This window comes from Pseudomonas sp. TR47, from assembly GCF_044143025.1.
Classification (GTDB): Bacteria; Pseudomonadota; Gammaproteobacteria; order Pseudomonadales; family Pseudomonadaceae; genus Aquipseudomonas; species Aquipseudomonas putida_E.
Window position 1 is genome coordinate 113,364 of sequence record NZ_JBHFCS010000010.1, and the last position, 56,391, is coordinate 169,754.

A 56,391-nucleotide genomic window follows, 5' to 3' on the forward strand; every position below is an offset into this window, starting at 1 on the left:
TGGTGACCGAGGCCACGGGGTGCTGCGGCATGTCCGGTACCTACGGGCATGAGGCGCGTAACCAGGAGACGTCGCGGACCATCTTCGAACAGTCCTGGGCGACCAAGCTGGACAAGGAGGGCGAGGCCCTGGCAACCGGTTATTCGTGCCGTAGCCAGGTCAAGCGCATGACCGAGCGGCAGATGCGTCATCCGCTGGAAGTGGTGTTGCAGTACGCCCGCTGAAACAAGACCGCTCCTGCAGAGGTACGCGGTTACCCGTAGGAGCGGCCTCGTGTCGCGAAAGGGGTGCGTAGCGCCCCCCCATGCGCTCAAATATGCCTGAAACGCCGCGCCTGACGGTACAGGTACAGGCTCAACACCAGCCCGCAGCACGCCGCCGCTGCCGCAAACAGAAACATCGAAGCAAACCCGAACCCCGACGCCACCGCGCCCACCAGTGGCCCGGTAATGCCCAGTGACAGGTCGATGAACAGCGAGTATGCCCCCACCGCCGCCCCGCGGTTGGCTGCCGAAACCTGATTCACCGCTTCCACGCCCAGCGCCGGGAACACCAGTGAGAAGCCGAAGCCACTGAGCGCCGCTCCGGCCAAGGCGAGTTCTGCGCTGGGTGCCAGCCACAGCATCAGCAGGCCCAGTGTCTCGACCGACAAGCACACGATCGCCACCCTGAACCCGCCAATCCTGTTGATGAGATTGCCGAACAGCAGCCGCGCACAGATGAAGCTGGCACCGAACAGGCTCAGGGTCAGTGCTGCATTCGCCCAGCCACGGCTGGCGTAGTATAGGGTAATGAAGGTGGCGATGGTGCCAAAGCCGATCGAGCCCAAAGCCAGCCCCGAACCATGCGGGAACACTTTGCCCAGCACCCGCAGAAACGGCATACGCACGCCGCTGACAATCGGCGCAGCGCGTTTTGGCCATGCCAGCAGCAGGCCTATCGCGCATAGCAGGATGATGCTCACCCCCATGCTCCACAGCCCCAGGTGCTTTACCATCAGCACGCCCAGTGGGGCACCGATGGCCAGCGCACCATAGCTGGCGATCCCGTTCCAGGAGATGACTTTAGCGGTGTTTTCAGCGCCGACCCGGCCAATCCCCCAGCCTATCGAACCCGAGCCCACCAGGCTTTCTGCACTGCCCAGTACCAGGCGGCCGACCAACAGGCAGGCCAGGCTCAGCCAAGGCAGGTGGGTGAGGAAGGCGCAGGCGAGCATGAAAACACCACTCAGGCCGCAACCGGCGAGGCCATACATGACGGCTTTCTTGCTGCCCAGGTTGTCGATGATGCGGCTGGCTGTGGGGCGGCTGAGCAGGGTGGCGAGGTATTGCACACTGATCACCAAGCCGGCGACGACGGTGCTGAAGCCCAGGTCGTTGTGCACGTAGCCAGGCAGCACGGCGAGGGGGATGCCGATGTTCAGGTAGCCGATGAAGGTGAACAGGACGATGGAGACGACTTGCAGGGTGACCGCAAGGGGGCGCGGTGAGTCGGGCATGGGGGCCTACGTGGCAGAAGTTCTGGACGGTGTGAAAACGTGATGACAGCGGTAGTCCGAAAGTCAGCCGTTTTCACACAGTCGGGGATGCGCGGTTATTCCTGGTCAGCGCTGGATTGATCGTCGCCATCCTCGACGGCAGGCGCCGGTTCGGAGTGAGCGGCAACGGTTTGCTCTTCGGGGTTCAGGCTTGGGAAGGGAAGATTCGGGATTTCGTGCATCTCGTCGTTCCTCGCAAGTGTGAGTCAAAAGGCTGCGCCAGGCGCGTTTGGAGCTTCGCAAAGCTGAGGCAGGATACACAAGTCTGGATGACAGTTTGTAATTTTTCCCGGTCGCTTGTCGGTTTTGCGGGCGGATACCGGACATTTTCCTGACACAACAAGGCCGCTGCGCGCCCCGCGAACAGGGCGCGCAGCGGCCTTTTGCAACGTGTTACTTGCGCCCTTCAGCGGTATCGGCAACCTTGTCGGTCCGCGCGCACATGATGAAGTCGTTGCGGTGCAGGCCCTTGATGGAGTGGCTCCACCAAGTCACGGTGACCTTGCCCCATTCGGTCAGCAGGCCTGGGTGATGGCCTTCGGCTTCAGCGATTTCGCCAACTGCGTTGGTGAATGCCAGGGCATGCTTGAAGTTCTTGAACAGGAACACGCGCTCCAGCTCCATATGACCGTCACGTACTTCGATGTTCCAGTCCGGTATCTCGCGGATGAGTTCGGCCAGTTCCTCGTCGGTGACTTTCGGCGCATCGGCGCGGCAGGCTTCGCAGTGGGCTTGGTTCAAGGCATTCATGAGGTGTTTTCCGATTCGAGTTGTTGTCGGCAAGGTCGCTCAGGCGGCGACCTTGGGTGGAAACTTCGGCGCATGCAGCCCCAGCTGCATGGCTTGCTGGACCATGCCCATGATGTCTTCGTGGGCCAGGTCGAACAGGCGCTTGAGGTTCGGTAGCACGAAATACAGGGGCTGCAGGATGTCGATACGGTAGGGGGTGCGCATGGCCTCGATCGGGTCGAAGGCCTGGTGCTCCGGCTCACCGGACAGACTGTAGACGGTTTCTTTTGGCGAAGAGAGGATGCCGCCGCCATAGATCTTGCAGCCTTGTGCGGTCTCCATCAGGCCGAACTCAATGGTCATCCAGTACAGGCGCGCCAGGTACACGCGCTGTTCCTTGGTCGCGGCCAGGCCCAGCTTGCCATAGGTGTGGGTGAACTCGGCGAACCAGGGGTTGGTCAGCAGCGGGCAGTGGCCGAAGATCTCGTGGAAGATGTCCGGTTCCTGCAGGTAATCCAGCTCTTGTGGGGTGCGGATGAACGTGGCGACCGGGAAGCGTTTGCTGGCCAGCAGCTCGAAGAAGGTCTGGAAGGGGATCAGTGCCGGCACACGGGCAACCTGCCAACCGGTGGTGGTGCCCAGCACTTTGTTGATCTCGCCCAGTTGCGGAATGCGGTCATGGGGCAGCTTGAGCTGATCGATGCCATCCAGGTACTCCTGGCATGCCCGGCCTTCGATGACTTTCAGCTGGCGGGTGATCAGCGTGTTCCATACCGCATGCTCTTGCTGCGGGTAGTCGATGAAGCCTTGCGCATCGGGCTCGCGCGCCACGTATTGCGTCTGTTTCATGTGGCTCTCCTGGTGAGGGCTTTTATTGTTATGTCCACGACATACCTAAGAAATATCCCTTCATCTGCCCGATTGCACGCGGTGTCAGAACGCCTGAACTGCAGTTTCAAGGCGTTTTTCGTAACGATAATTTTACAAACATGGCAGCATCGCGGAAAATTCGGTGTGTCGAGCTGGCCCTTGCTGTGTTTTTGTCAGCTTTTCTTTACGAATATTATGCGGTCGGTTTAAAAACTTCGCCGCTTCGAGAGCTTTCATGCGAATCAAAGTGCATTGCCAGAACCGCATCGGCATCCTTCGCGACATCCTCAACCTGTTGGTGGAGTACGGTATCAACGTGCTCCGTGGTGAGGTCGGTGGCGACCACGGCAATGCTATCTACTTGCATTGCCCGAACCTGATAAACCTGCAGTTCCAGGCTCTACGCCCGAAATTCGAGTCCATCGCCGGGGTCTTCGGGGTCAAGCGCGTCGGCCTGATGCCCAGTGAGCGACGGCACATGGAGCTCAACGCGCTGCTGGGGGCGCTGGATTTCCCGGTGCTGTCGGTCGACATGGGCGGCAGTATCGTCGCCGCCAACCGCACCGCCGCGCAGTTGCTGGGCGTGAGGGTCGACGAGGTGCCGGGCATCCCATTGGCGCGCTATGTCGAGGACTTCGACCTGCCGGAACTGGTGCGGGCCAACAAATCACGAATCAATGGCCTGCGGGTCAAGGTCAAAGGTGACATTTTTCTGGCCGACATCGCACCTTTGCAGTCCGAGCATGACGACAGCGAGGCATTGGCTGGCGCGGTGTTGACCCTGCACCGTGCCGACCGCATCGGCGAGCGCATCTATAACGTGCGCAAGCAGGAGTTGCGCGGTTTCGACAGCATCTTCCAAAGCTCGCGTGTGATGGCGGCGGTGGTGCGTGAGGCGCGGCGCATGGCGCCGCTGGATGCGCCGTTGCTGATCGAAGGCGAGACAGGTACCGGCAAGGAGCTGCTGGCGCGTGCCTGCCACCTGGCCAGCCCGCGGGGGCAGGCGCCTTTGATGGCCCTCAATTGTGCCGGCCTGCCAGAGTCCATGGCGGAAACTGAGCTGTTCGGTTATGGCCCCGGTGCGTTCGAGGGCGCGCGCGCCGAAGGCAAACTGGGCCTGCTGGAGTTGACCGCTGGTGGGACACTGTTCCTCGATGGGGTGGGGGAGATGAGCCCTCGCCTGCAGGTGAAGCTGCTGCGCTTTCTGCAGGACGGCTGCTTCCGTCGTGTAGGCAGTGATGAGGAGGTGTACCTGGATGTACGGGTGATCTGCGCAACCCAGGTGGACCTTTCCGAATTGTGCGCTCGGGGCGAATTCCGCCAGGACCTGTACCATCGCCTCAATGTGTTGTCGTTGCACATACCGCCGTTGCGCGAGTGCATGGACGGCCTGGAGGGGTTGGTGCAGCACTTTCTCGATCAGGCCAGCCGGCAGATTGGTTGTGCCCTGCCGCGCCTGGCGCCTGCGGCGATGGACAAACTGGCGCACTACCATTGGCCGGGCAATGTCCGGCAACTGGAAAACGTATTGTTCCAGGCGGTATCGCTGTGCGAAGGCGGAATAGTGAAAGGCGAGCATATCCGCCTGCCGGATTACGGCGTGCGGCAACCCTTGGGTGAATTTACCCTTGAAGGTGATCTTTCGCAGATTGTCGGGCGCTTTGAAAAGGCTGTACTGGAAAGTCTGATCGGGGAATATCCAAGTAGCCGGGCGCTGGGCAAGCGACTGGGTGTTTCACATACAACCATTGCCAACAAGTTGCGGGATTATTCGTTGGGCAAGTCGAATGAGTGACGGAGTGGCGGGTGGATTAAACTCAACACTGTTCATCGTGGGGTTGTTGACGAATGGGCCCCGCAGGGCCCAAATCATTCATCAGCCGTTGGAGCAGCCGTTACCCATGACGCGGTATTCGAGAATGTGCTTCTGACCCTTGGAATCCTCGTAGGTCATGCGGGCCGGCACGACTTCGCACACGTTTGGCACTTCGCTCATGGAGATGACGCGGGCGATATCCAGGTGCTGCGAATAACTGTACTGTTCAACCGGAATCTGCTCGGCATCCTTTGCTTCATCGGCCATTGCCGCGCTGCAAAGACTACCAAGTACCAATACCAGTAACGCTTTCATTTTCTATTTACCTGTCTAAGGTCGTGAGGGGGCACGCGGCGCTTGTGGCACCGCGAATACAGCCAAGTTTTCAACTATCGGATTAGCGCGCGATTAACGAGTTGCCTTCGTGGGGGCTGTGACTGTTACCAGTTGTTAATCGCCTTTGCCGTTGCTGGCGTAGTGAATCTTATGCTTCGGTAATTAAGGGAAACAGTGGGCGTTTTGATAAAGTTTTTTCGCCTTTTGACAGAAACTGTAACAATCCCCCGGGAAAATCTTTTGCTTTCCCCTCTCGCCGGGTTGCCAGCTGCGGCCTAGAGCCTTTCCGGCCGTCCACAAGGTGCGCAACCTGTCGCGTTACTACCATCGTCGTATGGCTTTTGCCGCTCTGGTACAGTTACAAACGGTTCCATACAAAAACAACTATTACACCGAGGTAACACAGATGAGTGCGGCTCCACTGTATCCCGTTCGTCCCGAGGTTGCGGCCACTACCCTGACCGACGAGGCCACCTACAAGGCCATGTACCAGCAATCGGTGATCAACCCGGACGGCTTCTGGCGTGAGCAGGCCCAGCGCATTGACTGGATCAAGCCTTTCACCAAGGTCAAGCAGACTTCCTTCGACGATCACCATGTCGATATCAAGTGGTTTGCCGACGGCACTCTCAACGTCTCCTCCAACTGCCTGGACCGCCACCTCGAAGAGCGCGGCGACCAACTGGCAATCATCTGGGAAGGTGACGACCCTTCCGAACACCGCAACATTACCTATCGCGAACTGCACGAGCAGGTCTGCAAATTCGCCAACGCCCTGCGCGGGCAGGACGTGCACCGTGGGGATGTAGTGACCATCTACATGCCGATGATCCCTGAGGCCGTGGTTGCCATGCTGGCCTGTGCCCGCATCGGTGCGATTCACTCGGTGGTGTTTGGCGGCTTCTCGCCCGAAGCGCTGGCCGGGCGCATCATCGATTGCAAGTCCAAGGTGGTGATTACCGCCGACGAAGGTTTGCGCGGTGGCCGCCGTACTCCGCTCAAGGCCAACGTGGACCTGGCGCTGACCAACCCTGAAACCAGCAGCGTGCAAAAAATCATCGTGTGCAAGCGCACCGGTGGTGACATCGCCTGGCACCAGCACCGAGACATCTGGTACGAAGACCTGATGAAGGTGGCCTCCAGCCATTGCGCGCCAAAGGAAATGGGTGCCGAGGAGGCGCTGTTCATTCTTTATACCTCCGGCTCCACCGGCAAGCCCAAGGGCGTGCTGCACACCACCGGTGGTTACCTGGTGTACGCCGCGCTGACCCACGAACGCGTATTCGACTACCGCCCCGGCGAGGTCTACTGGTGCACCGCTGACGTCGGTTGGGTCACCGGCCACAGCTACATCGTCTACGGGCCGCTGGCCAACGGTGCGACCACGCTACTGTTCGAGGGCGTACCTAACTACCCGGACATTACCCGGGTGTCGAAGATCGTCGACAAGCACAAGGTCAACATCCTCTACACCGCACCTACAGCGATTCGCGCCATGATGGCCGAAGGGCAGGCGGCCGTTGAGGGTGCCGACGGCTCGAGCCTTCGCCTGCTGGGTTCGGTCGGTGAGCCGATCAACCCTGAGGCCTGGAACTGGTACTACAAGACCGTCGGCAAGGAGCGTTGCCCGATCGTCGACACTTGGTGGCAGACCGAGACCGGCGGCATCCTGATCAGCCCGCTGCCGGGCGCCACGGGCCTCAAGCCGGGTTCTGCGACCCGTCCGTTCTTTGGTGTGGTGCCGGCGCTGGTGGACAACCTGGGCAACCTGATCGATGGTGCCGCCGAGGGCAACCTGGTGATCCTCGATTCCTGGCCGGGCCAGTCCCGCTCGCTGTATGGCGATCATGACCGCTTCGTCGATACCTACTTCAAGACGTTCCGCGGCATGTACTTCACCGGTGACGGCGCGCGCCGTGACGAGGATGGCTACTACTGGATCACGGGCCGGGTGGATGACGTGCTCAACGTTTCCGGCCACCGTATGGGTACCGCAGAGATCGAAAGCGCCATGGTCGCCCATGCCAAAGTGGCCGAGGCTGCGGTGGTGGGGGTGCCGCACGATATCAAAGGGCAGGGCATCTATGTGTACGTGACCCTCAATGCCGGCGTGGAGCCCAGCGAGCAGCTACGCCTGGAGCTGAAGAACTGGGTGCGCAAGGAGATCGGCCCGATTGCCTCGCCAGATGTGATCCAGTGGGCGCCAGGGCTGCCGAAGACGCGCTCGGGCAAGATCATGCGACGTATCCTTCGCAAGATCGCCACGGCGGAATACGGCTCGCTAGGTGATATCTCCACCCTGGCCGACCCGGGCGTGGTGCAGCACTTGATTGATACCCACAAGGCAATGAACCTGGCGTCGGCCTGATGCAATGAGCGGGACTGCGGGGCAGTCCTGCTTCAAACGAAAACCCCGCACGGGCAACCGGCGGGGTTTTTGCTTTACTGTTACCCGACATTCATCGGTAACTCTTCTGTCACCGATTACGCACAGCTGCGGGGCGAGCGGGAACACTCATGACCCGTTTCGGTGCGTTCGCGGCGCCTTTTCTTGCAGTGCAGCACGCTACACTTGCCGTCGTACAAGGCTTTGCCAATAATAGGCCCAGTAATTGCTAGTTCTATAGGTTATTTTCCTTGCGCTCTTGCATATCTTGCAAAGGCTGTCAACCTCGCCCGCTGCCGTTTCAAGCGCTTCTGTAAGTAGTTGTCGCTTTGAAGAAATATCGACTACCGGGCTGTCGTTAAAATGCCACTCACTCGCTCGTGGTCTGCGACCTTGGTCGAACCCTGCGCGGCTCGCGTTGTACCCATTCGCATATCGGGCAGTTGTTACTCCTGCCTTGTAATGCCCCGTACCGATGGAGTTACCTGATGAAGAAGCTCGCACTGCTTGGCGCCCTGGCGCTTTCCGTGTTTTCCCTGGTGTCGCAGGCTGATGAAAAACCGTTGAAAATCGGTATCGAAGCGGCCTACCCACCCTTCGCCTTCAAGCAGCCCGACGGCAGCATCGCCGGTTTCGACTACGACATCGGCAACGCCCTGTGTGAAGAGATGAAAGCCAAGTGCACCTGGGTCGAGCAGGAGTTCGACGGCCTGATCCCGGCGCTGAAGGTGCGCAAGATCGACGCCATCCTGTCGTCCATGTCGATTACCGATGACCGCAAGAAATCGGTCGATTTCACCAAGCGCTACTACCTGACCCCAGCGCGCCTGGTGATGAAGGACGGCGCTACCGTCAGCGACAGCCTGGATGAACTCAAAGGCAAGAAGATCGGCGTGCAGCGCGGCTCGATCCACGACCGCTTCGCCAAGGAAGTGCTGGGCGCCAAAGGTGCCACCGTGGTTCCGTACGGCACCCAGAACGAAATCTACCTCGACGTGGCCGCTGGCCGCCTCGACGGCACCGTGGCTGATGCCACCCTGCTGGAAGACGGTTTCCTGAAAACCGACGCCGGCAAGGGCTTTGCCTTCGTTGGCCCTTCGTTCACCGACGCGAAATACTTCGGTGACGGCATCGGCATCGCCGTGCGCAAAGGTGACGATGCCAACCGCGAGCGTATCAACCAGGCCATCGACGCGATCCGTGCAAACGGCAAGTACAAGCAGATCCAGGACAAGTACTTCAACTTTGACATCTACGGTCCAGACTCGAAGTAAGACGTCGAGTTTCACCTGTGCAATGGTGCAAACAGCAGAGGCTCTGAGGTTTGCACCATTTTTCATTCTTTAGGTCGAGGACCTCATCATGTTGAAAGGCTACGGGGCAGTCATCCTCGACGGGGCGTGGCTGACGCTGCAGCTCGCCCTGTCGTCGATGGCCCTGGCCATTGTGCTCGGCCTGATTGGCGTGGCGCTGCGCTTGTCGCCGGTGCGCTGGCTGGCCTGGTTGGGCGATATGTATTCCACCGTGATCCGGGGTATTCCGGACCTGGTGCTGATCCTGCTGATCTTCTACGGCGGGCAGGACATCATCAACCGTTTGGGGCCGCTGGTGGGCTATGACGACTACATCGACCTGAACCCGCTGGTCGCAGGCATCGGTACCCTGGGCTTCATCTTTGGCGCCTACCTGTCAGAAACCTTCCGAGGTGCGTTCCTGGGTATTCCCAAGGGCCAAGCCGAAGCCGGCGCGGCCTATGGCATGAGCAACCGGCAGGTATTCTTCCGCATTCAGGTGCCGCAGATGATCCGCCTGGCGATCCCGGGCTTCACCAACAACTGGTTGGTACTGACCAAGGCGACGGCACTGATTTCGGTGGTCGGCCTGCAGGACATGATGTTCAAGGCCAAGCAGGCGGCAGACGCCACCCGCGAACCCTTCACCTTCTTCCTGGCGGTGGCGGCGTTGTACCTGGTGCTGACCAGTGTCTCGCTGCTGGCACTGAAGTATCTCGAGAAGCGCTACTCGGTGGGCGTCAAGGTGGCTGAGCTATGATTTTCGATTACAACGTCATCTGGGAGGCCATGCCGCTGTACCTCGGCGGCCTGCTGACCACCCTCAAGCTGCTGGCGATATCGCTGGTCTTCGGCCTGCTGGCGGCTGTACCGCTGGGCTTGATGCGGGTGTCCAAGCAGCCGGTGGTCAACCTCACGGCCTGGCTCTACACCTATGTGATCCGCGGCACGCCGATGCTGGTGCAGCTGTTCCTGATCTACTACGGCCTGGCTCAGTTCGAGGCGGTGCGCGAAAGTATCTTCTGGCCATTGCTATCGAGCGCCACGTTTTGTGCGTGCCTGGCATTTGCCGTCAACACCAGTGCCTACACCGCCGAAATCATCGCCGGCAGCCTCAAGGCTACCCCGCACGGCGAGATCGAGGCGGCCAAGGCCATGGGTATGTCCCGCATGAAGATGTACCGTCGCATCCTGCTGCCGTCGGCCCTGCGCCGGGCGTTGCCGCAGTACAGCAACGAAGTGATCATGATGCTGCAGACCACCAGCCTGGCGTCGATCGTGACCCTGATCGACATCACCGGTGCCGCACGTACGGTCAATGCCCAGTACTACCTGCCTTTCGAGGCCTACATCACGGCGGGCGTGTTCTATCTGTGCCTGACCTTCATCCTGGTGCGCCTGTTCAAGATGGCCGAACGCCGCTGGCTCGGCTACCTGGCGCCGCGCAAGCACTGAACGCTCTGTGAGAACCGACAGCATGTACAAACTAGAAGTCCAAGACCTGCACAAGCGCTACGGCAGCCATGAAGTGCTCAAGGGTGTGTCCCTGGCGGCCAAGGCAGGCGATGTGATCAGCATTATCGGCTCCAGCGGTTCGGGCAAGTCGACCTTCCTGCGCTGCATCAACCTGCTCGAGCAGCCGCACGCCGGCAAGATACTGCTCAACAACGAAGAGCTGAAGCTGGTCGCCGGCAAGGACGGCGCGCTCAAGGCTGCCGACCCGCGCCAGTTGCAGCGCATGCGCTCGCGGCTGTCGATGGTGTTCCAGCACTTCAACCTGTGGTCGCACATGACCGCGCTGGAAAACGTCATCGAGGCGCCGGTGCACGTGCTTGGCGTGAACAGGAAAGAAGCCCTGGAAAAAGCCGAGCACTACCTGGCCAAGGTGGGCGTTGCCCATCGCAAGGATGCTTTCCCGGGGCATATGTCCGGCGGTGAGCAGCAGCGTGTGGCGATTGCCCGAGCGTTGGCGATGGAGCCTGAAGTGATGCTGTTCGACGAGCCGACTTCGGCGCTCGACCCCGAACTGGTCGGCGATGTGCTAAAGGTCATGCAGGCCCTGGCCCAGGAAGGCCGGACCATGGTGGTGGTGACCCACGAGATGGGCTTTGCCCGCGAGGTGTCCAACCAGTTGGTGTTCCTGCACAAAGGCCTGGTCGAAGAGACCGGCTGCCCGCGCGAAGTGCTGGCTAACCCGCAATCGGAGCGGCTCAAGCAGTTTCTCTCTGGCAGCCTGAAGTAAAGGCTGCACCTTCGCACCAGAATAGGGCATGCTGCGCAGCAGTGCGCAGTCTGCCCTGGCGCCACAGACTCGAACGACTTCAGGTTTCGGACCTTACCCTATGACCACCCAGCGAATCGGTTTTCTCATCTGGCCAAGCACCAAGCCCTTGACGTTGGCGCTGGCGGAGGAAGTATTGCTGGTGGCCCAGCGGGTACATCCTGACGTGGTCTACGAGCTGGCCTTTCTGCAGGCCGAGCCTGCGCAGGAAGGTGCCTGGCGCCTGCCGGGCGAGCCCTGGAACGGGCGCCTGGAGGGTTGTCACAAACTGTTCCTGCTCGCTGACGAGTTGCCCCAGGCGCTGGGGCCGGCGCTGTCCTCGGCCCTCAAGCAATTGGCCCGTAGCGGCTGCATCATTGGCGGGCTGTCTGCGGGGGTGTATCCGTTGGCCATGCTCGGCCTGCTCGATGGTTACCGCGCAGCGGTGCATTGGCGCTGGCAAGACGACTTTGCCGAGCGCTTCCCCAAGGTCATCGCCACCAGCCATCTGTTCGATTGGGATCGTGATCGCCTGACCGCTTGCGGCGGTATGGCGGTGACCGACTTGCTGCTGGCATTGCTGGCGCGTGATCACGGGGCTGAGCTGGCTGGTGCGGTTTCCGAGGAGCTGGTGGTCGAGCGCATCCGTGAGGGTGGGGAGCGCCAGCGCATTCCGCTGCAGAACCGCCTCGGCTCCAGCCATCCGAAGCTGACCCAGGCGGTGCTGTTGATGGAAGCCAACATCGAAGAGCCGCTGACCACCGACGAAATCGCTCAGCATGTATGCGTATCGCGCAGGCAACTGGAGCGCATCTTCAAGCAGTACCTCAATCGGGTGCCCAGCCAGTATTACCTGGAGTTGCGGCTGAACAAGGCGCGGCAGATGCTGATGCAGACCAGCAAATCGATCATCCAGATCGGCCTTTCCTGTGGTTTCTCCTCCGGCCCGCATTTCTCCAGCGCCTACCGCAATTTCTTTGGCGCCACGCCGCGGGAAGACCGCAACCAGCGGCGTAACAGCAGCCCCTTCGAATTGAGTTCGGCGCCTGCCGAAAAGGGCTGAAAGCTTCCCTGCGCAATGCGCTTCCATCGCCGGCAGGCCGGCTCTCATACTGATCGGGTTGCCGCCGGTACAGCCGGCATGTCTTCTTATGTGAACACCCGTTCACCCAGTCCCGCTCTGCCGTTACACTGCGCGATTGCGACAGTGTTTGTCGCATTGCCGAAAGCCTGGGTAAAACTGGGTTTTGCGCTGTAACAAGTTGTCGCTTGGCCGCAAGGACAGGCGCAGATCAGTCCTTACAATCCCCCCATCGCTCGCCACTTCCAGGCCAGCGTTCCTCTTCAGGAGACTCAGATGTCCGTTGAGCAAGCCCCGGTGCAACGTGCCGATTTCGACCAGGTCATGGTCCCCAACTATTCTCCGGCGGCCTTCATTCCTGTGCGAGGCGAGGGTTCCCGCGTATGGGACCAGTCGGGTCGCGAGCTCATCGACTTTGCCGGTGGCATTGCGGTAAACGCCCTGGGCCACTGCCACCCGGCACTGGTCAAGGCCCTGACCGACCAGGCCAATACCCTCTGGCACGTTTCCAACGTCTTCACCAACGAACCGGCACTGCGCCTGGCACATAAACTGGTCGATGCCACCTTTGCCGACCGTGCTTTTTTCTGCAACTCCGGCGCTGAGTCCAACGAGGCCGCCTTCAAGCTGGCCCGTCGTGTGGCCCATGACCGCTTCGGTCCCGACAAGCACGAAATCATCTCCGCCGTGAACAGCTTCCACGGTCGCACCCTGTTCACCGTCAGTGTCGGCGGCCAGCCGAAGTACTCGGACGGTTTCGGCCCGAAGATCACCGGCATCAGCCATGTGCCCTACAACGACCTGGAAGCGCTGAAGGCACAGATTTCCGACAAGACCTGCGCCGTGGTGATCGAGCCGATCCAGGGCGAGAGCGGTGTGGTCCCGGCCGACAAGGCGTACCTGGAAGGCGCCCGCAAGCTGTGTGACGAACACAACGCCCTGCTGATCTTCGATGAAGTGCAGACCGGTGTGGGCCGTACCGGCTCGCTGTACGCCTATCAGCACTACGGCGTGACGCCGGACATCCTGACCAGCGCCAAGAGCCTGGGTGGTGGTTTCCCGATCGGCGCCATGCTCACCACCAGTGAGCTTGCCAAGCATCTGGCGGTCGGCACCCACGGCACTACCTATGGCGGTAACCCGTTGGGTTGTGCCGTTGCCTGCGCGGTGCTGGATGTGATCAACACCCCAGAAACCCTGGCCGGTATCAAAGCCAAGCACGAGCGCTTCAAGGTGCGTCTGGAGAAGATCGGCCAGCAGGCCGGCCTGTTCTCTCAGGTGCGTGGTGTCGGCCTGTTGATCGGCTGCGTGCTGACCGAAGCCTGGCAGGGCAAGGCCAAGGACATCCTCAATGCCGCCGAGAAGGAAGGCGTGATGGTACTGCAGGCCGGCCCGGACGTGGTGCGCTTCGCGCCGAGCCTGGTGATCGAAGATGCCGATATCGATGAAGGCCTGGACCGCTTCGAGCGGGCTGCGGCCAAACTGACCCAGGCCTGATTCGCCGGCGGTCCTTTCGCCGGCCCCGAGCGGGCCGGTGATAGCAGAATTCCAGTGCGGGCGCGTGCTTGCAGACTCAACACGCGCCCGCCGTTTTTCCGTGCCGCGAAAGCGGCCAGTTTTTCCAAAGGAGTGACACCATGCTGGTGATGCGCCCCGCGCAAATGGCTGATCTGAACGAAGTGCAGCGCATGGCTGCCGACAGCCCCGTTGGTGTCACTTCGCTGCCGGACGACGCTGCCCGTCTGGGCGACAAGATCGCCGCCTCGGAAACGTCGTTCGCTGCCGAAGTCAGTTTCAATGGCGAAGAAAGCTACTTCTTCGTGCTCGAGGACAGTGTCACCGGCAAGCTGGCCGGTTGCTCGGCAATCGTCGCCTCGGCGGGCTACTCCGAGCCGTTCTACAGCTTTCGCAACGAAACCTTCGTGCATGCCTCCCGCGAACTGAAGATCCACAACAAGATCCACGTCTTGTCGCTGTGCCATGACCTCACTGGCAACAGCCTGCTGACCAGCTTCTATGTCCTGCCTGAACTGGTGAACAGTGGCTGGGCCGAGCTGAATTCGCGTGGCCGCTTGCTGTTCATGGCCTCGCACCCGGAGCGCTTTGCCGACTCGGTGGTCACCGAAATCGTCGGTTACAGCGACGAGCAAGGCGAGTCGCCGTTCTGGGATGCCATCGGGCGCAACTTCTTCGACCTCAACTATGCCCACGCCGAGCGTCTGTGCGGCCTGAAAAGCCGTACCTTCCTCGCCGAACTGATGCCGCACTACCCGATCTATGTGCCCCTGCTGCCGGACGCTGCCCAGGAAGCCATGGGCCAGGTGCATCCGCGCGCGCAGATCACTTTCGACATCCTCATGCGTGAGGGCTTCGAGACCGAGCACTATATCGACATCTTCGATGGAGGCCCGACCTTGCATGCGCGTGCCTCGGGCATCCGCTCGATCGCCCAGAGCAGGGTGGTGCCGGTCAAGCTCGAGGAAGGGCCGGTCAAGGGCGGGCGCCCGTACCTGGTGTGCAACGGCCAACTGCAGGATTACCGCGCGGTGCTGGTCGAACTGGACTGGGTGCCGGGCAAGCCGGTCAGCCTCAGTGCAGAGGCTGCCGAGGCGCTGGGTGTGGGCGAGGGCGCCAGCGTGCGCCTGGTCGCGGTCTGAGGTCTGGGAACAGAGAGTTTTGCGGTAGCTACAGTTGCCGCACAAGGAGATAGCATGATCGTTCGTCCTGTACGCAGCAGCGATTTACCTGCGCTGATCGAATTGGCACGCAGCACCGGTACCACCGGGCTGACCACCTTGCCGGCCAACGAGGAGCGCCTCGGGCATCGTGTCGGCTGGGCCGAGAAGAGCTTCCGTGGTGAAGCCGAGCGCGGTGACACCGACTACCTGTTCGTGCTGGAGAACGACGAAGGCCTGGTGGTCGGCATCAGTGCCATCGCCGGGGCCGTCGGCCTGCGCGAGCCCTGGTACAACTACCGGGTGGGCCTGACCGTCAGCGCCTCGCAGGAGCTGAACATCTATCGCGAAATCCCCACCCTGTTCCTGGCCAACGACCTGACCGGCAACTCCGAACTGTGCTCGTTGTTCCTGCGTAGCGACCACCGCTCCGGGCTCAATGGCCGCTTGCTGTCGCGGGCGCGCATGCTGTTCATCGCCGAGTTCCCCGAGTTGTTCGGCAACAAGATCATCGCCGAAATGCGTGGCATGTCTGACGAGCAGGGCCGTTCGCCCTTCTGGGAGAGCCTTGGGCGGCACTTTTTCAAGATGGAGTTCAGCCAGGCCGACTACCTCACTGGTGTGGGCAACAAGTCGTTCATTGCCGAGCTGATGCCCAAGTTCCCGTTGTACACCTGCTTCCTGTCGGAGGCTGCGCGCAGCGTCATCGGCCGTGTGCACACCGACACCGAGCCTGCCCTGGCCATGCTCAAGCAGGAAGGCTTCAGCTACCAGGGGTATGTCGACATCTTCGACGCAGGCCCGGCCATCGAGTGCGAAACCTCGAAGATCCGTGCCGTACGCGAGAGCCAGACCCTGGTGCTGGCCGTCGGTACGCCTGGCGATGACGCAACCCCTTACATCATCCATAACCGCAAGCGCGATGACTGCCGTATCACTGCCGCGCCCGCACGTCTGGCTGCGGGCACCCTGGTGGTCGACCCGCAAACCGCCAAGCGCCTGCGCATGGGCGCTGGCGACAACGTTCGCGCCGTGCCGCTGTCGGCAAGCCGGGAGGCCCAGTAAATGACCACGCATTACATCGCCGGCAGCTGGCAGGCCGGCCAGGGTGAAGCCCTGCAGTCGCTCAACCCGGTCACGCAAGCCGTTGTCTGGCAAGGGCAGGGCGCCGATGCCGGCCAGGTCGACGCTGCCGTGCAGGCCGCGCGTCAGGCTTTTCCGGCCTGGGCGCAACTGAGCCTGGAGGCGCGCATCGACGTGCTGGAAAAGTTCGCCGAACAGCTCAAGCAGCATTCCGAGGCACTGGCCTACTGCATCGGCGAGGAAACCGGCAAGCCGCTGTGGGAGTCGGCTACCGAAGTCACCAGCATGGTCAACAAAGTCGCGATCTCGATACAGAGCTACCGCGAGCGCACGGGTGAGAAAAGCGGCCCGCTGGCCGATGCTACTGCCGTACTGCGGCACAAGCCCCACGGAGTGGTGGCGGTGTTCGGCCCCTACAATTTCCCCGGCCACTTGCCCAATGGCCACATTGTCCCGGCGCTGCTGGCCGGTAACTGTGTGGTGTTCAAGCCCAGCGAGCTGACCCCCAAGGTCGCCGAACTGACAGTCAATTGCTGGATCGCCGCGGGCCTGCCTGCCGGCGTGCTCAACCTGGTGCAGGGCGCACGTGAAACGGGCGTGGCGCTGGCTGCCAACCCGGGTATCGATGGCTTGTTCTTCACTGGCTCCAGCCGTACCGGCAACCTGCTTCACCAGCAGTTCGCCGGCCGTCCGGACAAGATCCTCGCCCTGGAAATGGGCGGCAACAACCCGTTGGTGGTGGATGAGGTCAAGGACCTCGACGCGGCGGTATACACGATCATCCAGTCGGCGTTCATCTCCGCAGGGCAGCGCTGCACCTGTGCTCGCCGCCTGCTGGTGCCGCAGGGCGCCTGGGGCGATGCGCTGGTCACGCGGTTGGTCGAGGTGTGCAAAGGCATCACGGTCGGCGCTTTTGATCAGCAGCCGGCACCCTTCATGGGTTCGGTGATTTCGCTGCAGGCTGCGCGGGCGCTGGTCGCGGCGCAGGCTGAGCTGCTCGCCAAGGGCGCTACCCAGTTGCTGGAGATGACCCAGCCCCAGGCCGATGCCGCACTGCTGACCCCGGGCATCATCGATGTCACCGCCGTGGCCGACCGGCCCGACGAAGAGTTTTTCGGCCCGCTGCTGCAGGTGATTCGTTACACCGACTTCGATGCCGCCATCGACGAGGCCAACAACACCCAGTACGGCCTGGCCGCCGGGCTGTTGTCAGACTCCCGTGCCCGCTACCAGTACTTCTGGCTGCGCAGCCGCGCCGGCATCGTCAACTGGAACAAGCAACTGACCGGTGCCGCCAGCAGCGCGCCGTTCGGGGGGGTAGGCGCCAGTGGCAACCATCGCGCCAGCGCCTATTACGCCGCCGATTACTGCGCTTACCCCGTGGCTTCGCTGGAGACTGCCAGCCTTGCCCTGCCGGCGACCCTGACGCCGGGCGTCACCCTATAACAACAGGTCACGGAGCCTAGCCGATGAAATCCTATGAAGTGAATTTTGATGGCCTGGTGGGGCCTACCCACAATTACGGCGGCCTGTCCTACGGTAACGTGGCCTCGCAGAGCAACAGCCAGCAGGCCTCGAACCCGCGTGAAGCGGCGCGCCAAGGCCTGGCAAAGATGAAAGCGCTGGCCGACATGGGCTTCAAGCAGGGTGTGCTGGCGCCGCAGGAGCGCCCCGACGTAGCGGCGTTACGCCGCCTGGGCTTCAGCGGCAGCGATGCCGAAGTCATCCAGCGCGCGGCCAAAGAGGCCATGCCGCTGCTGGTCGCCAGTTGTTCGGCATCGAGCATGTGGGTGGCCAACGCGGCCACCGTCAGCCCCAGCGCCGACACCGCGGATGGTCGCGTGCATTTCACCGCAGCCAACCTCAACTGCAAGTACCACCGCAGCATCGAGCATCCGACCACCAGCCGTGTGCTGGCCGCCATGTTCAGCAATGAGCAGCACTTTGCCCATCACCCGGCGCTGCCTGCCGTGGCGCAGTTCGGCGACGAGGGCGCGGCCAACCATACGCGCTTCTGCCGCAGCTACGGCGAGGCGGGCGTTGAGTTTTTCGTCTACGGTCGCAGCGCGTTCGACAGCCGCTATCCCGCGCCGCAGAAGTATCCGGCGCGCCAGACCCTGGAAGCTTCACAGGCCGTAGCACGGCTTCACGGTCTGAGCGAGGACGGTGTGGTCTACGCTCAACAGAATCCGTCAGTGATCGATCAGGGTGTATTCCACAACGATGTGATTTCGGTGGGCAATGGCGAGGTGCTGTTCTACCACGAAGATGCTTTCCTCGAGACTGACGCGGTGCTTGGCCAGCTGCAGGCTAAACTGGCCAGCAAGGGTGGCAACTTCCAGGCCATCCGTGTACCACGGGCAGCGGTGGCGGTAGAGGATGCGGTGCGTTCCTACCTGTTCAACAGCCAACTGCTCAGCCGCGACGACGGCTCGATGCTGCTGGTGGTGCCAGAGGAGTGCCGCAACAATGAGCGCGTCTGGGCCTACCTGCAGCAACTGACCAGCCAAGGTGGCGCGGTGAAGGAGGTCAAGGTGTTCGACCTCAAGCAAAGCATGCAGAACGGCGGCGGCCCGGCATGCCTGCGCTTGCGCGTGGCTTTGAAGGAATCGGAACTGGCGGCGGTCAATCCAGGCGTTATCATGACCGCCCCGCTGTACGACACACTGTTGCAGTGGGTCGACAAGCACTACCGCGACCGCCTGGGCGAAGCGGACCTTGCCGACCCGCAGTTGCTGGTCGAATGCCGTACGGCGCTGGATGAGTTGACCCAGATTCTGAAGTTGGGCTCGGTCTATCCGTTCCAACGCCAACCTTGAAGAGAGATTTTGTAATGACCGACGCCCTGCGCCTGATCCTTGAAGATGTAGACGGCACCCAGCTGGAAACCTCCTGCACCCGCTTTGCCGTTGTCTGGCAGGGCAAGGAAGTGTGGATTCAGCAAGACGGCCGTGGCCAATTGCTGATCGGTGTCGACGTCGATGAGAACGACACCGAGTACGCCAACCTGCTGCTGCGCCCGATGGCTACCAACCTGGTCAGCCTGCAGCTGGAGATGGAACCGGCAGAAGTCGGTGAAGACGATGACCACGTCCATGGCCCCGACTGCGGCCACGACCACTAAGGAAGCGCCTATGCTCGCCCTTGGCAAATTGCTTGAGCTGACCCTGACCGATCATGAGCCGGCCGAGAAGACCCAAGTCACACCCAAGGGCGTGCGTTTACGCTGGCTGGGGGAGGGCGCACTTGAGGTGCGTCCGCCCGAAGGCGACGATTGCGGGTTGGACCTGCTGCTGTCGGCCGGTATCCATGGCAATGAAACGGCGCCGATCGAATTGCTCGAACGGCTGCTGCATGGCGTGGCCAATGGCAAGATCAAGCCGCGTTCGCGTGTGATGTTCCTGTTCGGCAACCCTGCGGCCATCCGCAAGGGCGAGCGCTTCATCGAGCAGGACATCAACCGCCTGTTCAATGGTCGTCACGAGCTTTCCAGTGGTTTCGAGGCATTGCGTGCCGCGGAACTTGAGCAGTTCGCCCGGGTGTTCTTCAGCAAGCCGGAGCGTACCCGCCTGCATTACGACCTGCATACCGCCATTCGTGGCTCCAAGATCGAGCAGTTTGCCCTTTACCCCTACAAAGAGGGGCGCAAGCATTCCCGCCGCGAGCTGGCTCGCCTGGCTGCTGCCGGCATGGAGGCGGTGCTGCTGCAGAGCAAGTCATCGATCACCTTCAGTGCTTTCACCTATGAGCAGCTCGATGCAGAGGCGTTCACCCTGGAACTTGGCAAGGCACGGCCGTTCGGGCAGAACGAGCAGGTCAACCTCGACAAGCTGGAGGAGCGCCTGATCCAGATCATCGAAGGCAATGAGCCTGAGGCCGAAGATTCGCTCGATGGTCTTAAACTGTTCAGTGTGGCTCGCGAGATCATCAAGCACAGTGAGGGTTTCCGCCTGCACCTGCCGGTGGATATCGAGAACTTCTCCGAGCTGAGCAAAGGTTATCTGCTGGCCGAGGACCTGGCCGAAATGCGCTGGGTGGTGGAGGAGGAGGGGGCGCGGATCATCTTTCCCAATCCCAAGGTCAAGAACGGGCTGCGCGCCGGCATTCTCATCGTCCCGGACTCGGGGCAGCGCCTGGGCTGAGATTGCGCATTGCCTTGCAGGAGCGGCCTTTTGTCGCGCAAGGGCGCTTCTACAACGGCCAGTCGTCGCTGAATGCTGCCCATGAAAACCATTTAATTCACCGCCTGTTCCATTTTCCCTTCCCTTGAGCGGTAATTGGCTTGCCAGCGGCAAAAGCCTGCATTTAGCATCCGGTCATGTCATTTTCGTTTGCATGAGCCTTAAAAGCCGTCCAATCGACGCTTTGCATCGCATAAACACACTGCACCGAGATTGCAGGACCGATATAATGCGGCCCTTTGCCGTCGTTTCGTCGACGCGTTTGCCCACCAGGGCCGCCGTTTCCGTGGAAGAACCTATGAAAAGCGCAGAAATCCGTGAAGCCTTCCTTCGCTTCTTCGAAGAGCAGGGCCATACCCGAGTCGCCTCCAGTTCGCTGATCCCGAACAACGACCCGACCCTGCTGTTCACCAACGCAGGCATGAACCAGTTCAAGGACTGCTTCCTCGGTGCCGAGAAGCGCGCCTACACCCGTGCGGTCAGCAGCCAGAAGTGCGTGCGCGCCGGCGGCAAGCATAACGACCTGGAAAACGTCGGTTACACCGCGCGTCACCATACCTTCTTCGAGATGCTGGGCAACTTCAGCTTCGGCGACTATTTCAAGCGCGATGCGATCACGTTCGCCTGGACCTTCCTGACTTCCGACAAGTGGCTGAACCTGCCCAAGGAAAAGCTCTGGGTCACCGTCTACGCCAGCGACGACGAAGCCTACGACATCTGGACCAAGGAAGTCGGTGTGCCGGCCGAGCGCATGGTGCGTATCGGTGACAACAAAGGCGCCCCTTACGCCTCCGACAACTTCTGGACCATGGGCGATACCGGCCCGTGCGGGCCTTGCACCGAGATCTTCTACGACCACGGTGCCGATATCTGGGGCGGCCCACCCGGTTCCCCTGAAGAAGACGGCGACCGCTACATCGAGATCTGGAACAACGTCTTCATGCAGTTCAACCGCACTGCCGATGGCGTGCTGCACCCGCTGCCAGCGCCGTCGGTGGATACCGGCATGGGCCTGGAGCGCATCAGTGCGGTCATGCAGCACGTGCACTCGAACTACGAGATCGACCTGTTCCAGAACCTGCTGAGCGCTGCGGCCAAGGCCATCGGCTGCAGCAACAACGGTCAGGCTTCGCTGAAAGTCGTGGCAGACCACATCCGCTCTTGCGGCTTCCTGATCGCAGACGGCGTGCTGCCGTCCAACGAAGGCCGTGGCTACGTGCTGCGCCGCATCATTCGTCGTGCCTGCCGTCACGGTAACAAGCTGGGCGCCAAGGGCAGCTTCTTCTACCAGATCGTCGCCGCCCTGGCTGCCGAGATGGGCGAGGCGTTCCCGGAGCTCAAGAGCCAGCAAGCGCACATCGAGCGCGTGCTCAAGGCCGAAGAAGAACAGTTCGCCAAAACCCTCGAGCAGGGCCTGCGCATCCTCGAGCAGGACCTGGCCCAGCTCAAGGGCGACGTAGTGCCGGGTGACGTGGTGTTCAAGCTGTACGACACCTACGGCTTCCCGATGGACCTGACCGCCGACATCGCCCGAGAGCGCGAGCTGACCATCGATGAAGCGGGCTTCGAGCGTGAAATGGATGCCCAGCGTGAGCGCGCCCGTTCCGCCAGCGCCTTCGGCATGGATTACAACAGCCTGGTCAAGGTCGACACCGCTACCGATTTCGTCGGCTACAACGCCACCGAAGGTCAGGGCAAGGTCATTGCGCTGTACAAGGACGGCCAGTCGGTCGACCAGTTGGGCGAGGGCGAGCAGGGCGTCGTGGTGCTGGACCGCACCCCGTTCTATGCCGAGTCCGGTGGCCAGGTTGGTGACACCGGCTACCTGCAGTCGGGCGCCGTACGCTTTGACGTGCAAGACACCACCAAGACCGGCGGCGCTTTCCTGCACCATGGCGTGGTCGCCAGCGGCGCGCTGGTGATCGGTTCTCCGGTCCAAGCCAAGGTCGATGCCGAAGTGCAGCACGCCACCTCGCTGAACCACTCGGCCACTCACCTGCTGCACGAAGCGCTGCGTCAGGTGTTGGGCGAGCACGTGCAGCAGAAGGGCTCGCTGGTCGACAGCCAGCGTCTGCGTTTCGACTTCAGCCACTTCGAGGCGGTGACGCCTGCGCAGATCAAGGCTCTGGAAGACATCGTCAACCGTGAAGTGCGCAAGAACACCCCGGTGGAAACTGAAGTCACTGATATCGAAACCGCCAAGCGCAAAGGCGCGATGGCCCTGTTTGGCGAGAAATACGGCGATACCGTGCGCGTGCTGAGCATGGGTGGCGATTTCTCCGTCGAGCTGTGCGGCGGGATCCACGCCAAGCGCACCGGCGATATCAGCCTGTTCAAGATCATCAGCGAAGGTGGCGTGGCCTCTGGCGTGCGCCGTATCGAAGCGGTTACCGGCGCTGCCGCGCTGGCTTACCTGAACGCTGCCGAAGAGCAGGTCAAGGAAGCCGCGCAGTTGGTCAAGGGCAACCGTGACAACCTGATCGACAAGCTGTCGGCTGTGCTCGAGCGCAACCGTCAGCTGGAGAAGCAGCTCGAACAGCTGCAGGCCAAGGCCGCCAGCGCCGCAGGGGATGATCTCTCCAGTGCGGCTGTTGAGGTCAAGGGTGCCAAGGTCCTCGCCGCCCGCCTGGATGGGCAGGATGGCAAGGCCCTGCTGGCCCTGGTCGATCAGCTGAAGAACAAGCTCGGCCACGCAGTGATCCTGCTGGGCAGCGAGCATGAGGGCAAGGTCGTGCTGGTGGCCGGCGTGACCAAAGACCTCTCCAGCCAACTCAAGGCTGGTGACCTGATGAAACAAGCCGCTGCGGCAGTGGGTGGCAAGGGCGGTGGCCGTCCGGACATGGCTCAGGGCGGTGGCGTCGACGTCGCTGCGCTGGACCAGGCCCTGGCGCTGGCCGTGCCGTTCGCAGAGCAGGGACTTTGAGATGGAGGGGCCGGTGGTCTAGTCACCGGCCCCTCCATGTTGGATGGTTTTTTTGAGGCCCTGTATGGGCTGAGGCACCATTGAAATGGCGTTGATCGTACAGAAATTTGGCGGCACCTCTGTCGGTTCCATCGAGCGGATCGAGCAGGTTGCCGACAAGGTCAAGAAACACCGTGAAGCGGGCGACGACCTGGTTGTTGTGCTGTCGGCCATGAGTGGCGAAACCAATCGCCTGATCGACCTGGCCAAGCAGATCACCGATCAGCCGGTTCCGCGTGAGCTGGACGTGATCGTGTCCACCGGCGAGCAGGTCACCATTGCCCTGCTGGCCATGGCCTTGATCAAGCGTGGCGTGCCGGCGGTGTCCTACACCGGCAACCAGGTGCGCATCCTCACCGACAGCGCGCACAACAAAGCACGCATCCTGCAGATCGACGACCAGAAGATTCGCGCCGACCTCAAGGAAGGGCGCGTGGTGGTTGTAGCCGGTTTCCAGGGGGTCGACGAGCACGGCAGCATCACTACCCTGGGCCGCGGCGGCTCCGATACCACTGGCGTGGCCCTGGCGGCCGCGCTCAAGGCTGACGAGTGCCAGATCTACACCGACGTCGATGGCGTCTACACCACTGACCCGCGCGTCGTGCCGCAGGCGCGCCGCCTGGAGAAGATCACCTTCGAAGAGATGCTGGAAATGGCCAGCCTCGGGTCCAAGGTGCTGCAGATCCGCTCGGTGGAGTTCGCCGGCAAGTACAACGTTCCGCTGCGCGTGCTGCACAGCTTCAAGGAGGGTCCAGGTACCCTCATTACCATTGATGAAGAGGAATCCATGGAACAGCCGATCATTTCCGGTATCGCCTTCAACCGTGATGAAGCCAAGCTGACCATTCGCGGCGTGCCGGACACTCCGGGCGTCGCTTTCAAGATCCTCGGCCCGATCAGCGCCTCGAACATCGAAGTGGACATGATCGTGCAGAACGTCTCGCACGATAACACCACCGACTTCACCTTCACCGTGCACCGCAACGAGTACGAGAAGGCTCACAGCGTGCTGGAGAACACCGCACGTGAAATCGGTGCCCGCGAAGTGATCGGCGATACCAAGATCGCCAAGGTATCGATCGTCGGTGTTGGCATGCGCTCCCACGCAGGTGTTGCCAGCCGCATGTTCGAATCCCTGGCCAAGGAGAGCATCAACATCCAGATGATCTCCACGTCCGAGATCAAGGTGTCGGTAGTCATCGAAGAGAAGTACCTGGAGCTGGCCGTTCGCGCGCTGCATACCGCGTTCGAGCTTGACGCTCCGGCCCGACAGGGCGAGTAAGGCGTTGCCTTGAGGGGCGCGGCTTGCCGCGCCCTTCGCGTTTCTGCTCGTCACGCAGGCCCTGTCCTGCCAGCGTGACGCGCTATGGGCCCCTGTGTCGTCGTCCACGACCAGGCCCGGTTTTTCCCAGACTGTTATCCCTGAATGTCTTGCGTAAGGAGAAAGCTATGTTGATTCTGACTCGTCGGTGCGCCGAGAGCCTGATCATTGGAGATGGCGAGATCACCGTGACGGTGCTCGGCGTCAAAGGAAACCAGGTGCGCATCGGCGTCAGCGCCCCCAAGGAAGTGGCTGTTCACCGCGAGGAAATCTACCTGCGGATCAAGAAAGAGAAGGATGAGGAGCCAAGCCTTTAATTTTTTTGAAGTTTTTTTCAAAAAAAGGGTTGCAAACGAGGAAGAGCCTGTTTAATATTCGCCTCGTGTTGCGGTGAGGTGGCCGAGTGGCCGAAGGCGCTCCCCTGCTAAGGGAGTATACCTCATAAGGGTATCGGGGGTTCGAATCCCCCCTTCACCGCCATTATTCGCTTAGGGCGCTGTAATCGGTAAGAACGCTAAGTCGTTGAAGTTAAACGAAAAAGTTCTTGCAAAAATGTTTCAGCGACCTATAATGCGCGGCAAGACACGGACTCATAGCTCAGCTGGATAGAGTACTCGGCTACGAACCGAGCGGTCGGAGGTTCGAATCCTCCTGAGTCCGCCACTTTTGAAGTGGCTTTGCTTAAAAAGCTGCTTCAAGCAACCAGTGGTAATCTGGTCTAAAACTACCAACTACGGACTCATAGCTCAGCTGGATAGAGTACTCGGCTACGAACCGAGCGGTCGGAGGTTCGAATCCTCCTGAGTCCGCCACTTTTGAAGTGGCTCTGCTTGCAAAGCGACTTCAGTAAGCCAGTGGTAATCTGGCCTAAAACTACCAACCACGGACTCATAGCTCAGCTGGATAGAGTACTCGGCTACGAACCGAGCGGTCGGAGGTTCGAATCCTCCTGAGTCCGCCACATATCAAGAAGCCCGCTCAATTGAGCGGGCTTTTTGTTTTCTGCCGTTCACTGATTTATCAGTGATGCCCGCTAGACTGAAAATAAACCCCCCGACACTTCTTTGCGCGCCGCATGTGTTTTTTCTTTGGCTCGTGCCGTCGCACACATGGCTTCGAGCGTTGTCATAGCTTTATCGCGCAAACGATTGTTCTGGCCAAAATTTTAAGCGATCTGACAGCTTAGGCAGTGTATGATTGCGCCCGTCAGCCCCGCCGGGGCTTGTGGAATACCACCATGGACTTACCCAGTAGTTACTTCTTAACAAGATTCTTACAGCCTGATCTGACCGATTGATTCCCCCGGCGTGCTCCGCTGCTGGGAGTGGAGTTCGCCTATGACTGAAGTAGAAGTAAAGAAAGCACAAGAGAGCCTGCAGGATCGCCTGGCCCAGGTGGTCGAACTGTTGCAGCGCCAACGCGTGGTTGAGGACCTGACCCACCGTCAGGAAGGTCATCACCACGACCTGGTGGAAAACCTCGTCCACCGTCAAAACCTCGTCGAGTTGCAGCGCAAGCTCGACGACCTGCACCCTGCAGATATCGCCTATATCCTCGAAGCATTGCCCCTGGAAGACCGCCTGACGGTCTGGCAGCTGGTGCGCTCGGATCGTGACGGCGACATCTTGCTTGAAGTTTCCGACTCGGTTCGTCAATCGCTGATCGCCGACATGGACGATCACGAGATCCTCGCTGCGGCCAAGGAAATGGACGCCGATGAGCTGGCGGACCTGGCGGCGGAGCTGCCGCGTGATGTCGTTCACGAGCTGATGGAAAGCCTCGATGCCCAGCAGCGCGAGCGTGTGCGCTCGGCGTTGAGCTACGACGAGGAGCAGGTCGGTGCGCTGATGGACTTCGAGATGGTGACCATCCGTGAAGATGTCAGCCTGGAAGTGGTTCTGCGTTACCTGCGCCGCCTTAAAGAGCTGCCCAACCACACTGACAAACTGTTCGTAGTCGACTACGACGGTATCCTCAAGGGTGTGTTGCCGATCAAGCGTCTGTTGGTCAACGATCCGGACAAGAAGGTCGCGGAGGTCATGGCGATTGATCCGGTCTCCTTCCACCCCGACGAAGATGCCTACGATGCGGCGCAGGCTTTCGAGCGCTATGACCTGGTTTCGGCGCCGGTGGTGGACAAGAGCGACCGCCTGATCGGCCGTTTGACCATCGATGAGATGGTCGACCTGATTCGTGAAGAGAGCGAGAGTGAAGTTCTCAACATGGCTGGCCTGCGCGAGGAGGAAGACATCTTCGCCTCGGTCTGGCGTTCATTGCGCAACCGTTGGGCCTGGCTGGCGATCAACCTGATAACCGCGTTTCTGGCCTCGCGTGTGATCGGCCTGTTCGAGGGCTCGATCGAGAAGCTCGTGGCACTGGCGGCGCTGATGCCGATCGTGGCGGGTATTGGCGGCAACTCTGGCAACCAGACCATTACCATGATCGTTCGCGCAATGGCCTTGGACCAAGTGTCGCCGGGCAATACCAGCCGCCTTATGCGCAAGGAACTGGCGGTGTCGCTGCTCAATGGCCTGATCTGGGGTGGGGTGATCGGTGCTGTGGCGTTCTGGCTGTATGACAGCTGGTCGTTGGGGTTGGTGATGACTGCGGCCATGACCTTGAACCTGCTGCTGGCCGCGCTCATGGGAGTGTTGATCCCGATGACGCTGACGCGCCTGGGGCGCGACCCTGCCATGGGGTCCAGCGTGATGATCACTGCCGTGACCGACAGTGGTGGGTTCTTCATCTTCCTGGGGTTGGCTACGCTGTTCCTGCTTTGATATTGGGAGGTGCACGCCAGAGTGATCAAGGCATGCGCCTGGCCGCACCACCAAGGCCTGTGCGCAGCCCAACAAAAAAGCCAGCTTACGCTGGCTTTTTTTGTTCTCGCCTACGCGCCTCAGGAGGCGTCGGCTGCCATTTCCACATCGTGAGCGATGAGGGCGACCAGCGCGTTCTGCTGTCGGTGGGACAGCTGACGGAAGCGTTGCAGCAACTCGCGCTCATGCAGGGATAGCTCGGGGCTGTCCAGGCGCATGCTCAGCTCGTCGCCCAGCGCACCTTCCTGGATAAGGCTCTGCTCCAGGCGTGCGATGATCTCGGAGTTCATGCTGCGGTGATGGTTGCGCGCTACCTCGGCAATGCGCTCACGCATTCCGTCTGGCAGGCGGACGACGAACTTGTCAGCGGTGCGGCTCGAATAAATAGCCTGTTTCATTGGGCGCATATAAATTAACCGGTTTTTGGTTCAGGGGAAGCGGTTCACAAATTGGCCGCACGGGATGCAGGTACGACCGTGGCGACGACAAAATGTTCAACCGCCTGGAAAATTTGGTGCTCATCTTGCCTCAAGGTCGCCGTTTCCTTGGCGTCAATTCTGTGACAAATAGTGATTCCGGTAAAGGCTTTTTGCCAGTACCAATTATCAGAAATGAGTACTGGTTGGAAAAGTTTTGCATTTCCAGGTTCGCCTTACCGTCAGCCCTTTGCCGTCAAAAACCCGTAAAACGCGGCAAAGGGTAGAGAAAACCCTTAAAATGCGCAGGTTTCCTTCCATAGAGCATAGTGGCTATGCAACATGACGCAAGCTCCCAAGATAAAGCCTCAGGCGTGCTGATATATCTGATGGGACCCTCTGGTTCGGGAAAAGATTCCCTGATCGAGGCCGCTCGCGCGCAACTGGCTGGCGCGGGTGTTGAAATTGCCCGGCGAGTCATCACACGTTCTGCAGAGGCCACAGGTGAGGCGGCGCAAAGCGTCACGCCAGAGCGCTTCGAAGCGATGCGTGCGGCAGGGGAATTTGCCATGCATTGGCAAGCCAACGGTCTGGAGTATGGGATACCCAAGCAAGTGGACGTTTGGCTCGCGCAAGGGCGGTCGGTGCTGGTCAACGGTTCCCGTAGCTATCTGCCCGAGGCGCGTAGGCGCTATCCCGGTCTGCTGGCAGTACGACTGGAGGTTGACCCAGAGGTGTTGCGTGCGCGCCTGATTGCCAGAGGCAGGGAGACACCGCAAGAGATCGATCAGCGCCTGGCGCGTAGTGCCAGGCTCCAGGGCTGTCCCGATCCCGGCGTGCATGCGCTGGACAACTCCGGGTCACTGGCCACGGCGGTCAGAGTATTGTTCGACCTGCTGCGTCAACAGGGGGTGTCCGTTTGACAAGCATCGGAAAAGCCCTACGTGCAAAAAGCCCGATAGATGCATGACAAACGGCTGCCCTCTGGTTAACATGCTCGCCGTCCAGCTGTGCAGCGTTCGCTGCCGGTTCTTGTGTCTCAGTAGCTCAATTGGATAGAGCATCCCCCTCCTAAGGGGAAGGTTGGCAGTTCGAACCTGCCCTGGGACGCCATATTTTCTCTCGCTCCATACGCCTACTTGCAGTTACCCGCCTTGCGGTAACCTGCACTCTGCGCTTCTGCTTCACTGCCAAATGCCACCTGATTTTTCTGAGCGACCTGGCTGTAACCGGGGCAACCGCTGGCCAAGTGGTACACGTGACTGTTGCGGTTGCCAATGATCGCACCGTCAGTCGACGCACTCGCCAGGGTCGGCTTGCCGATATCTCTCGCAGCCGTTTTCGGGGGTGCCGAAGCTACCACGTCCATAGCCCCGGCAGGCTTGTAGCCCAGCGTCCATTTCCGTTCGCCGGTGACGAATGGGTTCGAATGCCCCATGATCGCGGCGATTCGCTGATTGCGCTGCTTTTCCCACGCAGAAACCGGGTGCTGTTTATCCCAGGCCATAAGCACCTGCTGCTGTTGTCTCGACATGCTCAACTTGTACCGGTCGAACATGTAGAACGTGGTGCGCGCAACCAGGCCTTTGACTTCGTCACGCGGCTCGGCGGTTTTCTGCTGGAAGTCGACCTTGGTGGTGCACTGCCCGTACTGGGGCGCAACGCCTGAAACCATGCCGTAGTTGAAATTGCTGCGGTCACCGTTCACTTCACCCACGGACGGATAGAGGTTGAACAGGTCGGCTTCCATGGCGCGGAAGGTAGGGTCTTCATTGACGCAATGCTCGCGACCGCCGTTCTGCCAGCATTTGCGCTGGTGGCCAAAAGTCCAGGCCGGCACGATGTGCTCCCATTCGGTACGTTCGGCGCGGGTCTGTACCTTGCGGGTTTCGTAGCCGCAGGATTTGGGGTCGACCCGGCCACCGGATTTGCCGACCCAGGTCCATTTACAGCCACAGTACAGTTCGCCCATTGGGCTGTTTGCCTGGTCGAGGAAGATTTTCTGCTTGGCGACAACCTTGGCTTCGGTAAACGTTGCGGGGGGATTGGCGAAGGCGGCAGGGATGACAGAGAGGGCGAGGGTAACGACGTACAGCAGTTTCTTCATGAGAAAGCATCATCGGATTTCGGGGGGGCAGAATTATACGGTGTGCTGACATCAATTGAGGAAATGTCCTATCGCGTCGCCGTATTGCGCCTATATTCCTCCGTGCTTGGTCTGGCCTTGAGCTTGTTAGCGCCTTTGAAATCTAGCGCCGTGCTGGAGGCGCTAGATCTCAAAGGCCGCAGCCGCTTCAGTGTCAGATATGCAATGCGTGGCCCAGCGCGCGCAATGCCGCTTCCTGCACCGCTTCGCCCAGGGTCGGGTGAGCGTGGATAGTGCCCGCGATATCCTCCAGCCGCGCGCCCATTTCCAATGACTGGGCAAACGCTGTGGACAGCTCTGAAACCGCCACGCCAACCGCCTGCCAACCCAGGATCACGTGATTGTCACGCCGCGCCACCACGCGCACGAAGCCGGTTTTCGACTCCAGGCTCATGGCGCGGCCATTGGCGGCGAAGGGGAACTGCGCGACGATGCAGTCCAGCCCTTGCTGGCTGGCCTGTTCCGGGGTCTTGCCGACCACAACGACTTCCGGGTCTGTAAAACACACTGCTGCAATTGCGCAGGGTTCGAACCGTCGTGCCTTGCCGGCAATGATTTCCGCGACCATTTCACCTTGCGCCATTGCGCGGTGTGCCAGCATCGGTTCGCCGGCCACGTCACCGATGGCCCAGACGTTGCGCATGCTGGTTTGGCAGCGTTCGTCGATGGCGATGGCCGCACCGTTCATCTTCAGTTCGAGGCTTTCCAGATTGAAGCCGTGCGTGCGCGGGCGGCGGCCAACGGCCACCAGCACCCGGTCGGCCTCCAGGCGCAGCTGTGCACCTTGAGCATCGCGGGCCAGCAAGCAACCGCTGTCGTAACCTTCGACGCTGTGCCCAAGGTGCACAGCGATGCCCAGCTTCTTCAGCGATTCGGCCACCGGCGCGGTCAGCTCGCTGTCGTAGGTCGGCAAGATGCGCTCACGCGCCTCCACCACGCTCACCTGCGCGCCCAGCTTGCGGTAGGCGATGCCTAGCTCCAGGCCGATATAGCCGCCGCCAACCACCACCAGATGCTGGGGCAGTGTTTGGGGGGCCAGGGCTTCGGTCGAAGAGATGATCGGCCCGCCCAGCGGCAGCATGGGCAGTTCGACGCTGTTCGAGCCGGTGGCCAGCAGCAGGTGCTCGCACTGGATGCGCTGGCCATCGACGTCGACGTGCTTGCCGTCGAGGATCTTCGCCCAGCCATGGATGACCTTGACCCCGTGTTTTTTCAGGAGTGCAGCGACGCCAGTGGTCAGTCGGTCAACGATGCCGTCCTTCCAGGCCACGCTGCGGCCGATGTCCAGGCGTGGCGTGGAGACGCTGATGCCAAGTTCGGACGGCTCGGTGTAGCGGGATGTCTGATGGAACTGCTCGGCCACATGGATCAGTGCCTTGGACGGGATGCAGCCGATGTTCAGGCAGGTGCCGCCCAGCGCCTGGCCTTCCACCAGCACGGTGGGGATGCCCAGTTGCCCGGCGCGGATGGCGGCCACGTAGCCGCCAGGGCCGCCGCCGATGATCAGCAGGGTGGTGTCGATAGTCTGTTGCATGCTCACTCCACGAACAGGCAGGCGGGTTGTTCAAGCAGGCCACGTACAGCCTGGATGAACAGCGCGGCATCCATGCCATCGACCACACGGTGGTCGAACGAGCTGGACAGGTTCATCATCTTGCGAATAACGATCTGGCCATCGATCACCATCGGCCGCTCGACGATACGGTTGACCCCGACGATCGCCACTTCCGGTGTGTTGACCACCGGTGTGCTGACGATGCCACCCAGGGCGCCGAGGCTGGTCAGGGTGATGGTGGAGCCGGACAGTTCCTCGCGGCTGGCCTTGTTGTTGCGTGCGGCGCTCGCCAGCCGGGAAATCTCGCCGGCGTTGCCCCACAGGCTGCCCGCTTCGGCGTGGCGCAGCACCGGAACCATCAGCCCGTTGTCGCCCTGTGTGGCGACCCCCACATGCACCGCACCATGGCGGGTGATGACCTGGGCTTCGTCGTCGTAGGTCGCGTTGATCTGCGGGAAGTCGCGCAGTGCCACGACCAGGGCGCGGACCAGGAATGGCAGCAGGGTCAGTTTGCCGCGGCTGTCGCCGTACTTGCTGTTGAGCTGTTGGCGCAGGGCTTCGAGTGCGGTGACGTCGATTTCCTCGACATAACTGAAGTGCGCCACACGGCGCTTGGCATCCTGCATGCGCTGGGCGATCTTGCGGCGCAGGCCGATCACTTGCACCTGTTCGCTGTCGGTGCGTTTCGCGTAGCCGCCTGGCGCCTGGCCCGCAGGGCTCTGCGGCTTGCTGATGAATGCATCCAGGTCTTCGTGCAGGATGCGCCCGGCCGGGCCGCTGCCATGCACGTAACGCAGTTCGATGCCGGCATCCAGGGCGCGCTTGCGCACGGCAGGCGAGGCCAGAGGTTTTTCGTCGGCCTGGCGCGCCACGATCGGCGCGGAGGTGTGCGCCGAGACAGCCGGGCTGGCTGCCGGTTGCGGTTCGACACGCGGTTCTGCCTTGGCGGCTGCTGGGGCTGCCGGGGCTTCTACCGGCTTGGCCTGCGGCACATCCACATGGTTGCCGCTGCCTTCCACTTCGATGCGGATCAGCTCGCTGCCGACCGCCATCACTTCACCCGGCTGGCCGCCCAGGGCCAGCACCTTGCCGCTGACCGGCGAAGGGATTTCCACGGTGGCCTTGTCAGTCATGACATCGGCCACCACCTGGTCTTCGGCGATCACATCGCCGACCTTGACGAACCATTCGACCAGTTCGACTTGCGCGATGCCTTCGCCAATGTCCGGCATCTTGATGACGTGCGTGCCCATTCAGACCTCCATGACCCGTTTCAATGCCGCGCCTACCCGCGAAGGGCCTGGGAAATACGCCCATTCTTGTGCGTGAGGGTAGGGCGTGTCCCAACCGGTGACGCGCTCGATGGGCGCTTCGAGGTGATGGAAGCAATGCTCCTGCACCAGCGCTACCAGTTCGGCGCCGAAGCCGCAGGTACGGGTGGCTTCATGCACCACCACGCAGCGGCCGGTCTTTTTCACCGACGCGACGATGGTGTCCAGGTCCAGCGGCCAGAGGCTGCGCAGGTCAATCACTTCGGCATCCACACCGGTTTCCTCGGCGGCCACCTGGGCCACGTAGACGGTGGTGCCGTAGGTCAACACGGTGACGTCGTTGCCTGGGCGGGTGATGGCCGCTTTGTCCAGCGGCACGGTGTAGTAACCGTCCGGCACGGCACTTTGCGGGTGCTTGGACCACGGCGTCACCGGGCGGTCGTGGTGGCCGTCGAACGGGCCGTTATACAGGCGCTTGGGCTCCAGGAAGATCACCGGGTCATCGCATTCGATCGAGGCGATCAGCAGGCCTTTGGCGTCGTACGGGTTGGAGGGCATCACCGTGCGCAGGCCGCACACCTGGGTGAACATCGCTTCGGGGCTCTGGCTGTGGGTCTGGCCACCGTAGATGCCGCCACCGCAAGGCATGCGCAGGGTCAGTGGCGAGATGAATTCGCCGGCCGAGCGATAGCGCAGGCGCGCCATTTCCGAGACGATCTGGTCGGAGGCGGGGTAGAAGTAATCGGCGAACTGGATTTCCACCACCGGCCGCAGGCCATAGGCACCCATGCCCACGGCGGTGCCGACGATACCGCTCTCGGAGATCGGCGCGTCGAACACGCGCGACTTGCCGTACTTGGTCTGCAGGCCCTCGGTGCAGCGGAACACGCCGCCGAAGTAACCCACGTCCTGGCCGTAGATCACCACGTTGTCGTCGCGCTCAAGCATGACGTCCATGGCCGAGCGCAGGGCCTGGATCATGGTCATGGTAGTGGTGGCCATGGCGGTTTCCGGTTTGATGCTGTTGTTGTGGTCGTTCATCTCAAACCCCCAGTTCCTGGCGCTGACGGCGCAGGTGGTCGGGCATTTCCTTGTACACGTCCTCGAACATCGAGGCTGCACTCGGGATGTGGCCGTTGGCCAGGGTGCCGTATTGTTCGGCTTCCTTTTGCGCGGCGATGACGGCCGCTTCGAACTCGGCGGTGACGGCCTGGTGTTCTTCCTCGGACCAGTGGCCGATCTTGATCAGGTGCTGCTTCAGGCGGGCGATCGGGTCGCCCAGCGGGAAGTGGCTCCAGTCGTCGGCAGGGCGGTATTTGGACGGGTCGTCGGAGGTTGAGTGCGGGCCGGCGCGGTAGGTGACCCACTCGATCAGGCACGGGCCCAGGCCGCGGCGGGCGCGTTCGGCGGCCCAGCGCGAGGCGGCATATACAGCGACGAAATCGTTGCCGTCCACCCGTAGGGAGGCGATACCGCAACCCACGCCACGGCCGGCGAAGGTGGTCGATTCGCCGCCGGCGATGGCCTGGAAGGTGGAGATCGCCCACTGGTTGTTGACCACGTTGAGGATCACCGGGGCGCGGTATACGTGGGCGAAGGTCAGCGCGGTGTGGAAGTCCGACTCGGCCGTGGCGCCGTCGCCGATCCAGGCCGAGGCGATCTTGGTATCGCCCTTGATCGCCGAGGCCATGGCCCAGCCGACCGCCTGTACGAACTGCGTCGCCAGGTTGCCGCTGATGGTGAAGAAGCCGGCTTCGCGCACCGAATACATGATCGGCAGCTGGCGGCCTTTGAGCGGGTCGCGTTCGTTGGACAACAGCTGGCAGATCATTTCCACCAGCGACACGTCGCGGGCCATCAGGATGCTCTGCTGGCGGTAGGTGGGGAAGCACATGTCGGTGCGGTTCAGCGCCAGCGCCTGGGCGCTGCCGATGGCTTCTTCGCCCAGGCTCTGCATGTAGAAGGACATCTTCTTCTGGCGCTGGGCGACCACCATGCGGCTGTCGAATATCCGCGTCTTGAGCATGGCGCGCATGCCTTGGCGCAGCAGCTGCGGATCGATGTCTTCGGCCCATGGGCCAAGCGCATCGCCGTGCTCGTCGAGCACGCGGACCAGGCTGTTGGACAGGTCGGCAGTGTCGGCAGCATCGACATCGATGGGCGGTTTACGGACTTGACCCGCGTCGTTCAGGCGCAGGTAGGAAAAATCGGTCTGGCAGCCTGGCCGGCCGGTAGGCTCGGGCACATGCAAACGCAGGGGGGCGTACTCGTTCATGCTTTTTACGCTCGCTCGGATGTTGTTTTTGTGAGCTCTGAAGCGGCCGCCGCTGATCACCGGCTTGTGACTGGCAGGTCAGCGTCAATTACATAGTAGTGACACGCCGGGAGAATTTTTCTCTCAAGTTGATTGCCTTTAGCGAGCGGCGCAGATAAACATTCCGCATAAACACAAAAAACCGGTGATTTTGTCTCATGCGCAAACTCGATCGTACCGATATCGGCATTCTCAACAGCCTTCAGGACAACGCCCGCATCACCAACGCAGAACTTGCGCGGTCGGTGAACCTGTCGCCCACACCCTGTTTCAACCGGGTCAAGGCCATGGAAGAGCTGGGTGTGATCCGCCAGCAGGTGACCTTGCTGTCGCCAGAGGTGCTGGGGCTGGATGTCAATGTGTTCATCCATGTCAGCCTGGAGAAGCAGGTAGAGCAGGCGCTGCACCGCTTCGAGGAAGAAATAGCCGAGCGGCCGGAGGTGATGGAGTGCTACCTGATGACTGGCGACCCCGATTATTTGTTACGGGTGCTGTTGCCGAGCATCCAGGCGCTGGAGCGGTTTCTCGATTACCTGACACGACTGCCGGGGGTGGCGAACATACGGTCTAGCTTTGCCTTGAAGCAGGTGCGGTATAAAACGGCGCTGCCATTGCCGTCCAATGGCATGACCCTGCGCGAGTGAGGGGGCAAGAACTGCATCGTTGCGGATGCAGGTGCTTGATATTTTAAACACCCCCAGCCTATGTTGTTGCCAGCCCATAACAACAAGGACAAGCGTCATGACCACCGCAGCCCCGCGCTCGCTAGCCGAGCACCTCCAGGGCATCGACCAGATCGAATGTGTCACTCCCGACCTTAACGGTGTGCCCCGTGGCAAGGTCATGACTGCCGAAGGCTTCCTCGAAGGCAGGCGCCTGCAAATGGCACGTGGCGTCTTGTTGCAATGCATCATGGGGGGCTACCCGCCAGCGAAATACTACGGCAGCGACGATGGCGATCTGGCCCTGGTGGCGGAGCCTGCGCAGATCCACCGCTTGCCCTGGAGCGAGGAGGGCCTGGCGCTGGCGATCTGCGATGCCAATGAGCTCGATGGCCGGCCGTCAGGGCTGTCCACCCGCGGGCTGCTCAAAGCGGTGATCGCCCGCTACGCCGCTTTGGGCCTGGCGCCGGTCGTTGCAACCGAGCTGGAGTTCTTCGTCTTTGCGCCCAACAGTGACCCTGTACAGCCATTTTTGCCGCCGTTGGGCAAGGATGGCCGCCGCGAGCTCGGCCACTCGGCATTCAGTGTCAGTTCCAACAACGGCCTGCGGCCGTTCTTTCAGGAGGTTTATCAGTGCATGGCGGCGCTGGGCCTGCCGCGCGACACCTTCATGCATGAAATGGGCGTCAGCCAGTTCGAAATCAACCTGCTGCACGGTGACCCCTTGTTGCTGGCCGACCAGACCTTCCTGTTCAAGCACCTGCTCAAGGAAGTCGCGCTCAAGCATGGCCTGACAATGGTGTGCATGGCCAAGCCCCTGGCGCATACGCCGGGCAGCTCGATGCATATTCATCAGAGCCTGGTGGAGATCGCCACGGGGCGAAACGTGTTCAGCGATGACCAGGGGCGGCCGAGCCAGACCTTCCATCATTTCATAGGTGGCCTGCAGGCGTGCATGGCCGATTTCACCGCGCTGTTCGCGCCCAATGTCAACTCGTACCAGCGGCTGTGCCATCCGTATGCGTCGCCGAACAATGCCTGTTGGTCGGAGGACAACCGCGCTGCGGGGCTGCGTATTCCGGCCAGCGCCCCCGTAGCGCGGCGGGTCGAGAACCGCCTGCCGGGTGCAGATGCAAACCCCTACCTGGCCATTGCCGCCAGCCTGGCAGCCGGCCTGCACGGCATCGAGCAGCGCCTGGAGCCTGCACCGGCCATCCAGGGTGAGTTCGAGGTGCCTGAGCACCTGAGCCTGCCATGCACCCTGCACGCGGCGCTGGAGCGTCTCAAGCGCAGCGCCTTGGCCCGGGAACTGTTCGGGGCTGAGTTCATCGAAGGTTACGCTGCCACCAAGACGCTTGAGTTGACTGATTTCTACAACGAGATCACGCCGTGGGAGCGGCGAGTGTTGGCGGCACAAGCCTGAGCGCGACACGAACGCTACTGCACGCGCCCCTGTTCTGCTATTTCGCAGGCAGGGGACTGCGCAGTGGCTGATTTGCTTTTATGCTTGCCAGCAAGCCAACGCCACCTGACCAGGGAGCCCGACGGGACGTATGCGAAACATCTGGAAGCCGTTTCAGTCGTTGTATTTCGCTGCCTTGATGATGCTTATCGGCTCGGGTTTGCTCAGTACTTACCTGGCATTGCGCCTGGCGGCCGATCATGTCGACAGCCTATGGGTCGGTGCCTTGATGGCGGCCAACTATTTCGGCCTGGCTGTTGGTGGCAAGGTTGGCCACCGACTGATCGGCCGGGTAGGGCACATCCGGGCCTATACCACCTGCGCCGGAATCGTCTGCGCGGCAGTGCTGGGCCATGGCATGACCAACTGGCTACCGGCCTGGGTCGGGCTGCGGATGCTCGTTGGCCTGGGCATGATGTGCCAGTACATGGTCATCGAAAGCTGGCTCAACGAGCAGGCCGACGCCAAGCACCGCGGCGCGGTGTTCGGCGGCTACATGATTGCCTCCTACCTGGGGCTGGTGCTCGGTCAGCTGATTCTGGTGGTGCACCCCGAACTTGGCCCTGAACTGCTGATGCTGGTCGCGATGTGCTTCGCCCTGTGCCTGGTACCGGTGGCGATGACCCGGCGCATTCACCCGGCGCCGCTGCGCCCGGCACCGATGGAGCCGAAATTCTTCATCAAGCGCGTGCCGCAGTCGCTGAGCACTGTGCTCGGTTCTGGGTTGATCGTCGGCTCCTTCTACGGCCTGGCGCCGCTATATGCGTCCAGCCAGGGGCTTTCCACCGAGCAGATCGGCTTGTTCATGGGTAGCTGCATCTTTGCCGGGCTGCTGGTGCAGTGGCCGTTGGGCTGGTTGTCCGACCGTTATGACCGGGCCGTGCTGATCCGCAGCGTGGCTGTGGGCCTGGCGCTGGCGGCGGCGCCGCTGGCGATCTTGCCCAATGTACCGTTGGAGTTGCTGTTCGGCATCGGCTTTCTGATTTCGCTGCTGCAGTTCTGCCTTTATCCCCTGGCTGTCGCTTTTTCCAATGACCACGTGGAAAGCGAGCGGCGTGTCTCCTTGACCGCCATGCTGCTGGTCACCTACGGCGTGGGGGCGTGCATCGGGCCGCTGGCGGCGGGGGTGTTGATGAAGGTGCTGGGCGCGCAGATGCTGTATGCCTTCTTCGTGTTCTTCGCGCTGGTGCTGGTGTGGCGGATTCGCCCGAAGGCGGTCACCGGGCTGCACCAGGTACAGGATGCGCCGCTGGGGCACGTGGCCATGCCGGCAGCGGGTTCGCCATTGTCGGCCGCGCTCGACCCGCGTGTGGATGAACAGACCGTGCAGGAAGTGATGCAGGCGCCTGTGGCTGCGGAGGATACCGAGGCTGAAGAGAAGGCCGAACCGGCTGATCCGGGCGAGGTCAGCAAGCCGGTTTGAGGCGGGGCCGGGGTAGGCACAAAAAATTAGCTTTATTAGGGCTGCTGCGCAGCCCATCGCCGGCAAGCCGGCTCCTACAGGTACAGCGCAGACTTCAAGAGCTCCGCAGACCCTGTGGGAGCCGGCTTGCCGGCGATGGGCCGCAAAGCGGCCCTGAATCGCTTGAAAGACTGGCATCAGTCTTGAGGTGGCGTTTGCGCGTTCGGCAGGCGATCAATAATCGTCTTTATCGAACCGCCGCGCTTCGCGCTGCAACTGGTATACGAAGCTCTCTATCTTGCGCTGCGCCTGGCCATTGAGGTTATGGAAACGCACGCCGGCAAAGGTGGTGTTGATCCGCTCTTCGTAATGCAGATGGCGCAGCTCGACCATGGTGTCCACCAGCCCCAGCGGGTTGCTGGCCTTGAAGCGCTCGTAAACCTGGCCCAGTTGCAGGCGCTCCTCGACATTGCCTTCAAAGCGTAGTTTGCAGCCCGTGGCGGAGATGTCCAGCAGCTTGCCGCGCAAAGCGCCATTGCCCTTGAGGTGGGTGCCGTCGAGAATCACATCGACCAGCTGCGACAGCTTCAGCGCGGCGCGGAATGCATTGCGGCGCTGGTGGTAGGTCATCTCGTCCGGCAGGGCACCGCGGTATGAGCGGTGGCCATCGACCTCGGTGATCCTCAGTTCATGGTTGCACTCCCACGCAATGCGTACGCCGTCGTGGAAACCTTCGACGCGGAACGGCTCGCCGTTCTCGATGAATTTTTCGCCATCGCGCGGGATCATCTCGTCCAGCGCCAAGGTATTGCTGTCACGGTCCACATGAACCACGTAGCTCTGAAAGCGCTGGCTGCGCTCATGGAAGGTGATGATCAAAGGATCATGGCTCTCCATCAACTGGCGCAGGTTGGCCGCAATCTCCAAAGGAGTGTTCAGCACCTTTGGCGGCTGCGGAGCATCGGTCTCATTGAACACGGGTTATAAATCTCCAGGCAAAAACGACACACGCAAGTAACGGCATTTTGCCAGTATGTTCCGTGCCTTGATAGAACTAATCACACTTGGCTGAGCGCCCGGGGCTTGGCCAATGGCGAGGTGGCGCCACGGCTGTCGTAGAGCGACGGAGAATCGCCGCCCATGAGGATTCTGATCTGGTTGGCCGTGACGTGCTGCTGGACCTGGATGATCCGGCCGTTGGTCTCATTGACCTTCTGGCAGGCGTCCATCAACTGGGTCAGCACATTGAGCTGTTGCATGATCACTTCACCGTTTGGCGACTGCGCAGCGACGGCCTGCACCCCGGCGCGGTCGGCGCTGAGGCCGAGGCTGGATAGCAGGTGATTGCGTCGCAGGCCTTGCTGCTCGAGCAGAACGATCAGCGATTGCTTGCGGGCCAGAATGCCCTCCAGCGGCGCCATATCGCGCCCGTGCAGGGCGACTGCCTCCTGCTGAAGCAGGTCGAGCAGCTCCTGGGTAGGGGCGATGTCGTCTTCGATCAGTTGCAGCAATGTGATGTCGTGCATGGCTAACTCTTGGCTTTTTAAGCGTCCGTGAAGTCAGCGCGCCGAACGGTCAGCGCTGGGCTTCGAAATCGAGCAGTTTGCTGGCGACCCGGCCGGCATCGACCTGGTAGCTGCCATCTGCGATCGCCTGTTTCAACTGTGCCACGCGGGCATTGTCGACAACGGGCTGGTCGCGCAGCTTGTCGCTGACCTTTTGCAACTGCTGGGCCTCTTGGCTGAGGTGTACCGCTTCTCCGCTGGCGCTTGCGCTTTTCGGCGCGGTGGTTTCGCCGGACTTGTCGGCGTTGCCGGGCGCGGCATTGCCGCGAACGCCGCCCGTGATGGACGGAGAGTTATTCAAACGACTGAAGTCGATGACCATGATCAGAAACCCCTGGGTATTTGGACGCTTGCCATGTTTTCGGCCATCCCGAAAGAAACTTTAGGCACAAATGCTTAGCCGCCTGTCGGCAAGCCCGCGAACCCGTTCTGGCACAGTTTAGGAAAAGCGGTTGCACACCGCCAGCCCAATCTACATGGCGACCTCCACTTGGCCGGGGGCTGTGACCCGGGCCTTCACTACCCGCTGCGAATTCAGGTTGCGCACCCGGATCTGTTCGCCCTGGCCGCCCTTGCTGAGGGCCTCGCCGGGCATACGTACGGCGAGGCTGCCGCTGCGGGCGATGATCACCACATGATCGCCCTTGCGTATCACTTCGGCCTGCTCCAGGTGCTGCGGGGTCAGCACCTGGTCGATCACCGTCGGGCGCAGCATCTTCATGCCGACCGCCTGGTCGAGGTCGGTGAGAAAGCCTTGGGTGAGGGTGCCAACGTCACGTTCGCGCAGGGCCACGTCACCTTCGCCAACGATATTCTGGCGCTTCAGCGGGCGGGTAACCACCACCACATCGCGGAACAGCCGCACTGTTGCCGGTACGAAGACGGTCCACGGCGCGGCGCCGTTGCAGGCTACACGTATCGTTACACGCCCCAGTGGCTGCGCCGGGCTTTCCAGCGAGGCGTCCAGTTGCTGGCTGCACAGGGGCATGCGCAGGCGCGGGTCGAGCGAGTTGACCTGTATTTCGTAGCGGCCTGCTGTCTGGGTCGTGGCCAGGTAATCCTCTACGGTGAATTCAAGAAACCCTTGGGTGACACCGATAAGCTGTTCAGGCAAGGTAACCGCGTCCGCCAGCGTGCGAGCGCCGGGTGCCAGCAGGCACAGCGCAGCCAGCGAGCCGCTCAGCAGGTGCGTCAGTCGTCGGAAAATTGTCGTTTTCGTGTACATGACGCTCAAAAAAGCAAAGCCCGTGCCGACTCGCTGTAGGAGTGGCTACGAAATGGCAGAAAGAAAAAGGAGTCAGGCATGGCGGGGGTAATGGATTCAGTCAACCAGCGCACACAGCTGGTTGGGCAGAATCGCCTGGAATTGCTGCTGTTCCGCCTCAACGGCGCGCAGCTTTACGGCATCAACGTGTTCAAGGTCCGCGAGGTGCTGCAATGCCCTGAGCTGACCGTGCTGCCCAAGTCCCACCCGGTGGTGCGTGGTGTGGCCAACATTCGTGGGGCGACCATCCCGATTCTCGACCTGTCGATGGCCACCGGTTTGCCCGGGCTGAAGGAAGAGACTCGCAACAGCTTCGTGATCATCACCGAGTACAACACCAAGACCCAGGGTTTTCTGGTGCACTCGGTGGAGCGCATCGTCAACATGAACTGGGAAGAGATCCACCCGCCACCCAAGGGCACTGGCCGCGACCACTACCTGACTGCGGTCACCCGGGTGGACAACCGCATGGTTGAAATCATCGACGTGGAAAAGGTGCTGGCCGAGGTGGCGCCGTCGTCCGAGTCGGTGTCAGCCGGTGTGGTCGATGCCGACACGCAGGACAAGGCCGTACTGCTGCGTGTGCTGACCGTCGATGATTCGTCGGTGGCGCGCAAGCAGGTCAGCCGCTGCCTGCAGACGGTCGGTGTCGAGGTGGTGGCGCTCAATGATGGGCGCCAGGCTCTGGACTACCTGCGCAAGCTGGTGGACGAGGGCAAGCGGCCGGAAGAAGAGTTCCTGATGATGATTTCGGACATCGAGATGCCAGAGATGGACGGCTATACGCTGACGGCCGAGATCCGCAGTGACCCGCGCATGCAAAAACTGCATATCTGCCTGCATACTTCGTTGTCCGGGGTGTTCAACCAGGCGATGGTCAAGAAGGTCGGTGCCGATGACTTCCTGGCCAAGTTCAAGCCGGACGACCTGGCCCAGCGCGTGGTCGACCGGATCAAGGCAACGCATTGAAGTAGCCGGGAGGCGACTCCCGGTACCTGTGATTGAAAAGAGGCCGCAGTAGTGTCTACGGGTAATTTGGATTTCGAACAGTTCCGGGTATTCCTGGAGAAAGCCTGTGGCATCCTGCTGGGTGAGAACAAGCAGTACCTGGTCTCCAGCCGACTGAACAAGCTGATGGAGCAGCAGGGCATCAAGAGCCTGGGTGAGCTGGTGCAGCGCATCCAGGCCCAGCCACGTGGCGGCTTGCGCGAGCAGGTGGTGGATGCGATGACCACCAACGAAACCTTGTGGTTTCGCGATACCTACCCATTCGAAGTGCTGAAGAACAAGGTCATTCCCGAGTTTATCAAGAACAACCCCGGCCAGCGCCTGCGCATGTGGTCGGCGGCCTGCTCGTCGGGCCAGGAGCCGTACTCCATTTCGATGGCCATCGATGAGTTCGAGCGCAGCAACCTGGGCCAGTTGAAGATGGGTGCGCAGATCGTTGCCACCGACCTGTCCGGTTCGATGCTGAACAACTGCAAGACCGGCGAGTACGACAGCCTGGCGATCGCCCGTGGCCTGTCCCAGGAGCGCTTGCAGCGCTACTTCGACACCAAGGGGCCAGGGCGCTGGGCGGTGAAACCGGCCATTCGCAGCCGGGTCGAGTTCCGCTCGTTCAACCTGCTCGACAGCTATGCCGCGCTGGGCAAGTTCGACATCGTGTTTTGCCGGAATGTGTTGATCTATTTCTCGGCACAGGTGAAGAAAGACATCTTGCTGCGTATTCACAGCACCCTGAAGCCGGGTGGGTATCTTTTCCTGGGGGCGTCCGAGGCGCTCAATGGTTTGCCGGACCATTACCAGATGGTGCAGTGCAGCCCGGGAATCATTTACCAGGCCAAGTGATGGGCTGCGGGCTGTTTCGGGAAGCCTGACATCGAGCGCCGCCAGCGCGGCGTTCGATCTCAAGAAACCCGCACTCTAAAAGCAGGCCTTTTGCACCCCGTCGCCACTCACGCCGCTTGACGTCAATTTTTTGTTTTGCCGCTTTTGCCGCCCGGCAATTGCCGCTTTCCCTTCTCCAGGCGGAAGCCTTTTGCCGCTTTTCTGGCATCGCGCCATCAGCCATCCCTGCTCCAGCCCAATGTTTCCGGCCTTTCAAAACATTGGCACAGCCCTTGCTATAGCTTGGCCAACGATATTCCGGTCAACCTTCGAAGGTTTCCCCGACATGAGCATCAGTTTCGACAAGGCGCTTGGCATCCATGAAAAGGCACTGGGCTTCCGCGCCCAGCGCGCCGAAGTGCTGGCCAACAACATCGCCAACGCTGACACGCCCAATTACAAGGCGCGTGACATGGACTTCTCTTCGGTGCTCGCCGCCGAAAGCCAGAAGCAGCAGAGCGGTGGCCGCTTTGCCATGGACCGTACCAACAGCCGCCACATCGAGGCCGAAGGCCTGGCAATGGTTGACGACACGCTGCAGTACCGCACGCCGACGCAGCCGTCGATCGACCAGAACACCGTGGACGCCCAGATCGAGCAATCGAACTACACGGAAAACGCCATTGGCTTCCAGGCCAGCTTTACCCTGCTCAACAGTAAATTCAAAGGGCTGGTATCGGCCCTGCGCGGAGAATGACCATGTCCCTGTCCAGTGTTTTCAACATTGCCGGTAGCGGCATGAGTGCGCAGAACACCCGCCTCAACACCGTTGCTTCCAACATCGCCAACGCCGAGACCGTTTCGTCGAGCATCGACCAGACCTACCGCGCGCGGCACCCGGTGTTTGCCACCACCTTCCAGAATGCGCAGGCCGGCGGCAGCCAGTCGCTGTTCGAAGATCAGGGCGAGGCAGGGCAGGGTGTGCAGGTCAAGGGCATCATCGAAGACCAGAGCAACCTCGAAGCACGCTACGAGCCCAACCATCCGGCGGCGAACAAGGACGGTTACGTCTACTACCCGAACGTCAATGTGGTCGAGGAGATGGCTGACATGATCTCCGCCAGCCGAGCGTTCCAGACCAACGCCGAGCTGATGAACACCGCCAAGAACATGATGCAGAAAGTGCTGACCCTGGGTCAGTGATAAGGAATCCAGACCATGGCAGTCGATAGCACCAGCGGTGTGAACCTAAATGATGTCCTGACAGCGTCGGGCGTCGGTGGTACCGCGAAGAAAGCCACCGATACCGCGTCCAAGACCGGTACCGACGCGCTTGGCAAGGACGCGTTCCTGCAGTTGCTGGTTACCCAGATGCAGCACCAGAACCCGCTGGACCCGCAGGAAAACGGCGAGTTCGTGGCCCAGTTGGCGCAGTTCAGCAGCCTGGAAGGCATCACCTCCCTGAACGAGTCGGTCAGCAGCATCACCAATGCCATGGCGTCGTCCCAGGCCCTGCAGGCCTCGTCGCTGGTCGGCCGTTCGGTGGTGGTGCAGAACGACAAGGCGGTGGTCGATACCACCCAGAGCTTCAATGCGCAGTTCGTCGTGCCGCAGGCAATCAGTGAAGCGAAGATCACCATCAAGGACAAGGACGGCAACACCGTCAAGACCATCGAGTTGGGCGAGCAGGCGGCCGGTTATGCCGACTTCATCTGGGATGGCACCAACGACAGTGGCGAGAAGGTCGACCCGGGCACCTACAGCTTCACCGCCAGCACCACTGTGGATGGCCAGGCGGTGCAGATGAGCACGCTGTTGCCGGCCAAGGTGACCAGCGTCAGCTTCAATGCCACCGGCGAAATGGTGCTCAACCTTGCGGGCGTCGGCAAGGTCTCCCTCTCTGACGTACAAACCATCGGTATCTAAGGCCCGCTAGCGCGGCACAGGAGCGAATTCATGTCTTTCAATATCGGCCTTAGCGGTCTGTACGCAGCCAACAAACAGCTGGACGTTACCGGCAACAACATCGCCAACGTCAACACCACTGGCTTCAAATCCTCGCGTGCCGAGTTCGCCGACGTCTATGCCGGCGCCAATCGCCTGGGTGTGGGCAAGAACCAGGTCGGCAACGGCGTGCGTCTGGCGGCGATCTCGCAGCAGTTCTCCCAGGGTGACGTCAATAACACGGGTAACGTGCTGGACATGGGTATCCAGGGTCAGGGCTTTTTCGTCCTCTCCGACAACGGCTCGCGCGTCTACACCCGTGCCGGTGCTTTCCAGGCCGACAAGAACAACTTCGTGGTCACCTCTGATGGCCTGCGCCTGCAAGGCTACGCTGCCGATGCCAATGGCAAGATCCAGAAGGGTGTGCTGTCTGACCTGCAGATCGACACCTCGGCACTGCAGCCCAAGGCCACCACGTTGATCGACCAAGGCATCAACCTGAATTCGTCGGCCACCAACATTCCGTTGGAAATCGATGATGGCACGGGCGCCATGGTGCCGAACCTGCCGTTCGATCCTGCCGACGAGACGACCTATTCCAAGTCGTTCCCGACCAAGGTGTACGACAGCCAGGGTAACGAGCACACCATGGAGCAGTTCTACCGCAAAACCGGTACGAACGAATGGACCATGTACACGTTGGTCGACGGTCGTAACCCGTTCGATCCTGCTTCCACCACGCCGCTGACCGGCACCATCAGTTTCAGCAGCGATGGTTCTGTCAGCAGCATGACTGCCGATAACACAGGGCACCCGGCGGGTGCATCGTTCACCGTGACCAACAACACCTTCACCATGACTGGTTGGGTGCCGGCAGTGGAAGATGCGGCGGGCAACTGGGCGTCCAATGGTGCTGCCGGCAACGCCGACGGCATGAAACTGTCGATGAACAGCACCACGTCCTACAACACCGAGACCGCGCGCATGTCGCAGTCCCAGGATGGCTACGCCACCGGTATCCTGTCGAGCCTGAGCATCGACTCCACTGGTGTGCTGTTCGCCAGCTTCAGCAACCAGCAGTCGCGCGCCATTGGCCAGGTGGCACTGGCCAGTTTCGCCAACGAGCAGGGGCTGCAGCAGATCGGTGGCACCCGCTGGACCGAAACCTTCTCTTCCGGCATTCCCGGCATCGATGAGCCCAAGACCGGCACGCTGGGTAGCGTCGAGTCCAATGCGCTGGAGGCTTCGAACGTCAACCTGACCCAGGAGCTGGTCGAGCTGATCAAGGCGCAGAGCAATTACCAGGCGAACGCCAAGACCATCTCCACCGAAAGCACCATCATGCAGACCATCATCCAGATGACCTGATGGTCGCGGGTTAATGGTGTGAAGGCGAACCCCTTTGTCGTGAAGGGGTTTGTCGTTTTTGCAGGAGTGTTTCATGAAAAGGTTGCTTGTCGCGTTGCTCGCTGCCTTCTGCCTGTATCAGGCGCAGGCCGGTACTGCGCCCTGGTGGCGCTGGGAAAGCCAGGTGGATGGGCGCCTGGTGTGCTCGCAGTGGTCGCCGGGGGATGGTTGGAAGCGCTTTGCCGGGCCCTACAACAATGGCGGTTGCCGCGATCGGTGATTGCCTGCACCGGCCTCATCGCCGGCAATCCGGCTCCCACAGGGTTCTGAGCTGCGGATATCGCGGGAGCCGGCTTGCCGGCGATGAGGCCGGTGCAAGCACCTGCTTTGCCGCTACCGGCAACCCGGCGCCGGATAACCGGCGTTCTCATGGTCGGCAGCTCCCCTCAAAGCCTGTATTTACGGGCTATTCCACGATTTCAAAAAGTTGGTTCGGAACTTGCTTGAGTGCCTGCACAGCAACGGCGAGCGGCAAGCAATCGCCAGTGCAGCGGAGGATGACTGTGGACAAGATGCTTTATGTGGCCATGACCGGTGCCAGCCAGAACGCGCTGGCGCAGAAGGCCCATGCCAACAACCTGGCGAACATTTCCACCAATGGTTTCCAGCGTGACCTGGAGCAGGCGCGCTCGATGCCGGTATTTGGTGACAGCTTTCCGTCGCGGGCGTATGCCATGACCGAGCGTCCTGCCACCGACTTCAGTGAAGGGCCCATGGTCGAGACCGGGCGTGATCTGGACGTGGCGGTGGCGGGGCAGGGCTTCATTGCCGTGCAGGCCCCCGATGGCAGCGAAGCCTACGTGCGTACCGGTAGCCTGAACATCGATGCCCTCGGCGTGCTGCGCGCCGGCAATGGCATGCCGGTGATCGGCAACGGCGGCCCGATCGCCATTCCGCCAGAGCAGAAGGTCGAAGTCGGCGCTGACGGCACCATCAGCATCCGCTCCATGGGTGAAGACCCGCGGGTGATGGCTGAAGTCGACCGGATCAAGCTGGTCAACCCGGACACCAAAGGCCTGACCAAGGGCCTGGACGGGCTGATCCACACCACCAACGGCCAGCCGGCTGCTGCCGACGTCAACGTCAAGGTCGTATCGGGCTTCCTGGAGGGCAGCAACGTCAATGCCGTCGAAGAGATGACGTCGGTGCTGGCGCTGTCTCGCCAATTCGAACTGCACGTGAAGATGATGAACGCGGCCAAGGAAGGCGACGAAGCCATGGCGCGTGTTTTGCAACTCGGCTAACCACACTTGAACGGGTGCCGTAAAACAGGCGCACGAGGAGAATACTGATGCTTCCGGCTCTTTGGGTCGCTAAAACCGGCCTGTCCGCCCAGGACACCAACCTGACGGTCATTTCCAACAACCTGGCCAACGTTTCGACCACCGGCTTCAAGCGTGACCGCGCCGAATTCCAGGACCTGCTGTACCAGATCAAACGCCAGCCAGGCGCGCAGTCCACCCAGGACAGCGAACTGCCGTCGGGCCTGCAGGTCGGTACCGGTGTGCGCATCGTCGGCACTCAGAAAAACTTCCAGACCGGCAGCCTGCAGACCACCGAAAACCCGCTGGACATGGCGGTCAACGGCCGTGGTTTCTTCCAGGTGCTGCAGCCGGACGGTACGGTTTCGTACACCCGTGACGGTACCTTCCACCTGAACTCCGACGGCCAGATCGTCACCGCCAATGGTTTTGCGCTGGAGCCTGCGGTGGTCGTGCCGAACGACGCCCAGACCTTCACCGTCGGCCAGGACGGCACCGTGTCGATCACCACTGCGGGCAACCCGGCAGCGCAGGTGATCGGCAACATCCAGACCGCCGACTTCATCAACCCGGCCGGCCTGCAGGCGATCGGCGACAACCTGTTCCTGGAAACCGCAGCCAGTGGTGCCCCACAGGTCGGTACCCCAGGCCTGAACGGCTTCGGCACCACCCTGCAGCAGACCCTGGAAAACTCCAACGTCAGCACCGTGGAAGAGCTGGTGAACATGATCACCACTCAGCGCGCCTACGAGATGAACTCCAAGGTCATCTCCACTGCCGACCAGATGCTGTCGTTCGTCACCCAGCAGCTGTAAGCCCAAGTCCCTGTTACACCGTGAGGTAAGCGTCATGAATCGTCTGTTGTCCCTGTTCGCCCTGGGGGGGGCGGTGTTGCTGGCTGGTTGCGTCGCACCGACGGCCAAGCCCAACGACCCGTACTACGCGCCGGTTTTGCCGCGCACCCCGTTGCCGGCAGCGGCCAACAACGGTTCGATCTACCAGGCCGGTTTCGAGCAGAACCTGTACAGCGACCGTAAGGCGTTCCGCGTCGGTGACATCATCACCATCACGCTCAACGAACGCACCTCGGCCAGCAAGAATGCCGGTTCGCAGATCCAGAAGGACAGCAGCGCCAACATCGGCCTGACCTCGCTGTTCGGTGCCACGCCGAGCACCAACAACCCGTTCGGCAGCGGCGATCTGTCGCTGGAAGCGGGCTACAGCGGTGAACGCGCCACCAAGGGCGACAGCAAGGCTACCCAAGGCAATACGCTGACGGGTTCGATCACCGTCACCGTCGCTGAAGTGCTGCCCAACGGTATCATCGCCGTGCGTGGTGAGAAGTGGATGACCCTGAACACCGGCGAAGAGCTGGTGCGCATCGCTGGCCTGATCCGCGCCGACGACATCGCCACCGACAACACAGTGCCGTCCACCCGTGTGGCCGATGCGCGCATCACCTATTCGGGTACCGGTTCCTTCGCCGACGCCAGCCAGCCTGGTTGGCTGGACCGTTTCTTCCTCAGCCCGCTTTGGCCCTTCTGAGTACGGATGAACATGTTCAACGTCAGGCAACTGATTGCCGCAACCTTGCTTCTGTCCTGTGCGTTCGGCGCCCATGCCGAGCGCCTGAAGGACATCGCCAGTATCTCGGGCGTGCGTTCCAACCAGTTGATCGGTTACGGCCTGGTGGTGGGGCTCAACGGCACGGGTGACCAGACCACCCAGACGCCATTCACCCTGCAGACGTTCAACAACATGCTGTCGCAGTTCGGCATCAAAGTGCCCGCCGGCTCCGGCAACGTGCAGCTGAAAAACGTCGCTGCGGTGTCGGTGCATGCCGACCTGCCGCCATTCGCCAAGCCGGGCCAGGTGGTGGACATTACCGTGTCCTCGATCGGCAACTCCAAGAGCCTGCGCGGCGGCAGCCTGCTGATGACGCCGCTCAAGGGTATCGACGGCAACGTCTATGCGATCGCCCAGGGCAACCTGGTGGTCGGCGGCTTCGATGCCGAAGGCCGCGATGGCTCGAAGATCACCGTCAACGTTCCGTCGGCAGGCCGTATCCCGGGTGGCGCTTCGGTGGAGCGTGCAGTACCGAGTGGTTTCAACCAGGGCAATAGCCTGACGTTGAACCTCAACCGGCCCGACTTCACCACCGCCAAGCGTATCGTCGACAAGGTCAACGAACTGCTGGGCCCAGGCGTGGCCCAGGCCGTGGATGGCGGCTCGGTGCGCGTCAGCGCGCCGATGGACCCGACCCAGCGTGTGGACTACCTGTCGATCCTCGAAAACCTGGAGATCGACCCGGGCCAGGCTGTCGCCAAGGTCATCATCAATTCGCGTACCGGCACCATCGTGATCGGCCAGAACGTCAAGGTCTCGCCGGCGGCGGTGACCCACGGCAGCCTGACCGTGACCATCACCGAAGACCCGATCGTCAGCCAGCCGGGGCCGTTCTCCAATGGCGAGACGGCCGTGGTGCCGCGCTCGCGGGTCAACGCGCAACAGGAAGCCAAGCCGATGTTCAAGTTCGGCCCGGGCACCACGCTGGATGAAATCGTCCGTGCGGTGAACCAGGTGGGCGCAGCGCCCAGCGACCTGATGGCCATCCTCGAAGCCCTGAAACAGGCCGGCGCCTTGCAGGCCGACCTGATCGTGATCTGAGGACGCCACGCATGAACTCGAAAAGCCTGGTTTCCAGCGCGGCCGACAGCGGCGCCTACACCGACCTCAATCGCCTGAGCTCGCTCAAGCACGGTGATCGCGACAGCGACGCCAATGTGCGCAAGGTGGCCCAGGAGTTCGAGTCGCTGTTCATCAGCGAAATGCTCAAGGCCTCGCGCAAGGCCAGTGATGTACTGGCCGATGACAACCCGATGAACAGCGCGACGGTCAAGCAGTACCGCGACATGTACGACCAGCAGCTGGCTGTGAGCATGTCCCGCGAGGGCGGCGGTATCGGCCTGCAGGACGTGCTGGTGCGCCAGCTGTCGAAGAACAAGAGCGCGCCGGTCAACACCAGCCCGTTCCCGCGTATCGAGGGCAGCGCGCCGGCGCTGTGGGGCAACAAGGTGGCCGAGCCGGTACATGCCGCGCAGTCGGCTGCCAGCCGCAACGACGTTGCCGCGCTCAATTCACGGCGCCTGGCGTTGCCGGGCAAGCTGACCGACCGCTTGCTGGCCGGTATCGTGCCCTCGGCGGGCAACCCGGCGGCAGCCACCAATACCGCCGCCGTGCCGGCCCGCGATGGGCAGCAGGTGGCGCAGAGCTTTGCCGTGCCCGAACGCGGCCTGCGCATCACCGGCCGTGCCGTGGCGCAGCCTCCTTTGGCGCCGAAAAAAGCGTTCGCCGACAGCGACGCATTCGTCGCCACCATGCTGCCGATGGCCGAACAGGCCGCCAAGCGTATCGGTGTCGACCCGCGTTACCTGGTGGCCCAGGCCGCCCTGGAAACCGGTTGGGGCAAGTCGGTCATGCGCAACAGCGATGGCAGCAGCAGCCACAACCTGTTCGGCATCAAGGCCACAGGCAATTGGGAAGGCGATTCGGCGCGGGCGATCACCAGCGAGTTCCGTGACGGCCAGTTCGTCAAGGAGACGGCAGCGTTCCGCTCCTACGATTCCTACCAGGACAGCTTCCACGACCTGGTGAGCCTGCTGCAGAACAATTCCCGCTATCAAGAAGCGGTGAAGGCGGCCGATAAGCCAGAACAGTTCGTGCAAGAGTTGCAAAAGGCCGGGTACGCCACCGACCCGAATTACGCCAGCAAGATCTCGCAGATCGCAAGACAGATGAAGTCGTACGAGAGCTATGCATCGCTCGGTACCACAACGAAACTTTAAGGGCATGGAACCATGGCGAGTCTGATCAACATTGGTATGTCGGGGCTGGGCGCCGCGCAGTCGGGGATGTACACCCTCGGTAACAACATCGCCAACGCCGACGTCGATAGCTACTCGCGCCAGCAGAACGTGCAGAAGACCAAGGGCGGCCAGCAGGTCGGTCAGGTCTTCATGGGCACCGGCACCACGCTGGCGGATGTGCGCCGGGTGTACAACGCGTTCCTCGAGAACCAGTTGCGCACCACCACCTCGCTGAGCAGCGAAGCGTCCTCGTACCTGAATCAGATCACGCCGCTGGATACCGCCCTGTCCAGCAGCGACACCGGCATCACCGCTGCGCTACAGAGCTTCTTCAGCGCTATGCAGGACGCCGCTGCCAAGCCGACCGAAGATGCCTCGCGCCAACTGCTGCTGACCAGCGCGCAGTCCCTGGCCAAGCGCTTCAATACTCTGTCGTCGCAGCTCAATCAGCAGAACAGCAACATCAACAGCAACATGGCGTCGCTGGCTGATCAGGTGAACAGCCTGACCAAGACCATCGCCGACCTCAACGACCAGATTTCCCGCGTCAGTTCCATTTCCGGCCAGCCCAACGATCTGCTCGACCAGCGTGACGGTGCGGTGCGTGAGTTGAGTGCATTGATTGGTACCGATGTGGTCGAGCGTGACGGCAACTACGACATCTATCTGAAGAACGGCCAGGCGCTGGTGCTGGGCAAGACCACCCAGACCCTGGGCGTGGAGCCGAGTGCCACCGACCCGACCCGCATGAGCCTGATCCTCAACCGCGGTTCGACCAAGATGGACATCACCAACAGCACCACCGGTGGTGAGATGGGTGCCCAGATCCGCTACCGCAAGGAAACCCTCGACCCTGCGCTCAACGAGCTGGGCCGTGTGGCCTTGGTGGTGGCCGACGCGATCAACAGCCAGCTGGCCCAGGGTATCGACAAGAACGGTGAGTTCGGTGCCACGTTGTTCGGTGACATCAACAGTGCAGCGGCGATAAGCCAGCGCAGTATTGCCAAAACGGGCAACAGCGCCGGCTCCGGCAACCTCGATGTGACCATCAAAGACACTGGCAAGCTCTCCACCAGCGATTACCAGGTGACCTTCACCAGTGGCACCGGCTACAACGTCCGCAAGCTGCCGGAAGGCACCGACATGGGCAGCTTCGACCTCACCGACAACCCGCCACCGGTGATCGACGGTTTCACCCTATCGCTCAACGGCGGTGCCTTGAGTGCCGGTGACAGCTTCAAGATCACCCCGACCCGCAACGCAGCAGCCAGCATCGACACTGTGCTGACCGACCCCAAGCGTCTGGCGCTGGCCTCGCCGTTGACTGCCACCAGCGGCTCCGGCAACAAGGGTACGGGCGTGATCACCCAGCCGACGCTGACCTCGGAGCTGGACATCTACGATGCCGCCCAGCGCACCCAGCTGCAGAACGGCCTGAAGTACTCGACCCCGGTCAAGCTGGTGTTCGCAGACGGCAGCACATCGCCCCAGGCCTACAAGATGTACGACGCCAAGGGTACTGAAATTGGCAGCGGCACCATCGTACCGGGCCAGGAAAACAAGCTGCAGTTGTCGGTGCCGATGGTTGATGGCAACGGTAACTCGCTGGGCGGCAACTTCACCTTCGAGATGAGCGTCTCCGGCGCCCCGAAGAACGGCGACAGCTACACCGTGGCGCTGACCGGCGCGGGGTCTGCAGACAACCGCAACGGCCAGTCGGTCATCGATCTGCAGACCAAATCCACAGTTGAGGTGGGTGCCGATGGCAAGGGCATCAGCTTCACCGATGCTTACGCCAAGCTGGTCTCCAACGTTGGCGGCAAGGCTGGCCAGGCGCAGATGGACAGCGACGCCACCACGGCGCTGCACACCTCTGCACTGGACAGCCGCAACGGCCTGTCGGGCGTGTCGATCGATGAAGAGACCGGCAACCTGATCAAGTTCCAGCAGTATTACACCGCGTCGTCGCAGATCATCAAGGCGGCCCAGGAAACCTTCGCCACCCTGATCAACAGTCTTTAAGGAGCCGTAGATCGTGAGCGTACGCATCTCTACTTCGCAGTTCTACAACACCAATAGCGCCAACTATCAGAAGAACTTCGCCAACACGGTGAAGACCCAGCAGGAGGCCAGCGATGGCATCCGCGTCCGGTCGGCCAAGGATGACCCGGTGGGCGCAGCGCGCTTGCTGCAGCTGGAGCAGCAGCAGAACATGCTGAAGCAGTATTCGGGCAACATCACCAATGTGCGCAATGCATTGGGCACTGCTGAGAGCACGTTGAACTCCATTGGTACCATCTTGCAGCGGGTCAACGAGCTGGCGGTGAGTTCGGGCAACGGCACGTTCACTGACTCCGATCGCAAGGCCAATGCGGATGAACTTGCGTCGCTTGAAGAGCAACTGTTCTCATTGATGAACAGCAAGGATGAAAACGGCAAGTACCTGTTCTCTGGTTCGAAGGGTGATACCGCTCCGTATACACGCAATGCTGATGGCACCTACAGCTACCAGGGTGATCAGGGCAAGTTGAACCTGCAGGTGGGTGATATGCTCAGCCTTGCGGCTAACGAGACTGGCTATGACGCATTCGAGCAGGCGCTCAATACCAGTCGCAGCGAAACCAAGCAGACATTGCCAAACCCGGACGATGGCCGCGTGAGCCTGTCCAATGGTCAGGTTTCCGGCAGCAGCGCCTACAACGATCGGTTCCGCAGTGGTGAGCCCTACACCATCGAATTCACCAGCAGCACGCAATTCAAGGTGCTTGATGCCAGCGGCAATGACGTCACGCTCGAGGCCAGCCAGGGTGGCAAGTTCGACCCCAACGGTGACAATATTTCGTTCAGTTTCCGGGGTGTGGATCTGCGCCTTGACATCACCTTTAAGGACGCAGACAAGGGTAACGAAGATACCGCCATCGCCGGGCATACATTCACCTTGAGCTCCAAGGGCGATGCCATTTCCAGCAGCCGTAGCGCTGGCAATACGTCGTCGGAGCAAGTCACTGGCGCGACCATTACCGACGAGGCCGCATACAAGGCAGCGTTCCCCACGAGCGGCGCTGTGCTCAAGTTCACTGGCACCAACACGTACGAACTCTATGCCTCTCCCATCACGTCTGACAGTCGTCCGGTGGCTTCTGGTGTGCTGGGTGGACCTAATGGCACCACTGCAACTGCCGCGGGTGTCAGCTTCGAGCTTTCCGGCGTGCCAAGTGCCGGCGATTCGTTCGGGGTCAAGGTCGATACCCATCAGACTCAGAACGTACTCGACACCATCAGCAAGCTGCGTACCGCGCTGACCACACCGATGGACAGCGACCCGGTCGCTCGCCAGAGCTTTCTGGCTTCTCTTGACTCGGCGGTGGGTAACATCGGCAGTGCCATCAACCAGGTATCATCGTCGGTCAGTGCCATCGGTGGCCGCGGTCAGGCGCTGGATGTGCAGGCCGAGACCAACGAGGCGTTGAGCACCGAGAATATCAAGACGCAAAGCTCGATCCGCGAAAGCGACCCGGCCGAAGTGATGTTGCGCCTGCAGATGCAGACCAACATGCTGCAAGCTTCACTGCAGGCCTATGCCAAAGTTGCCGGGTTGTCGTTGGTCAATTACATCTGATTGTCTCTCCTGCTTCTTTACCGCGCCAGAGCGCCCGATCTGGCGCGGTACCTCTCCCCAAGGCCCCAACGTGAACGCACAGCCTCTCGTCAGCATTGTTATCCCGGCTTTTAATCCTCGCTTCTTCGCCATTGCGCTGCAGAGCGCGGTAGGGCAATCGTATGAGCCTCTTGAAGTGGTCGTCTGCGACGACAGCGAGGGGGATGAGATTGAAGCGATCGTGCGTTCGGTGCAGGAACAGAGCGGCAGGCCGGTGAGTTATATGCGTAACCTGCACCGGTTAGGTTTCGTCGGCAACGTGGTGCAGGCCGTGCAAATGGCCTCGGGCGAGTTGGTCAAAGTGCTGTGTGACGACGACCGGCTAATGCCTGCATGCGTGGCGAGTCAGGCAACGATGTTGGCAGAAAATCCGCAGGTCAGCCTGGCGCTAGCGCAGCGTATGTTCGTCGACGAGAACAACTATGTGCTTCCGATGCGCTTGGCCAATGCTCGGTTCGTTGATGCGGACACGCTTTTCGACGGAAACGACATCCTGTCGGTACTCAGCGATAACCCGGCCAACTTCCTTGGCAACTTTTCCGCCGCGATGATTCGGCGCGAGCAGGCGTTGAACCTGTTGAGTGCGTTGACACAGGACGCCCAGGGGTTTGTGGCCTTGCTGGACATGGCCCTGTTCTGCTGTCTGATGCGTGCAGGTCAACTGGCGCTCAGCGGTGATGTGCTGGCGGTCGAGCGCCTGCACAGCGAGCGCTTGAGCAAGCAGTCGGTGGTGGCAGCGTCGCTTGCGCTCGAGTGGAGCTGGTTGCGCCAGATGCTTGAGCAGCGAGGGGGCGAGCAAGCCCCGGCACAAGGTTGGGTGCGCTATCGGCAGCTGTCCGACGCTGCTTTGATACCTGGTCAATGGCAGGAGATGAACCTGGTGCTGCTGCTGGGTAACTGGCAGAACACCATGCACTGCCGTATCGGCAGTGAAAGCGAAAGTTACGCTGAGCTTTATCAGGCATGGATGGATGAGCGTCAGCTCAGTGCTGCGCAACTCAAGCGGCTACCTCGCACCTACA

At 61.4% G+C, this 56,391-nt stretch carries 54 protein-coding genes and 5 tRNA genes (2 of these 59 running past the window's edge); 43 read left to right on the forward strand and 16 right to left on the reverse strand.

The window, feature by feature from the left end; translation table 11 throughout:
* On the forward strand, positions 1-224 hold the final stretch of the coding sequence (locus tag ACEWE8_RS13175) for an FAD-binding and (Fe-S)-binding domain-containing protein (RefSeq protein WP_046785401.1). Its footprint begins 2,794 nt before the window's first position; the window shows 224 of its 3,018 coding nt (coding positions 2,795-3,018); the start codon falls outside the window, past its left edge; its stop codon occupies positions 222-224.
* Positions 225-310: 86 nt separating this feature from the next.
* On the opposite strand, the gene ACEWE8_RS13180 is transcribed toward ACEWE8_RS13175, so the two are convergent.
* The 4 genes from ACEWE8_RS13180 to phhA all read right to left on the reverse strand — a co-directional run bounded on the left by ACEWE8_RS13180 (position 311) and on the right by phhA (position 3,115).
* Complete coding sequence (locus ACEWE8_RS13180) at positions 311-1,498, reverse strand: MFS transporter (protein WP_046785400.1); 1,188 nt, start codon at positions 1,496-1,498, stop codon at positions 311-313.
* Positions 1,499-1,593: 95 nt separating this feature from the next.
* A complete protein-coding gene (locus ACEWE8_RS13185; protein WP_256345817.1) occupies positions 1,594-1,719 on the reverse strand; it encodes a hypothetical protein in 126 nt (41 codons plus the stop codon).
* A gap of 211 nt (positions 1,720-1,930) precedes the next feature.
* Positions 1,931-2,287, reverse strand: a complete 357-nt coding sequence (locus ACEWE8_RS13190; protein WP_039604830.1) for a 4a-hydroxytetrahydrobiopterin dehydratase — start codon at positions 2,285-2,287, stop codon at positions 1,931-1,933.
* A gap of 39 nt (positions 2,288-2,326) precedes the next feature.
* Positions 2,327-3,115, reverse strand: a complete 789-nt coding sequence (gene phhA, locus ACEWE8_RS13195; RefSeq protein ID WP_046785399.1) for a phenylalanine 4-monooxygenase — start codon at positions 3,113-3,115, stop codon at positions 2,327-2,329.
* Positions 3,116-3,371: 256 nt separating this feature from the next.
* Between phhA and ACEWE8_RS13200 the strand changes: the two genes are divergently transcribed.
* Complete coding sequence (locus ACEWE8_RS13200; RefSeq protein WP_046785398.1) at positions 3,372-4,931, forward strand: sigma-54-dependent phenylalanine hydroxylase transcriptional regulator PhhR; 1,560 nt, start codon at positions 3,372-3,374, stop codon at positions 4,929-4,931.
* 81 nt (positions 4,932-5,012) lie between these two features.
* Here the strand turns inward: ACEWE8_RS13200 and ACEWE8_RS13205 are convergent, their stop codons facing one another.
* The gene (locus ACEWE8_RS13205; protein ID WP_012315605.1) at positions 5,013-5,267 is read right to left on the reverse strand and encodes a DUF2790 domain-containing protein; all 255 of its coding nucleotides are present in this window, start codon (positions 5,265-5,267) and stop codon (positions 5,013-5,015) included.
* A gap of 427 nt (positions 5,268-5,694) precedes the next feature.
* Here ACEWE8_RS13205 and acs point away from each other — a divergent pair, with 427 nt between their 5' ends.
* From acs to mgtE, 21 genes are all read left to right on the forward strand, one after another.
* On the forward strand, positions 5,695-7,656 hold the full coding sequence (gene acs / locus ACEWE8_RS13210) for an acetate--CoA ligase (RefSeq protein ID WP_012315604.1): 1,962 nt from the start codon (positions 5,695-5,697) through the stop codon (positions 7,654-7,656).
* A 506-nt stretch (positions 7,657-8,162) separates the two neighbouring features.
* Positions 8,163-8,948, forward strand: a complete 786-nt coding sequence (locus ACEWE8_RS13215) for an ABC transporter substrate-binding protein (RefSeq protein WP_046785397.1) — start codon at positions 8,163-8,165, stop codon at positions 8,946-8,948.
* Between the two features lie 88 nt (positions 8,949-9,036).
* Entirely contained in the window at positions 9,037-9,726 is a 690-nt protein-coding gene (locus ACEWE8_RS13220) for an ABC transporter permease (RefSeq protein WP_012315602.1), read from the forward strand.
* Entirely contained in the window at positions 9,723-10,421 is a 699-nt protein-coding gene (locus tag ACEWE8_RS13225) for an ABC transporter permease (protein WP_046785396.1), read from the forward strand. Before ACEWE8_RS13220 ends, ACEWE8_RS13225 begins: the two co-directional genes overlap by 4 nt.
* Positions 10,422-10,443: 22 nt before the next feature.
* Positions 10,444-11,208 (forward strand): ABC transporter ATP-binding protein, encoded by a 765-nt coding sequence (locus tag ACEWE8_RS13230; RefSeq protein WP_046785395.1) that lies wholly within the window; start codon positions 10,444-10,446, stop codon positions 11,206-11,208.
* 100 nt (positions 11,209-11,308) lie between these two features.
* Positions 11,309-12,289 (forward strand): transcriptional regulator ArgR, encoded by a 981-nt coding sequence (argR, locus tag ACEWE8_RS13235; protein ID WP_046785394.1) that lies wholly within the window; start codon positions 11,309-11,311, stop codon positions 12,287-12,289.
* Between the two features lie 294 nt (positions 12,290-12,583).
* Entirely contained in the window at positions 12,584-13,804 is a 1,221-nt protein-coding gene (locus ACEWE8_RS13240) for an aspartate aminotransferase family protein (RefSeq protein ID WP_046785393.1), read from the forward strand.
* A 140-nt stretch (positions 13,805-13,944) separates the two neighbouring features.
* Entirely contained in the window at positions 13,945-14,964 is a 1,020-nt protein-coding gene (gene aruF, locus ACEWE8_RS13245; protein ID WP_046785392.1) for an arginine/ornithine succinyltransferase subunit alpha, read from the forward strand.
* Between the two features lie 54 nt (positions 14,965-15,018).
* A complete protein-coding gene (gene astA / locus ACEWE8_RS13250; RefSeq protein WP_012315596.1) occupies positions 15,019-16,047 on the forward strand; it encodes an arginine N-succinyltransferase in 1,029 nt (342 codons plus the stop codon).
* The gene (gene astD / locus ACEWE8_RS13255; protein ID WP_046785391.1) at positions 16,048-17,511 is read left to right on the forward strand and encodes a succinylglutamate-semialdehyde dehydrogenase; all 1,464 of its coding nucleotides are present in this window, start codon (positions 16,048-16,050) and stop codon (positions 17,509-17,511) included.
* Positions 17,512-17,534: 23 nt separating this feature from the next.
* Positions 17,535-18,884, forward strand: a complete 1,350-nt coding sequence (astB, locus tag ACEWE8_RS13260) for an N-succinylarginine dihydrolase (protein WP_046785390.1) — start codon at positions 17,535-17,537, stop codon at positions 18,882-18,884.
* A gap of 14 nt (positions 18,885-18,898) precedes the next feature.
* Positions 18,899-19,189, forward strand: coding sequence for a hypothetical protein (locus ACEWE8_RS13265; RefSeq protein ID WP_039602667.1), 291 nt, complete (start codon positions 18,899-18,901; stop codon positions 19,187-19,189).
* A gap of 10 nt (positions 19,190-19,199) precedes the next feature.
* Entirely contained in the window at positions 19,200-20,207 is a 1,008-nt protein-coding gene (gene astE, locus ACEWE8_RS13270; protein ID WP_046785389.1) for a succinylglutamate desuccinylase, read from the forward strand.
* A gap of 337 nt (positions 20,208-20,544) precedes the next feature.
* A complete protein-coding gene (gene alaS, locus ACEWE8_RS13275; protein ID WP_046785388.1) occupies positions 20,545-23,169 on the forward strand; it encodes an alanine--tRNA ligase in 2,625 nt (874 codons plus the stop codon).
* Between the two features lie 85 nt (positions 23,170-23,254).
* Positions 23,255-24,490 carry an aspartate kinase gene (locus ACEWE8_RS13280; protein WP_039603358.1) on the forward strand — a complete coding sequence of 412 codons (1,236 nt, stop codon included), beginning with the start codon at positions 23,255-23,257 and terminating at the stop codon, positions 24,488-24,490.
* Between the two features lie 167 nt (positions 24,491-24,657).
* Positions 24,658-24,846, forward strand: coding sequence for a carbon storage regulator CsrA (gene csrA, locus ACEWE8_RS13285; protein ID WP_003254503.1), 189 nt, complete (start codon positions 24,658-24,660; stop codon positions 24,844-24,846).
* 72 nt (positions 24,847-24,918) lie between these two features.
* Positions 24,919-25,009, forward strand: a tRNA-Ser gene (locus ACEWE8_RS13290).
* A gap of 106 nt (positions 25,010-25,115) precedes the next feature.
* A tRNA-Arg gene (locus ACEWE8_RS13295) sits at positions 25,116-25,192 on the forward strand.
* A 72-nt stretch (positions 25,193-25,264) separates the two neighbouring features.
* Positions 25,265-25,341 (forward strand) — tRNA-Arg (locus ACEWE8_RS13300).
* A 72-nt stretch (positions 25,342-25,413) separates the two neighbouring features.
* Positions 25,414-25,490: transfer RNA gene (locus tag ACEWE8_RS13305), tRNA-Arg, on the forward strand.
* Positions 25,491-25,866: 376 nt separating this feature from the next.
* Positions 25,867-27,309, forward strand: coding sequence for a magnesium transporter (gene mgtE / locus ACEWE8_RS13310; RefSeq protein ID WP_012315589.1), 1,443 nt, complete (start codon positions 25,867-25,869; stop codon positions 27,307-27,309).
* Between the two features lie 119 nt (positions 27,310-27,428).
* Here mgtE and ACEWE8_RS13315 read toward each other — a convergent pair whose 3' ends face one another.
* Positions 27,429-27,755: an Arc family DNA-binding protein gene (locus ACEWE8_RS13315; protein WP_003254499.1), complete on the reverse strand. Its 327-nt coding sequence runs from the start codon at positions 27,753-27,755 to the stop codon at positions 27,429-27,431.
* A 344-nt stretch (positions 27,756-28,099) separates the two neighbouring features.
* On the opposite strand from ACEWE8_RS13315, the gene phnN reads away from it, so the two are divergent.
* Both phnN and ACEWE8_RS13325 read left to right on the forward strand, forming a co-directional pair.
* On the forward strand, positions 28,100-28,687 hold the full coding sequence (phnN, locus tag ACEWE8_RS13320) for a phosphonate metabolism protein/1,5-bisphosphokinase (PRPP-forming) PhnN (protein WP_046785387.1): 588 nt from the start codon (positions 28,100-28,102) through the stop codon (positions 28,685-28,687).
* 113 nt (positions 28,688-28,800) lie between these two features.
* A tRNA-Arg gene (locus ACEWE8_RS13325) sits at positions 28,801-28,877 on the forward strand.
* Between the two features lie 22 nt (positions 28,878-28,899).
* Here ACEWE8_RS13325 and ACEWE8_RS13330 read toward each other — a convergent pair.
* The 5 genes from ACEWE8_RS13330 to ACEWE8_RS13350 form a co-directional block, all read right to left on the reverse strand.
* Entirely contained in the window at positions 28,900-29,871 is a 972-nt protein-coding gene (locus ACEWE8_RS13330; RefSeq protein ID WP_046785386.1) for an endonuclease, read from the reverse strand.
* Positions 29,872-30,064: 193 nt separating this feature from the next.
* Positions 30,065-31,444: a dihydrolipoyl dehydrogenase gene (lpdA, locus tag ACEWE8_RS13335; protein ID WP_046785385.1), complete on the reverse strand. Its 1,380-nt coding sequence runs from the start codon at positions 31,442-31,444 to the stop codon at positions 30,065-30,067.
* A gap of 2 nt (positions 31,445-31,446) precedes the next feature.
* Complete coding sequence (locus tag ACEWE8_RS13340; RefSeq protein ID WP_046785384.1) at positions 31,447-32,718, reverse strand: dihydrolipoamide acetyltransferase family protein; 1,272 nt, start codon at positions 32,716-32,718, stop codon at positions 31,447-31,449.
* Positions 32,719-33,777, reverse strand: a complete 1,059-nt coding sequence (locus ACEWE8_RS13345; RefSeq protein WP_012315573.1) for an alpha-ketoacid dehydrogenase subunit beta — start codon at positions 33,775-33,777, stop codon at positions 32,719-32,721.
* Between the two features lies 1 nt (position 33,778).
* Positions 33,779-35,011, reverse strand: a complete 1,233-nt coding sequence (locus tag ACEWE8_RS13350) for a 3-methyl-2-oxobutanoate dehydrogenase (2-methylpropanoyl-transferring) subunit alpha (protein ID WP_012315572.1) — start codon at positions 35,009-35,011, stop codon at positions 33,779-33,781.
* A 197-nt stretch (positions 35,012-35,208) separates the two neighbouring features.
* Between ACEWE8_RS13350 and bkdR the strand changes: the two genes are divergently transcribed.
* From bkdR to ACEWE8_RS13365, 3 genes are all read left to right on the forward strand, one after another.
* A complete protein-coding gene (gene bkdR / locus ACEWE8_RS13355; protein ID WP_012315571.1) occupies positions 35,209-35,694 on the forward strand; it encodes a Bkd operon transcriptional regulator BkdR in 486 nt (161 codons plus the stop codon).
* Between the two features lie 199 nt (positions 35,695-35,893).
* Positions 35,894-37,135, forward strand: coding sequence for a glutamine synthetase family protein (locus ACEWE8_RS13360; protein ID WP_189339945.1), 1,242 nt, complete (start codon positions 35,894-35,896; stop codon positions 37,133-37,135).
* A 130-nt stretch (positions 37,136-37,265) separates the two neighbouring features.
* A complete protein-coding gene (locus ACEWE8_RS13365; protein ID WP_046785382.1) occupies positions 37,266-38,597 on the forward strand; it encodes an MFS transporter in 1,332 nt (443 codons plus the stop codon).
* Between the two features lie 213 nt (positions 38,598-38,810).
* On the opposite strand, the gene ACEWE8_RS13370 is transcribed toward ACEWE8_RS13365, so the two are convergent.
* The 4 genes from ACEWE8_RS13370 to flgA form a co-directional block, all read right to left on the reverse strand.
* Positions 38,811-39,554: a flagellar brake protein gene (locus tag ACEWE8_RS13370; protein WP_012315568.1), complete on the reverse strand. Its 744-nt coding sequence runs from the start codon at positions 39,552-39,554 to the stop codon at positions 38,811-38,813.
* Positions 39,555-39,634: 80 nt separating this feature from the next.
* Entirely contained in the window at positions 39,635-40,102 is a 468-nt protein-coding gene (locus ACEWE8_RS13375; RefSeq protein WP_046785381.1) for a flagella synthesis protein FlgN, read from the reverse strand.
* A 49-nt stretch (positions 40,103-40,151) separates the two neighbouring features.
* Positions 40,152-40,463, reverse strand: a complete 312-nt coding sequence (gene flgM, locus ACEWE8_RS13380) for a flagellar biosynthesis anti-sigma factor FlgM (RefSeq protein ID WP_046785380.1) — start codon at positions 40,461-40,463, stop codon at positions 40,152-40,154.
* Between the two features lie 150 nt (positions 40,464-40,613).
* Positions 40,614-41,366, reverse strand: coding sequence for a flagellar basal body P-ring formation chaperone FlgA (gene flgA / locus ACEWE8_RS13385; RefSeq protein ID WP_046785379.1), 753 nt, complete (start codon positions 41,364-41,366; stop codon positions 40,614-40,616).
* Between the two features lie 78 nt (positions 41,367-41,444).
* Here flgA and ACEWE8_RS13390 point away from each other — a divergent pair, with 78 nt between their 5' ends.
* Positions 41,445-42,374 carry a chemotaxis protein CheV gene (locus tag ACEWE8_RS13390; RefSeq protein ID WP_012315564.1) on the forward strand — a complete coding sequence of 310 codons (930 nt, stop codon included), beginning with the start codon at positions 41,445-41,447 and terminating at the stop codon, positions 42,372-42,374.
* 51 nt (positions 42,375-42,425) lie between these two features.
* Positions 42,426-43,253 carry a protein-glutamate O-methyltransferase CheR gene (gene cheR, locus ACEWE8_RS13395; RefSeq protein WP_012315563.1) on the forward strand — a complete coding sequence of 276 codons (828 nt, stop codon included), beginning with the start codon at positions 42,426-42,428 and terminating at the stop codon, positions 43,251-43,253.
* On the opposite strand, the gene ACEWE8_RS13400 is transcribed toward cheR, so the two are convergent.
* A complete protein-coding gene (locus ACEWE8_RS13400; protein WP_144415445.1) occupies positions 43,234-43,476 on the reverse strand; it encodes a hypothetical protein in 243 nt (80 codons plus the stop codon). The genes cheR and ACEWE8_RS13400 overlap by 20 nt on opposite strands.
* Before the next feature lie 102 nt (positions 43,477-43,578).
* Here ACEWE8_RS13400 and flgB point away from each other — a divergent pair, with 102 nt between their 5' ends.
* The 13 genes from flgB to ACEWE8_RS13465 all read left to right on the forward strand — a co-directional run.
* Positions 43,579-43,989, forward strand: coding sequence for a flagellar basal body rod protein FlgB (flgB, locus tag ACEWE8_RS13405; RefSeq protein ID WP_046785378.1), 411 nt, complete (start codon positions 43,579-43,581; stop codon positions 43,987-43,989).
* A 2-nt stretch (positions 43,990-43,991) separates the two neighbouring features.
* A complete protein-coding gene (gene flgC / locus ACEWE8_RS13410) occupies positions 43,992-44,435 on the forward strand; it encodes a flagellar basal body rod protein FlgC (RefSeq protein ID WP_012315561.1) in 444 nt (147 codons plus the stop codon).
* A gap of 15 nt (positions 44,436-44,450) precedes the next feature.
* Complete coding sequence (gene flgD / locus ACEWE8_RS13415) at positions 44,451-45,158, forward strand: flagellar hook assembly protein FlgD (protein ID WP_012315560.1); 708 nt, start codon at positions 44,451-44,453, stop codon at positions 45,156-45,158.
* 30 nt (positions 45,159-45,188) lie between these two features.
* Positions 45,189-46,544, forward strand: a complete 1,356-nt coding sequence (gene flgE / locus ACEWE8_RS13420) for a flagellar hook protein FlgE (RefSeq protein WP_046785377.1) — start codon at positions 45,189-45,191, stop codon at positions 46,542-46,544.
* Between the two features lie 73 nt (positions 46,545-46,617).
* Positions 46,618-46,803, forward strand: coding sequence for a hypothetical protein (locus ACEWE8_RS13425; protein WP_012315558.1), 186 nt, complete (start codon positions 46,618-46,620; stop codon positions 46,801-46,803).
* 283 nt (positions 46,804-47,086) lie between these two features.
* Positions 47,087-47,827: a flagellar basal-body rod protein FlgF gene (gene flgF, locus ACEWE8_RS13430; protein ID WP_046785376.1), complete on the forward strand. Its 741-nt coding sequence runs from the start codon at positions 47,087-47,089 to the stop codon at positions 47,825-47,827.
* A 47-nt stretch (positions 47,828-47,874) separates the two neighbouring features.
* On the forward strand, positions 47,875-48,660 hold the full coding sequence (gene flgG, locus ACEWE8_RS13435; RefSeq protein ID WP_012315556.1) for a flagellar basal-body rod protein FlgG: 786 nt from the start codon (positions 47,875-47,877) through the stop codon (positions 48,658-48,660).
* Positions 48,661-48,694: 34 nt separating this feature from the next.
* Positions 48,695-49,390 carry a flagellar basal body L-ring protein FlgH gene (gene flgH, locus ACEWE8_RS13440; protein WP_012315555.1) on the forward strand — a complete coding sequence of 232 codons (696 nt, stop codon included), beginning with the start codon at positions 48,695-48,697 and terminating at the stop codon, positions 49,388-49,390.
* Between the two features lie 12 nt (positions 49,391-49,402).
* Positions 49,403-50,512: a flagellar basal body P-ring protein FlgI gene (locus tag ACEWE8_RS13445; protein ID WP_046785428.1), complete on the forward strand. Its 1,110-nt coding sequence runs from the start codon at positions 49,403-49,405 to the stop codon at positions 50,510-50,512.
* Between the two features lie 11 nt (positions 50,513-50,523).
* On the forward strand, positions 50,524-51,690 hold the full coding sequence (gene flgJ / locus ACEWE8_RS13450; RefSeq protein ID WP_046785375.1) for a flagellar assembly peptidoglycan hydrolase FlgJ: 1,167 nt from the start codon (positions 50,524-50,526) through the stop codon (positions 51,688-51,690).
* 12 nt (positions 51,691-51,702) lie between these two features.
* Complete coding sequence (gene flgK, locus ACEWE8_RS13455; RefSeq protein WP_046785374.1) at positions 51,703-53,733, forward strand: flagellar hook-associated protein FlgK; 2,031 nt, start codon at positions 51,703-51,705, stop codon at positions 53,731-53,733.
* A 13-nt stretch (positions 53,734-53,746) separates the two neighbouring features.
* Positions 53,747-55,330 (forward strand): flagellar hook-associated protein 3, encoded by a 1,584-nt coding sequence (locus tag ACEWE8_RS13460; RefSeq protein ID WP_046785373.1) that lies wholly within the window; start codon positions 53,747-53,749, stop codon positions 55,328-55,330.
* A 70-nt stretch (positions 55,331-55,400) separates the two neighbouring features.
* Positions 55,401-56,391, forward strand: the beginning of a protein-coding gene (locus ACEWE8_RS13465; RefSeq protein WP_046785372.1) for a glycosyltransferase. The gene runs 2,576 nt beyond the window's last position; 991 of the gene's 3,567 nt are visible here — the first part of the coding sequence; it begins with the start codon at positions 55,401-55,403; its stop codon lies off the right edge, out of view.

Excerpts from the sequence above, each read along its gene's own strand:
- ACEWE8_RS13180 (WP_046785400.1), bottom strand. The coding sequence starts at position 1,498 with ATGCCCGACTCACCGCGCCCCCTTGCGGTCACCCTGCAAGTCGTCTCC.
- ACEWE8_RS13185 (WP_256345817.1), bottom strand. The coding sequence starts at position 1,719 with ATGCACGAAATCCCGAATCTTCCCTTCCCAAGCCTGAACCCCGAAGAG.
- ACEWE8_RS13190 (WP_039604830.1), bottom strand. The coding sequence starts at position 2,287 with ATGAATGCCTTGAACCAAGCCCACTGCGAAGCCTGCCGCGCCGATGCG.
- phhA (WP_046785399.1), bottom strand. The coding sequence starts at position 3,115 with ATGAAACAGACGCAATACGTGGCGCGCGAGCCCGATGCGCAAGGCTTC.
- ACEWE8_RS13200 (WP_046785398.1), top strand. The coding sequence starts at position 3,372 with ATGCGAATCAAAGTGCATTGCCAGAACCGCATCGGCATCCTTCGCGAC.
- ACEWE8_RS13205 (WP_012315605.1), bottom strand. The coding sequence starts at position 5,267 with ATGAAAGCGTTACTGGTATTGGTACTTGGTAGTCTTTGCAGCGCGGCA.
- acs (WP_012315604.1), top strand. The coding sequence starts at position 5,695 with ATGAGTGCGGCTCCACTGTATCCCGTTCGTCCCGAGGTTGCGGCCACT.
- ACEWE8_RS13215 (WP_046785397.1), top strand. The coding sequence starts at position 8,163 with ATGAAGAAGCTCGCACTGCTTGGCGCCCTGGCGCTTTCCGTGTTTTCC.
- ACEWE8_RS13220 (WP_012315602.1), top strand. The coding sequence starts at position 9,037 with ATGTTGAAAGGCTACGGGGCAGTCATCCTCGACGGGGCGTGGCTGACG.
- ACEWE8_RS13225 (WP_046785396.1), top strand. The coding sequence starts at position 9,723 with ATGATTTTCGATTACAACGTCATCTGGGAGGCCATGCCGCTGTACCTC.
- ACEWE8_RS13230 (WP_046785395.1), top strand. The coding sequence starts at position 10,444 with ATGTACAAACTAGAAGTCCAAGACCTGCACAAGCGCTACGGCAGCCAT.
- argR (WP_046785394.1), top strand. The coding sequence starts at position 11,309 with ATGACCACCCAGCGAATCGGTTTTCTCATCTGGCCAAGCACCAAGCCC.
- ACEWE8_RS13240 (WP_046785393.1), top strand. The coding sequence starts at position 12,584 with ATGTCCGTTGAGCAAGCCCCGGTGCAACGTGCCGATTTCGACCAGGTC.
- aruF (WP_046785392.1), top strand. The coding sequence starts at position 13,945 with ATGCTGGTGATGCGCCCCGCGCAAATGGCTGATCTGAACGAAGTGCAG.
- astA (WP_012315596.1), top strand. The coding sequence starts at position 15,019 with ATGATCGTTCGTCCTGTACGCAGCAGCGATTTACCTGCGCTGATCGAA.
- astD (WP_046785391.1), top strand. The coding sequence starts at position 16,048 with ATGACCACGCATTACATCGCCGGCAGCTGGCAGGCCGGCCAGGGTGAA.
- astB (WP_046785390.1), top strand. The coding sequence starts at position 17,535 with ATGAAATCCTATGAAGTGAATTTTGATGGCCTGGTGGGGCCTACCCAC.
- ACEWE8_RS13265 (WP_039602667.1), top strand. The coding sequence starts at position 18,899 with ATGACCGACGCCCTGCGCCTGATCCTTGAAGATGTAGACGGCACCCAG.
- astE (WP_046785389.1), top strand. The coding sequence starts at position 19,200 with ATGCTCGCCCTTGGCAAATTGCTTGAGCTGACCCTGACCGATCATGAG.
- alaS (WP_046785388.1), top strand. The coding sequence starts at position 20,545 with ATGAAAAGCGCAGAAATCCGTGAAGCCTTCCTTCGCTTCTTCGAAGAG.
- ACEWE8_RS13280 (WP_039603358.1), top strand. The coding sequence starts at position 23,255 with ATGGCGTTGATCGTACAGAAATTTGGCGGCACCTCTGTCGGTTCCATC.
- csrA (WP_003254503.1), top strand. The coding sequence starts at position 24,658 with ATGTTGATTCTGACTCGTCGGTGCGCCGAGAGCCTGATCATTGGAGAT.
- mgtE (WP_012315589.1), top strand. The coding sequence starts at position 25,867 with ATGACTGAAGTAGAAGTAAAGAAAGCACAAGAGAGCCTGCAGGATCGC.
- ACEWE8_RS13315 (WP_003254499.1), bottom strand. The coding sequence starts at position 27,755 with ATGCGCCCAATGAAACAGGCTATTTATTCGAGCCGCACCGCTGACAAG.
- phnN (WP_046785387.1), top strand. The coding sequence starts at position 28,100 with ATGCAACATGACGCAAGCTCCCAAGATAAAGCCTCAGGCGTGCTGATA.
- ACEWE8_RS13330 (WP_046785386.1), bottom strand. The coding sequence starts at position 29,871 with ATGAAGAAACTGCTGTACGTCGTTACCCTCGCCCTCTCTGTCATCCCT.
- lpdA (WP_046785385.1), bottom strand. The coding sequence starts at position 31,444 with ATGCAACAGACTATCGACACCACCCTGCTGATCATCGGCGGCGGCCCT.
- ACEWE8_RS13340 (WP_046785384.1), bottom strand. The coding sequence starts at position 32,718 with ATGGGCACGCACGTCATCAAGATGCCGGACATTGGCGAAGGCATCGCG.
- ACEWE8_RS13345 (WP_012315573.1), bottom strand. The coding sequence starts at position 33,777 with ATGAACGACCACAACAACAGCATCAAACCGGAAACCGCCATGGCCACC.
- ACEWE8_RS13350 (WP_012315572.1), bottom strand. The coding sequence starts at position 35,011 with ATGAACGAGTACGCCCCCCTGCGTTTGCATGTGCCCGAGCCTACCGGC.
- bkdR (WP_012315571.1), top strand. The coding sequence starts at position 35,209 with ATGCGCAAACTCGATCGTACCGATATCGGCATTCTCAACAGCCTTCAG.
- ACEWE8_RS13360 (WP_189339945.1), top strand. The coding sequence starts at position 35,894 with ATGACTGCCGAAGGCTTCCTCGAAGGCAGGCGCCTGCAAATGGCACGT.
- ACEWE8_RS13365 (WP_046785382.1), top strand. The coding sequence starts at position 37,266 with ATGCGAAACATCTGGAAGCCGTTTCAGTCGTTGTATTTCGCTGCCTTG.
- ACEWE8_RS13375 (WP_046785381.1), bottom strand. The coding sequence starts at position 40,102 with ATGCACGACATCACATTGCTGCAACTGATCGAAGACGACATCGCCCCT.
- flgM (WP_046785380.1), bottom strand. The coding sequence starts at position 40,463 with ATGGTCATCGACTTCAGTCGTTTGAATAACTCTCCGTCCATCACGGGC.
- flgA (WP_046785379.1), bottom strand. The coding sequence starts at position 41,366 with ATGTACACGAAAACGACAATTTTCCGACGACTGACGCACCTGCTGAGC.
- ACEWE8_RS13390 (WP_012315564.1), top strand. The coding sequence starts at position 41,445 with ATGGCGGGGGTAATGGATTCAGTCAACCAGCGCACACAGCTGGTTGGG.
- ACEWE8_RS13400 (WP_144415445.1), bottom strand. The coding sequence starts at position 43,476 with ATGGCTGATGGCGCGATGCCAGAAAAGCGGCAAAAGGCTTCCGCCTGG.
- flgB (WP_046785378.1), top strand. The coding sequence starts at position 43,579 with ATGAGCATCAGTTTCGACAAGGCGCTTGGCATCCATGAAAAGGCACTG.
- flgC (WP_012315561.1), top strand. The coding sequence starts at position 43,992 with ATGTCCCTGTCCAGTGTTTTCAACATTGCCGGTAGCGGCATGAGTGCG.
- flgD (WP_012315560.1), top strand. The coding sequence starts at position 44,451 with ATGGCAGTCGATAGCACCAGCGGTGTGAACCTAAATGATGTCCTGACA.
- flgE (WP_046785377.1), top strand. The coding sequence starts at position 45,189 with ATGTCTTTCAATATCGGCCTTAGCGGTCTGTACGCAGCCAACAAACAG.
- ACEWE8_RS13425 (WP_012315558.1), top strand. The coding sequence starts at position 46,618 with ATGAAAAGGTTGCTTGTCGCGTTGCTCGCTGCCTTCTGCCTGTATCAG.
- flgG (WP_012315556.1), top strand. The coding sequence starts at position 47,875 with ATGCTTCCGGCTCTTTGGGTCGCTAAAACCGGCCTGTCCGCCCAGGAC.
- flgH (WP_012315555.1), top strand. The coding sequence starts at position 48,695 with ATGAATCGTCTGTTGTCCCTGTTCGCCCTGGGGGGGGCGGTGTTGCTG.
- ACEWE8_RS13445 (WP_046785428.1), top strand. The coding sequence starts at position 49,403 with ATGTTCAACGTCAGGCAACTGATTGCCGCAACCTTGCTTCTGTCCTGT.
- flgJ (WP_046785375.1), top strand. The coding sequence starts at position 50,524 with ATGAACTCGAAAAGCCTGGTTTCCAGCGCGGCCGACAGCGGCGCCTAC.
- flgK (WP_046785374.1), top strand. The coding sequence starts at position 51,703 with ATGGCGAGTCTGATCAACATTGGTATGTCGGGGCTGGGCGCCGCGCAG.